Origin of the sequence: Acrocarpospora sp. B8E8 (genome assembly GCF_039871605.1) — a bacterium.
Classification (GTDB): domain Bacteria; phylum Actinomycetota; class Actinomycetes; order Streptosporangiales; family Streptosporangiaceae; genus Acrocarpospora; species Acrocarpospora macrocephala.
This window is the reverse complement of sequence record NZ_JBDPLV010000079.1, coordinates 1-48111: the sequence shown is the minus strand read 5'-3', so window position 1 is coordinate 48111 and position 48111 is coordinate 1. Positions and strand designations below refer to the sequence as shown.

At 69.4% G+C, this 48111-nt stretch carries 38 protein-coding genes; 13 read left to right on the top strand and 25 right to left on the bottom strand.

Features of this window, described 5'->3' with window-relative positions; genetic code table 11:
* The first annotated feature begins 441 nt into the window (after positions 1 to 441).
* Positions 442 to 6018 carry an FtsK/SpoIIIE domain-containing protein gene (locus ABGB08_RS45620; RefSeq protein WP_347604014.1) on the top strand — a complete coding sequence of 1859 codons (5577 nt, stop codon included), beginning with the start codon at positions 442 to 444 and terminating at the stop codon, positions 6016 to 6018.
* On the opposite strand, the gene ABGB08_RS45615 is transcribed toward ABGB08_RS45620, so the two are convergent.
* On the bottom strand, positions 6015 to 6287 hold the full coding sequence (locus tag ABGB08_RS45615) for a WXG100 family type VII secretion target (RefSeq protein ID WP_155360510.1): 273 nt from the start codon (positions 6285 to 6287) through the stop codon (positions 6015 to 6017). The genes ABGB08_RS45620 and ABGB08_RS45615 overlap by 4 nt on opposite strands.
* Before the next feature lie 285 nt (positions 6288 to 6572).
* Here ABGB08_RS45615 and ABGB08_RS45610 point away from each other — a divergent pair, with 285 nt between their 5' ends.
* The 3 genes from ABGB08_RS45610 (at position 6573) to ABGB08_RS45600 (ending at position 11140) form a co-directional block, all read left to right on the top strand.
* Positions 6573 to 8324 (top strand): biotin carboxylase N-terminal domain-containing protein, encoded by a 1752-nt coding sequence (locus tag ABGB08_RS45610; protein ID WP_347604012.1) that lies wholly within the window; start codon positions 6573 to 6575, stop codon positions 8322 to 8324.
* Between the two features lie 95 nt (positions 8325 to 8419).
* Complete coding sequence (locus ABGB08_RS45605) at positions 8420 to 9799, top strand: hypothetical protein (RefSeq protein ID WP_347604010.1); 1380 nt, start codon at positions 8420 to 8422, stop codon at positions 9797 to 9799.
* 99 nt (positions 9800 to 9898) lie between these two features.
* A complete protein-coding gene (locus ABGB08_RS45600; RefSeq protein ID WP_347604008.1) occupies positions 9899 to 11140 on the top strand; it encodes a pentapeptide repeat-containing protein in 1242 nt (413 codons plus the stop codon).
* On the opposite strand, the gene ABGB08_RS45595 is transcribed toward ABGB08_RS45600, so the two are convergent.
* Entirely contained in the window at positions 11137 to 12528 is a 1392-nt protein-coding gene (locus tag ABGB08_RS45595) for an NAD(P)H-quinone dehydrogenase (RefSeq protein ID WP_347604006.1), read from the bottom strand. The genes ABGB08_RS45600 and ABGB08_RS45595 overlap by 4 nt on opposite strands.
* Before the next feature lie 141 nt (positions 12529 to 12669).
* On the opposite strand from ABGB08_RS45595, the gene ABGB08_RS45590 reads away from it, so the two are divergent.
* From ABGB08_RS45590 to ABGB08_RS45580, 3 genes are all read left to right on the top strand, one after another.
* A complete protein-coding gene (locus ABGB08_RS45590; protein WP_155360516.1) occupies positions 12670 to 13122 on the top strand; it encodes a gamma-glutamylcyclotransferase in 453 nt (150 codons plus the stop codon).
* 153 nt (positions 13123 to 13275) lie between these two features.
* Positions 13276 to 14079, top strand: coding sequence for a purine-nucleoside phosphorylase (locus ABGB08_RS45585; protein ID WP_347604003.1), 804 nt, complete (start codon positions 13276 to 13278; stop codon positions 14077 to 14079).
* Positions 14076 to 15710 (top strand): phospho-sugar mutase, encoded by a 1635-nt coding sequence (locus tag ABGB08_RS45580; RefSeq protein ID WP_347604001.1) that lies wholly within the window; start codon positions 14076 to 14078, stop codon positions 15708 to 15710. Before ABGB08_RS45585 ends, ABGB08_RS45580 begins: the two co-directional genes overlap by 4 nt.
* Here ABGB08_RS45580 and ABGB08_RS45575 read toward each other — a convergent pair.
* The 3 genes from ABGB08_RS45575 to ABGB08_RS45565 are packed head-to-tail and all read right to left on the bottom strand — an operon-like array spanning position 15707 to position 18789.
* A complete protein-coding gene (locus ABGB08_RS45575) occupies positions 15707 to 16312 on the bottom strand; it encodes a PH domain-containing protein (RefSeq protein ID WP_347603999.1) in 606 nt (201 codons plus the stop codon). The genes ABGB08_RS45580 and ABGB08_RS45575 overlap by 4 nt on opposite strands.
* A complete protein-coding gene (locus ABGB08_RS45570) occupies positions 16309 to 17385 on the bottom strand; it encodes an adenosine deaminase (protein ID WP_155360520.1) in 1077 nt (358 codons plus the stop codon). Before ABGB08_RS45570 ends, ABGB08_RS45575 begins: the two co-directional genes overlap by 4 nt.
* 60 nt (positions 17386 to 17445) lie before the next feature.
* Complete coding sequence (locus tag ABGB08_RS45565) at positions 17446 to 18789, bottom strand: MFS transporter (protein ID WP_347603997.1); 1344 nt, start codon at positions 18787 to 18789, stop codon at positions 17446 to 17448.
* Positions 18790 to 18954: 165 nt separating this feature from the next.
* On the opposite strand from ABGB08_RS45565, the gene ABGB08_RS45560 reads away from it, so the two are divergent.
* The gene (locus ABGB08_RS45560; protein WP_347603995.1) at positions 18955 to 19332 is read left to right on the top strand and encodes a MarR family transcriptional regulator; all 378 of its coding nucleotides are present in this window, start codon (positions 18955 to 18957) and stop codon (positions 19330 to 19332) included.
* A gap of 64 nt (positions 19333 to 19396) precedes the next feature.
* Here the strand turns inward: ABGB08_RS45560 and ABGB08_RS45555 are convergent, their stop codons facing one another.
* The 9 genes from ABGB08_RS45555 to ABGB08_RS45515 all read right to left on the bottom strand — a co-directional run bounded on the left by ABGB08_RS45555 (position 19397) and on the right by ABGB08_RS45515 (position 29885).
* Positions 19397 to 20680, bottom strand: a complete 1284-nt coding sequence (locus tag ABGB08_RS45555; RefSeq protein ID WP_347603993.1) for a thymidine phosphorylase — start codon at positions 20678 to 20680, stop codon at positions 19397 to 19399.
* Between the two features lie 29 nt (positions 20681 to 20709).
* Positions 20710 to 21099 (bottom strand): cytidine deaminase, encoded by a 390-nt coding sequence (locus ABGB08_RS45550; RefSeq protein ID WP_155360524.1) that lies wholly within the window; start codon positions 21097 to 21099, stop codon positions 20710 to 20712.
* Entirely contained in the window at positions 21096 to 22394 is a 1299-nt protein-coding gene (locus ABGB08_RS45545; protein WP_347603991.1) for an ABC transporter permease, read from the bottom strand. The genes ABGB08_RS45550 and ABGB08_RS45545 overlap by 4 nt, the downstream gene beginning before the upstream one ends.
* On the bottom strand, positions 22391 to 23533 hold the full coding sequence (locus ABGB08_RS45540) for an ABC transporter permease (RefSeq protein WP_347603989.1): 1143 nt from the start codon (positions 23531 to 23533) through the stop codon (positions 22391 to 22393). The genes ABGB08_RS45545 and ABGB08_RS45540 overlap by 4 nt, the downstream gene beginning before the upstream one ends.
* On the bottom strand, positions 23530 to 25101 hold the full coding sequence (locus ABGB08_RS45535) for an ABC transporter ATP-binding protein (protein WP_347604018.1): 1572 nt from the start codon (positions 25099 to 25101) through the stop codon (positions 23530 to 23532). The genes ABGB08_RS45540 and ABGB08_RS45535 overlap by 4 nt, the downstream gene beginning before the upstream one ends.
* Before the next feature lie 71 nt (positions 25102 to 25172).
* Positions 25173 to 26279 (bottom strand): BMP family ABC transporter substrate-binding protein, encoded by a 1107-nt coding sequence (locus ABGB08_RS45530; RefSeq protein ID WP_347603987.1) that lies wholly within the window; start codon positions 26277 to 26279, stop codon positions 25173 to 25175.
* 119 nt (positions 26280 to 26398) lie between these two features.
* The gene (locus ABGB08_RS45525; RefSeq protein ID WP_347603985.1) at positions 26399 to 27412 is read right to left on the bottom strand and encodes a BMP family ABC transporter substrate-binding protein; all 1014 of its coding nucleotides are present in this window, start codon (positions 27410 to 27412) and stop codon (positions 26399 to 26401) included.
* A 79-nt stretch (positions 27413 to 27491) separates the two neighbouring features.
* Entirely contained in the window at positions 27492 to 28691 is a 1200-nt protein-coding gene (locus tag ABGB08_RS45520; protein ID WP_347603983.1) for an amidohydrolase, read from the bottom strand.
* A 12-nt stretch (positions 28692 to 28703) separates the two neighbouring features.
* Complete coding sequence (locus ABGB08_RS45515) at positions 28704 to 29885, bottom strand: glutamate--cysteine ligase (protein ID WP_347603981.1); 1182 nt, start codon at positions 29883 to 29885, stop codon at positions 28704 to 28706.
* 247 nt (positions 29886 to 30132) lie between these two features.
* On the opposite strand from ABGB08_RS45515, the gene ABGB08_RS45510 reads away from it, so the two are divergent.
* Complete coding sequence (locus ABGB08_RS45510; protein WP_347603979.1) at positions 30133 to 31221, top strand: D-alanyl-D-alanine carboxypeptidase; 1089 nt, start codon at positions 30133 to 30135, stop codon at positions 31219 to 31221.
* Here the strand turns inward: ABGB08_RS45510 and ABGB08_RS45505 are convergent.
* From ABGB08_RS45505 to ABGB08_RS45495, 3 genes are read right to left on the bottom strand one after another with little or no spacing between them, the layout of a single operon-like run.
* Positions 31218 to 32162, bottom strand: a complete 945-nt coding sequence (locus tag ABGB08_RS45505) for a YihY/virulence factor BrkB family protein (protein WP_347603977.1) — start codon at positions 32160 to 32162, stop codon at positions 31218 to 31220. The genes ABGB08_RS45510 and ABGB08_RS45505 overlap by 4 nt on opposite strands.
* Positions 32163 to 32171: 9 nt before the next feature.
* On the bottom strand, positions 32172 to 33176 hold the full coding sequence (trpS, locus tag ABGB08_RS45500; RefSeq protein WP_347603975.1) for a tryptophan--tRNA ligase: 1005 nt from the start codon (positions 33174 to 33176) through the stop codon (positions 32172 to 32174).
* Positions 33177 to 33207: 31 nt separating this feature from the next.
* Positions 33208 to 34518, bottom strand: coding sequence for a hemolysin family protein (locus ABGB08_RS45495; protein WP_347603973.1), 1311 nt, complete (start codon positions 34516 to 34518; stop codon positions 33208 to 33210).
* Between the two features lie 91 nt (positions 34519 to 34609).
* On the opposite strand from ABGB08_RS45495, the gene galE reads away from it, so the two are divergent.
* Together galE and ABGB08_RS45485 are read left to right on the top strand one after the other, a co-directional pair.
* Positions 34610 to 35548 (top strand): UDP-glucose 4-epimerase GalE, encoded by a 939-nt coding sequence (gene galE / locus ABGB08_RS45490; RefSeq protein WP_347603971.1) that lies wholly within the window; start codon positions 34610 to 34612, stop codon positions 35546 to 35548.
* Between the two features lie 40 nt (positions 35549 to 35588).
* Complete coding sequence (locus ABGB08_RS45485) at positions 35589 to 35735, top strand: hypothetical protein (RefSeq protein ID WP_155360535.1); 147 nt, start codon at positions 35589 to 35591, stop codon at positions 35733 to 35735.
* Here the strand turns inward: ABGB08_RS45485 and ABGB08_RS45480 are convergent.
* The 5 genes from ABGB08_RS45480 to ABGB08_RS45460 form a co-directional block, all read right to left on the bottom strand.
* Positions 35712 to 36548 carry a hypothetical protein gene (locus tag ABGB08_RS45480; RefSeq protein WP_347603969.1) on the bottom strand — a complete coding sequence of 279 codons (837 nt, stop codon included), beginning with the start codon at positions 36546 to 36548 and terminating at the stop codon, positions 35712 to 35714. The two genes, ABGB08_RS45485 and ABGB08_RS45480, sit on opposite strands and share 24 nt — an antisense overlap.
* A 156-nt stretch (positions 36549 to 36704) precedes the next feature.
* Entirely contained in the window at positions 36705 to 38447 is a 1743-nt protein-coding gene (locus ABGB08_RS45475) for a serine/threonine-protein kinase (RefSeq protein ID WP_347603967.1), read from the bottom strand.
* A gap of 118 nt (positions 38448 to 38565) precedes the next feature.
* Positions 38566 to 39783 carry an NADP-dependent isocitrate dehydrogenase gene (locus ABGB08_RS45470; protein ID WP_155360538.1) on the bottom strand — a complete coding sequence of 406 codons (1218 nt, stop codon included), beginning with the start codon at positions 39781 to 39783 and terminating at the stop codon, positions 38566 to 38568.
* Positions 39784 to 39879: 96 nt separating this feature from the next.
* Positions 39880 to 40164, bottom strand: coding sequence for a DUF3017 domain-containing protein (locus tag ABGB08_RS45465; RefSeq protein WP_155360539.1), 285 nt, complete (start codon positions 40162 to 40164; stop codon positions 39880 to 39882).
* Positions 40151 to 41287: a citrate/2-methylcitrate synthase gene (locus ABGB08_RS45460; protein WP_347603964.1), complete on the bottom strand. Its 1137-nt coding sequence runs from the start codon at positions 41285 to 41287 to the stop codon at positions 40151 to 40153. Before ABGB08_RS45460 ends, ABGB08_RS45465 begins: the two co-directional genes overlap by 14 nt.
* Before the next feature lie 167 nt (positions 41288 to 41454).
* Here ABGB08_RS45460 and ABGB08_RS45455 point away from each other — a divergent pair, with 167 nt between their 5' ends.
* Positions 41455 to 42123 carry an FHA domain-containing protein gene (locus ABGB08_RS45455; RefSeq protein ID WP_155360540.1) on the top strand — a complete coding sequence of 223 codons (669 nt, stop codon included), beginning with the start codon at positions 41455 to 41457 and terminating at the stop codon, positions 42121 to 42123.
* Between the two features lie 93 nt (positions 42124 to 42216).
* Here ABGB08_RS45455 and purH read toward each other — a convergent pair whose 3' ends face one another.
* Both purH and purN read right to left on the bottom strand, forming a co-directional pair.
* On the bottom strand, positions 42217 to 43758 hold the full coding sequence (purH, locus tag ABGB08_RS45450; protein WP_347603962.1) for a bifunctional phosphoribosylaminoimidazolecarboxamide formyltransferase/IMP cyclohydrolase: 1542 nt from the start codon (positions 43756 to 43758) through the stop codon (positions 42217 to 42219).
* Entirely contained in the window at positions 43755 to 44396 is a 642-nt protein-coding gene (purN, locus tag ABGB08_RS45445; RefSeq protein ID WP_347604016.1) for a phosphoribosylglycinamide formyltransferase, read from the bottom strand. Before purN ends, purH begins: the two co-directional genes overlap by 4 nt.
* Positions 44397 to 44455: 59 nt before the next feature.
* Here purN and ABGB08_RS45440 point away from each other — a divergent pair, with 59 nt between their 5' ends.
* Positions 44456 to 44860 (top strand): hypothetical protein, encoded by a 405-nt coding sequence (locus ABGB08_RS45440; protein WP_347603960.1) that lies wholly within the window; start codon positions 44456 to 44458, stop codon positions 44858 to 44860.
* A 185-nt stretch (positions 44861 to 45045) separates the two neighbouring features.
* On the opposite strand, the gene ABGB08_RS45435 is transcribed toward ABGB08_RS45440, so the two are convergent.
* On the bottom strand, positions 45046 to 47475 hold the full coding sequence (locus ABGB08_RS45435) for an SEC-C domain-containing protein (protein ID WP_347603958.1): 2430 nt from the start codon (positions 47473 to 47475) through the stop codon (positions 45046 to 45048).
* Positions 47476 to 48111: the final 636 nt, after the last annotated feature.

Sequence of the window (48111 nt, the reverse complement as noted above, 5' to 3'; positions counted from 1 at the left end):
CCCAGCGGGGGGGGGGGGGGCAAGAACCACGATGCCGTGGCTGCCATTCTCGTCCGCGCGACCACGGCGATGGCGGGGGCGGGCGGAGCCCGAGGGGAAACAGAGGGCTGGGTGGGTGGGAGAACCCCGGGCCCATCCGGGAGGCCATCCCGCCCAAAGTTATCCACAGGGGCGTTCAGTGAACGTGAAGGTGATTCGTGTTTATCAGAACGATTACGGGCACTTCATGCGCTGGTCGGACGCGGATTGGTCCGGGTTTGTCCACAGGGTCGGGAGTTATCCACAGCGATATCCACCGGTTCGAGCGGTCATCCACAGGGTGGCGTAGCGAGCTGTCCACAGGGGTGTTCAATGACTCGCGTGTTACCGGATCCGCATAACCCGAGTGGCCTTCGGGCTGCTTCTGTACCTTGACCCCGCCCCCCACCATTGGAGCCGCAGATGCGGATAGCGATCACTGTGGTCGGCAGCCCCGGGACCGTCGCCAACCGGGATGTCATCGTCGAAGGGGACGAGAGCACGACCGTCGCCGCGCTGGCCAGGGCGTTGGAAAACCCGAATTCGCGGCCGTCGAACGTGGTGCGCCTGCCGCGCGCGCGAGCGCCGTACGGGATGGATCGCGAAGCCCAGGAACCGGCCCACACGGAGGTGTGGCTGGACGGGCAGCGGCTTGACCCGGCGGCACGGGTCTTCGGGCTGCTCCGGGAGGGCGATCGGATCGCGCTGGACCGGCGGGCGGCGATGGCGACGGTCATTGAAGAGCCCGCAGGGATGGTGGAGTTGCGTGTCGTCGGGGGCCCGGGGGCGGGGGCGGTGCACCGGCTTGGCCTGGGCACACATGTGATCGGATCGGATCCGGCGTGCGCGGTGACCGTGCCGGATCCGGGCCTGGGAGCCGAGGCGGTCATCATCCGCCTGGTTCCCTCGGGGATCACCGTCGAGGCCGGATCATCGTTCAGAACCCCGCCAGACCCCGCAAAACCCACAACGAGATCTTCATCCAGATCTCCGATAAACCCTCCGTCAACGTCCTCACCACATTCTTCACCCAAGCGCCCCAACAGCTTCGCAGGCGGATCTTCGACCAAAGATCCAACCGGACTTCGGGGAAGCACGACCGGCTTCTCAGCCGATGATCCGGCCTACCCTTCGGGGAGCGCGGGCGGATCTTCAGCCAACCCCCGAGGGCACTCTTCAGGAGAGGCCGGCGGATCTTCCGCCAATGCTCGGGCCCTCTCTACGGGAGGCGCAGGCCAGGCTCCGACGCTGGACGGGGAGCCGGTTGGCGCGCCTGTCGCCTGGGGTGAGGGGGTGATGCTGGCGTGTGGCAATTCGGTGTTCTCTGTTGGCGCGATCGAGCCGCCGGACGCCCATCTGGACGCGTTGCCTGATGGCGGGCTCGCCTACAACCGGCCGCCACGGTTGCGGTTGCCGGAGCGGGTGGTGTCGTTCGCGGTGCCGCAGGAGCCGAAACGTGCCGAGGGCATGCGGCTGCAGCTGCTGGCGGCGTTCCTGCCGGCGGTGTTCGGCGTGGTCATGGCGGTTGTCTTTAACGCCTGGTACTTCCTATTGATCGCGTTCATGACCCCCATGATCATGATCGGCCAGTGGATCAGCGACCGCAGGCACGGGCGCAAGCAGCACCGCCAGGCGCTCAAGGAGTTCCGCCAGGAGACCGAGGATTTCACCCGACGCGTCGACGCCGCGCGCACCGAGAACGAGAAGGCGCGGCGGGCTGCCGCCCCAGACCCCGCCGAGCTGCTGCTGACCGCGACCGGCCCCCGGCGGCGACTCTGGGAGCGCAGAACCCACGATCAGGACGCGCTGCGCCTCCGCGTCGGCCTCGCGGACCTGCCCGCCGAGATCGAGTTCGAACCGGCCCAGCAGGACCCGCCGACCGCACGCAACGTCCCGGTCGCGCTGGCGATGCGCCGCCTGGGGGTGGCCGGACTCACCGGCCCCAGGCGGGTCGCGCTCGGCACGGCCCGCTGGCTGGTCGGCCAGGCCGCGGCCCTGCACAGCCCCCGCGACCTGGCCATCGTCGTCATCTCCGCCCACCCCGACGGCGCCGACCAGTGGGGCTGGGTCCGCTGGCTCCCGCACTGCGTCACCCACGTCACCGACAGCGTCGCCCTCATCGGCGCCGACCCGGACGCCGCGGCCCGCCGGGTCGCCGAACTGGCCGCGCTGATCACCGAACGCCTGGACGAGGAGAACGCCCCACTCCTGCGCCCCGGCCGCCTCACCGGCGGCCCCGCTGGCTGGAACGAGCTCGGCCGGGGAACCCCGCGACCCGCGGAACCCACATTCGGCACCTACGACGAGCGCCCCTACGACGTCCTCGTCGTGCTGGACGGCGCGCAGGTGCTGCGCGGCCTCCCGGGCATGCCGCAGGTGCTCAGGCAAGGCCCACCCGCCGGGGTCTACACGATCGCCATCGACGACGACCAGGCGCTACTCCCCGAGGAGTGCGCCACCGTGGTCTCCTGCGCCCAGGGCGGCACCCTGCGGCTCCGCGGCGGCGGCCTGGACGCCCTCGGCCGGATCCGCGCCGACCAGGTCTCCGCCCGCTGGGCGGACCGGATGGCCCGGGCCCTGGCCCCGCTGCGCGATGTGAGCCGCGACGACGACGCCACCGCGCTCCCCTCGGCCGCCCGCCTGCTCGACCTGATCGACCTCACCAAACCCCCCGGCCGGGGCACCCGCGCCATCATCGGCATCGGCCCCGAAGGTCCGTACGCGGTGGACCTGCGCCGGGACGGCCCGCACGCCCTGATCGCCGGAACCACCGGCGCGGGCAAGTCCGAACTCCTGCAGACGCTGATCAGCTCCCTGGCCGTGGCCAACCGCCCCGACGAGATGACATTCGTCCTGATCGACTACAAAGGCGGCGCCGCCTTCAAAGAGTGTGTACGGCTCCCGCACACCGTCGGCATGGTCAGCGACCTGGACGGCCACCTCACCCAGCGCGCCCTGACCTCCCTGGCCGCCGAGATCCGCCGCCGCGAACGCCTACTCCTGGACGCGGGCGCGAAGGACATCGACGACTACCTGGAGGCCAGGGACGCCGCCGAACGCGGCACGACCTGGGTCCTCGGCGCCTCCGGCGTGACCCAGACCAAGGTCACCGGCCTGTTCGACCGGCCGAGCGCGGGCGCGGTCTGGACGACCGCGAAGGACCAGCTGCCCCCGCTCCCCCGGCTGGTACTGATCATCGACGAGTTCGCGGCCCTGGTGGCCGAGCTCCCCGACTTCGTGGACGGCCTGGTGGACATCGCCAGACGCGGCCGATCCCTCGGCATCCACCTGATTCTCGCCACCCAGCGCCCGGGCGGCGTCGTCACCGCCGACATCCAGGCCAACACCTCCCTGCGCATCGCCCTGCGCGTCACCGACACCCACGAATCCGCCGACGTGATCGACGGCCCCGAGGCCGCGCACATCCCGAAGACTCTGCCGGGCCGCTGCTACGTCCGCTCCGGCTCGGGCCCGGCGATCGCCGTGCAGGCCGCGCGGATCGGCGGCCGAGCCCCCGGCGGCGCGAACCCGAGCGGCGAGGTACGGATCAGTGACCTCCCATGGGCGGCCCTCGGCCACCCGCTGACCAGCCGGAATATCGAAATTTCCGGCACAACCGACCTGGCGAGGCTCGTCGACCAAGTCCGCACGGTCACCCGCTCGATCCCAGAACAGCCGAGCCCCTGGCTCCCGCCACTCCCCGACCAGGTCCTACTCCCCACCGGAAGCTCCACTGGAAACCCCTCCGGAAGCCCCATCGGGTTCTCGATCGGAAGCTCCACCGGAAGCGCCATCGGGCTTTCCGCCGGACTCCCCACCGGAAGCCCTTCCGGAAACCCCATCGGACTCGCCACCGGAGGCCCCTCCGGAAACCCAATCGGGCTCTCCACCGGAAGCTCCACCGGAAGCCCGTCCGGGCGGGCAGGCGAGATCCCGTTCGGTGTCTCGGACCTGCCGTGGGCCCAGCGGACCCGCCCGCTGACCCTCGGCACCGGCCACCTCCTCATCGCCGGCACCGCCAGAAGCGGGCGCTCCACCGCCCTGCGCACGATCGCGGGCTCGATCGCCGCCCACACCTCCGCCGACGACATGCACCTACACGTGATCGACTGCGGCTCAGGCGCCCTGCTGCCCCTGGTCGCCCTCCCGCACTGCGGCGCCGTCGTCACCCGCGACCAGCTGGACCGGGTGGAACGCCTGCTCACCCGCCTCCGCGCCGAAGTCGGCCGCCGCCAGCACGTGCTGGCCGACGCCGGTTACGCCTCCCTGGCCGAGGCCCGCGCGGGCGGCCTCCGCGAACCCTGGCTGACCCTGATGCTCGACCGCTGGGAAGGCTACGTCGCCGCCTTCGAGAACTACGACTACGGCCGCATGATCGACGCCATGCTCCAGCTGCTCCGCGAGGGCCCGGCCGTGGGGCTGCGCGCCGTAGTCACCTCCGACCGCTCCGGACTGCTCGGCCAGATCTCCACCGTCTTCGAGGACCGCCTGGTGCTCCGCCTGGCCGACCCCGCCGACTACGGCCTCGCCGGACTCCCGCCGAAGAACCTCCCCGCGAGCATGCCGAACGGCCGAGCGCTCGCCATGTCCGAGCAGGGCATCGTCGAAAGCCAGATCGCACTCCTGGCCGAAGACCCCTCAGGCCCAGCCCAAGTCGCGGCCCTCCAGGCCCTGGCCCGTGCGGCCAGCAAACCCCAGCACCAGCACCCCCTGCGGGTGGATGCCCTCCCCACCCGGATCACCGCGGCCCAGGTCATGGACCTGACCCCGGACTTCACCCCGCCATCCCCGCTGTGGACGTTGATCGGCGCGGGCGGCGACGCGCTCACCCCCTCGGGTCTCGACCTGCTGGCCCACGGCCCGGCCGCGGTCGTCGCCGGCCCTGCCCGCTCCGGCCGCTCCTCCACACTCCTGACAGCGGCCCAATCCTTCCTCGACCGAGGCGTCCCCGTCTTGATCATCGCCCCCCGCCGAAGCCCACTCCGAGAGCTCCGCGGCGTCCTGGCCGTTCTGGACGGAAACGCCCGCAGCCTCCGCGAGGAGGCCACCGGCGAGGGCAGCTTCGGCGGCATCCCGGGCGCAATCGACCCCCTCGAACTCCTCGCCAAGCACACCAAGCAGAACAAAGCCAATCAGAGCAACGAAAACGGCGAAGAACAGGGCAAACACCAGGACATCGAACAAGACCCGACCCAGCGCAAGCAACCACAACAAGACCCGACCCAGGGCAAGCATCAAGGCTTTGAACAGGACGCGACCCAAGCCAAGCGCCAAGACATCGAACTAGACGCGACTCAAGCCAAGGATCAGGGCGTCGATCAGGGCGCGACTCAAGCCAGACATCAGGACATCGAAGCGGGCGCAACTCAGGGCACAGAACACCAGGAAGCGGGCACGGCCCAGGGCACGTATCAGGACATCGAACCGGACGCGAGCCGAGCTAGGCATCAGGACGTCGAGCAGGGCGCCCAAGGGAGACGTCAGGGCGTCGAACCGGGCGCGGCTCAAGGCAAGGAACAGCACGAACAAGGCGCGGCGCACGGCAAGGGATCGGATCACGCGCAAGCCGCGCCCCAGGGCGAAGAATCGGACCAGGCGCAAGGCGTGGCCGAAGGCAACGGACTGGACGACGAACAAGGCGCGGGGCAGGGCAGGGAGCAGGGGCGATACGTCGTGATCGTGGATGACGCTGAGTTGATTTCGCCGGATTCGGCGTTGGGCTCCGCGCTGGACGAGATCCTCCGGACCGCCCGCGACGGTGAGCACGGGCTGCTGATCGCGGGGACGACGGGGGATCTGGCCACGGCATACCGCAGCTTCGTGGCGGAGGCCCGGAAGTCGCGGACCGGCGTGCTGTTATCGGTGCAGAGCCCGGCCGACGGCGACCTGTTCAACGTCCGGCTGCCCCGGGGTGCGACCGGGGGCCCGCCGGGGCGCGGCCTGCTGGTTGTGTCGGGGAGTGCCACCCCCATCCAGGCCGCCGTCCCGAACCCGAGCTAGCGCGTGGCCGACTCGATGTTTCCTCGGTAGGTGTTGATCACCCGGGACGCCTCGTTGAGCTCTTCGGACATGCGCTGGAAGGCGGCGCGGTAGCTCTGCCAGGAATCCCGGAAGCGCTGCGCGCCTGCGCCGGTCCAGACGGTGCCGACCTTGGCCGCTTCGCGGTCCAGGCTCGCCATGGTCGCCCGGACCTGGTCTGCCTGCTGGGTGAACTGCGCGGCCATGCTCTGCATTTCCGCGGGATCGCCGCCGAGCAAGCTGTGACTCATCTCGTTTCCCTTCGCCGACGTTGGGGCGCCCCCACCGTAGATCTCGCAGACGGGAATTGCCCAGGTTATGCCCAGCGGTTATGAGAGCTGTCAGGAACTGTCGTCCATCCGTATGAGAGGGCGACAAAGTCAAAGAGCAAGGGGGCGCATCGGAAAAACACTAAGCCCCTGCCTACACTCCCCATGTCAGGGTTGTAGTCAGGGGAGGAGCTCCGGTGGAAAAGTCCCCAATCGCGCCGGCCCTCACGATCTACGTGCTCACGTTGTAGTCAGGGAGGAGCTCCAGTGGAAAAGGTCCTGATCGCCAATCGCGGTGAGATCGCCGTTCGGATCGCCCGCGCGTGCGCGGACGCGGGACTGGGCAGCGTCGCCGTCTACGCCGACCAGGACCTGGACGCGCTACACGTGAAGGTCGCCGGCGAGGCCCGCGCGCTGAACGGCCAGAGCCCGGCGGAGACGTACCTGGACATCGGCAAGCTGCTGGCGATCGCGCGGGAGACCGGCGCGGACGCGGTGCACCCCGGCTACGGCTTCCTGGCCGAGAATGCCGCCTTCGCCCAGGCTGTCCTGGACGCGGGGCTGACCTGGATCGGCCCGCCCCCGGCGGCGATCACCGCGCTCGGCGACAAGGTCCAGGCCAGGCACATCGCCCAGCGGGTCGGCGCGCCCCTGGTGGCGGGCACCGCTGACCCGGTCTCCGGCGTGGACGAAGTCGTCGCCTTCGCCGAGGAGCACGGCCTGCCAATCGCGATCAAGGCGGCTTTCGGCGGCGGCGGGCGCGGCCTCAAGGTGGCCAGAACCCTGACGGAGATCCCCAGCCTGTACGAATCGGCGGTCCGCGAGGCGGTGACCGCCTTCGGCCGGGGCGAATGTTTCGTGGAGCGCTACCTGGACCGCCCCCGGCACGTCGAGACCCAGTGCCTGGCCGACAGCCACGGCAACGTCGTCGTGGTCAGCACCCGGGACTGCTCGCTGCAGCGCCGCCACCAGAAGCTGGTCGAGGAGGCCCCGGCGCCGTTCCTGACCGACGACCAGCTCACCCTGCTGTACGACAGCTCCAAGGCCATCCTCCGCGAGGCCGGCTACGTCGGCGCCGGGACCTGCGAGTTCCTGGTCGGCCAGGACGGCACGATCTCGTTCCTCGAGGTGAACACCCGCCTCCAGGTGGAGCACCCGGTCACTGAGGAGGTGGCGGGCGTGGACCTGGTCCGCGAGATGTTCCGGATCGCCGACGGGGAGGCGCTCGGCTACGACGACCCCGTGCTGCGCGGCCACTCCATCGAATTCCGGATCAACGCGGAGGACGCGGGCCGCGGTTTCCTACCCGCGCCGGGCACGCTGGTCGCGATGCGCGCCCCGGCGGGCCCCGGAGTGCGGCTCGACTCCGGCTACGAGGCCGGGATGACCGTCCCCCAGTCGTTCGACTCCCTGGTGGCCAAGCTGATCGTGACCGGGGCGACCCGGCGGCAGGCCCTGGAGCGGGCCCGCCGGGCGCTGGCCGAGTTCGAGATCGACGGCATGCCGACCGTGCTGCCGTTCCATCGCGCGGTGGTCGACGACCCGGCGTTCACCGGCGAGCCGTTCGCGGTGCACACCCGGTGGATCGAGACCGAGTTCGTGAACCAGATCCCGCCGTACGCCGGGCCGGTCGAGGTGGCCGAGGCCGAGGGGCGGGAGCGGATCACCGTGGAGGTGGGCGGGAAACGGCTGGAGGTGGTGCTTCCGGCTGGGTTCGCGGGCGGTGGCCGTACCGAGACGAGGCAGGCGCAGCGGGCGCTCAGGCGGGCGGGTGGTGGGGCGAGGAAGGCGGCGGCGAGCGGGGACGCGCTGGTCAGCCCGATGCAGGGGACCATCGTGAAGGTGGTGTGCGCGGACGGGGACGCGGTGGCCGCCGGGGACATCATCGTGGTGCTGGAGGCGATGAAGATGGAGCAGCCGCTGACCGCGCACAAATCCGGCACGATCACCGGCCTGGCCGCGGCGGTCGGGCAGACGGTGACCGCCGGGTCGGTCATCTGTGAGATCAAGGAAGCGTGACCGTGCGTGGGTTCCTCATTCGCCGGATACGGTGGGGATGAGGGAACCATCGCGCATCGCCGTTCGTCCTGAAGGGCGAAGGAGGCCTGAAAGCCGTGACCAAGACCCATCCGCTGCGCCGCGTGGGGGCCGCCGCGGCGGCTCTGTTCGTCGGGCTGGCAGCGTTGTTCATGCTGAGCCCGGCGGCACGCGCCGCCGCCGCCCCACCTGACGTGGCAACCGCGTTGGCCAGCTGGCAGTCCGGAGACCCGCTCTTCGTCCTGTCCGGCTCGCCGCTCAACTCCGAGCAGCAGGCCGGAGTCCGCGAGGCGCTGAAGGGATCCAAGTCCAAGATCTACGGGGTGGCGCTGCCCGATGGCTCGGTCACCGAGGCCGAGGCGGGCCAGTTCATCACCCAGGCGATCGCCGCCCTGGACAAGGCGGGACGATCCGCTGCGACCGTGACCGTGCTGGACGGCATGAGCCTGTTCGCCGGATCCTCGGCGATTCCGACCGGCGCGCCCGCCGATCTGGCCACTCTGGCCACCGCCCACAACAGTGACGTCGTCGACGGCATGAAGGACTTCGTGAACCGGGTCAACCTGGTCGTCGGCGGCGAGCGGCGCGAGGCGCTGAGCACGAAGTCGATGGCCAACCCGGGCGCGGGCTCAGCCGCGATCTGGTACGGGCTGCTGGGCGTCGCCGTGATCGGCGGCGGTGGCCTGTGGCTCATCTCCCGCCGGATGAAGCGGCAGCGCGAGGCCAAGCAGGCCGCCGAGCTGGCCGCCGTCAAGGTGACGGTGGAGGAGGACGTGACCAAGTTCGGCGAGGAGATCACCGCGCTGGACCTGGATGCCCGCATGTTGCCCGCCGCCGGCACCGACACCGACTGGCAGCACGCGCTCGACTCCTACGAGAAGGCCAAGACCGAGCTGGCCGCGACCAAGCGCGCCGACGAGCTGCGCACGGTCACCGCCACGCTGGAGGACGGCCGCTACGCGCTGGCCGTGGTGAAGGCGAAGGTCAACAAGGAGCCGGTGCCGGAACGGCTGGCCCCCTGCTTCTTCAACCCGCAGCACGGGCCTTCGGTCCGCAACGTGCGCTGGGCTCCGCCCGGGGGCGCGCTACGGGACGTGCCCGCCTGCGCGATGGACGCCCAGGCCATCGAGCGGGGCTTCGACCCGCAGATGCGCGAGGTCGTGCTGCCGAACGGGCAGCGGGCGCCGTACTGGAACGCCGGTCCGGCCTACCAGCCGTATGCGTCGGGTTACTACGGCGGGTTCGACGGTGGCGGCCTGCTGACCGGCATGCTGGTCGGCACCATGCTCGGCAGCGCCTTCGGCGGCTGGGGCATGGGCGGGTACGGCGCGGGCTACGCCGACGGTGCGGCCGCTGACGGCGGCGGCGACTGGGGCGGCGGCGGCGACTTCGGCGGCGGCGGCGATTGGGGCGGCGGCGACTTCGGCGGCGGAGATTTCGGAGGCGGCGACTGGTAGGTCGCCGCAGGAGTGCAGCCGCCGCGCGATGGTCAAGGCGGCTGCAAGGGGACTGTAAGCGGCCGTGGGAGAATCTTGGTGTTCCCCCAGGAGGCCCTCGTGCGACGCATTACCCCCCGTGTCACCCCGCTCTTCGTCGCCTTACTCGCCGTGCTCATCACCGTCCTGGTGGGCATCGTGCTGGCGGTCATGCTGCCGGCGACGGCGGCCGAATCCGCGGCCCGTCCCTGTGCGGTCGGCAGCGGCCCCAACCTGAGCGGCAAACGTTTCACCCGGGTCGAGCAGCTGCCGGCCAACCTGCGCTGTGCCACGCTCACCAACGCGAAGCTGGACGAGCTCGATCTGACCCAGCGCGATCTGACCGGCGCGGTGCTGCGCGGCGCGTCGCTCAAGGAGGCCGACCTCACCCAGGCCCACCTGGAGTACGCGGACCTGCGCGGGGCCGACCTCACCTCGGCCGACCTCGGGCAGCTGGAGGCCAAGCAGGCCGACCTGCGCGGCGCGATCCTGATCGACGCCGAGGCGGGTCAGGCCGAGTTCCCGCACGCGGATCTCAGCAAGGCGGTGCTGGCCCGGGCGGTGCTCACCCAGGCCACCTTCACCAACGCCAAGCTGGTCGGGGCCGACCTCAACCAGGCCACGATGGGCCAGATCAAGGCGCGCACCGCGAACTTCAGCCAGGCGAAGATGAAGGACGTCAAGCTGGGGCAGGCTCAGCTCCAGCACACGGTGTTCAAGGATGCCGATCTGACCGGCGCCACCTTCACCCAGGCCGAATTGCAGGGCGCCGACTTCACCGGAGCGATCATCACGTCGGCCTCGTTCATCCAGGCCAGCGATGTGAACCTGACCGGAGCCCGGGGCGAGGGCACCAATGTCCCCTCCGACGCGGTCGTGGCTCCGGCGGAAGAGACCCAGGCAGCCGAGAACGAACCGCCAGTGTCAACCGATGTCCCCCGTTCCTCCGGCGGGATCTCCCCGGCTTTGATGGTGGTGCTGGTCAGCGCTTTCGGTCTGAGCATGACGCTGCTGATCTGGGGGCTCACCAGCGGGCGCAGGAAGCGCTCCCACGCCACGTTCGCGATGGCCAGGCACGCCGCCGAGGAGGATGTCACCCGGTTCGGCGAGGAGATCGACACGCTCGACTTCGAGATGAAGGTCAAGGCGGTGAGCGGGCCCAGTCATGACTGGCGGGCGGCGCTCGACGCGTACGAGGCGGCCAAGCAGGCCCTGATGCTGGCCCGCACACCCGGCGAGCTGCACGCGGCCGCGGCGGCCGTGCATCACGGGCGGATGGCGCTGCACCGGGTCAGAGCAAGCATGGGCAGGACCTACAGCTAGATCCCGGCGGTCAGTGGGGACATCAGGCGGCGGGCGGCTTCGGTGATCGAGCCGGACAGTGACGGGTAGACGGCGAACGTGTGGGCCAGTTGGTCCACCGTGAGCCGGTGTTGCACGGCCACCGACAGGGCCAGGATCAGTTCGGAGGCGCGTGGAGCGACGACCACACCGCCGAGCACGATGCCGGTGTTCGGGCGGCAGAACAGCTTGACGAAGCCGTCGTTGAAGCCCTGCATCTTGGCCCGCGCGTTGGTGGCGAGCGGCAGCTTGACGACCTTGGCCTCGATCTCCCCCGTCTCGACCTGCTTCTGCGACACGCCGACGGCGGCGATCTCCGGGTCGGTGAAGATGTTGGAGGCCACGGTGGCCAGCCGGATCGGCTGCACCGCCTCGCCGAGCGCGTGCCAGACCGCGATCCGGCCCTGCATGGCGGCCACCGAGGCGAGCATGAGCACGCCGGTGCAGTCCCCCGCCGCGTACACACCCGGCGCGGAGGTCCTGGACACCTTGTCCACCTCGATGAAGCCGTTGCGGTCGAGTTTGACGCCATTGTCCTCCAGGCCGATGCCGCCGGTGTTGGGCACCATGCCGACGGTCATCAGGCAGTGGGTGCCCTCGGCGGTCCTGCCGTCCTCCAGCGTGACGACCACGCCGTGCGCGGTGCGCTTGACCGAGGCGGCCCTGGACCGGCCCATCACGTTCATGCCGCGCCGCCGGTAGACGCCTTCGAGCACCTCGGCCGCGTCCGCGTCCTCGTTGGGCATCATCCGGTCGCGGCTGGAGACCAGCGTGACCTCAGATCCCAGCGACTGGTACGCCCCCGCGAATTCGGCCCCGGTCACCCCGGAGCCGACCACGATCAGGTGTTCCGGTAGTTCCGTCAGATCGTAAATCTGACGCCAGGTGAGGATGCGCTCACCGTCGGGCTCGGCGCCGACCAGCATCCGGGGAGTGGCGCCGGTGGCCACGATCACCACGTCGGCACGGATGGTGCGATTCCCCGCCCGCACCACCTGGGGCTCGACCAGCCGCCCCTGCGCCCGGATGACCTCCACGTTCTCGGCCGCGAGCCGGGCCGCGATGTCGGCGGACTGGGCGTGGGCGAGTTCCTTGACCCGGCCGTTGACCAGCGGCATGTCGGCCACCGCGCCGCCCACGTCGCCGTCCTCGCCGCCGGTGAAATACACCCCCAGCGATTCGGCGTCCAGCAGCGCCTGCTTGCGCACGGACGTGGCGATCAGGGTTTTCGACGGCACGCAGTCGGTCAGCACGCACGCGCCGCCGGGCCCGTCCTGTTCGACGACGGTCACCTGGGCGCCGAGCTGCGCGGCGACCAGCGCCGACTCGTAGCCGCCTGGCCCGCCGCCGATGATCACAATCCTCGTCACATACCCCATTCTCCCGCATCGGAAGGGTAGCTAACGTAGGGGGCGCGGGGATTGGACGCGCCATGCCGAAGGCGCGGCCATAACACGTGGAATACCCGCGGGCGGGCGTGGCGGGGAGATCTTGGATTAGGCTAGGTCGCTGTGCCTGTCTACGCAGCGTTCGCCAGCAACATGGATCCCAAGCAGATGGCTGAGCGTGCCCCGCACTCTCCGATGCGGGGCTCTGGCTGGCTGGTCGGCTGGCGGCTGACCTTCGGCGGTGAGGACGTGCACTGGGAAGGTGCCCTCGCCACCATCGTGGAAGACCGCGACGAGCAGGTCTTCGTCGTGCTGTACGACGTGCCCGAGTGGGACGAGGCCTCCCTGGACCGGTGGACGGGCCTCGAACTCGGCCTCTACAAGCGCGTCCGGCTGCGGGTGGCAACGCTGGACGGCGACGTGCTGGCCTGGGTCTACGTGCTTGACTCCTACGAGGGCGGCCTGCCCTCCGCCCGCTACCTGGGCATCATCGCGGACGCGGCGGAAAAGGCAGGCGCGCCGGACGACTACGTGAAGGACCTCCGAAGCCGCCCATGCAGTTCCCTGGGCAACTGAGCAGGGACATTGGCCGATCCTCCGGCACGGCGGGCTGTGCTTATGCCCGCGCGGCCAAGCCACCCATTGGGAAATTTCGCTGAAATTTCGGATGAATGATTCTGGCAGGTGGGGCGGCTGGGAGACTTCGTGCCGTTCTGTACGCTCGGTCCTGTGAGTAACGACGCGTATTCTCTCGCCGCCCAGGCCGCGGCCGCCCTCCAGGCCCGCACCGGTCTGGACGGTTTTGACGTGGCCCTGGTGATGGGGTCGGGCTGGGTGCCCGCCGCCGACGTGATCGGCGAGACGCTGGCCGAGGTGCCGGTGACCGAACTGCCCGGTTTCTCCGCGCCCGCCGTGGCCGGACACGCCGGCACCATCCGTGCGGTGCGCACCGAATCCGGCACCTACGCCCTGATCTTCCTGGGCCGCACCCACCTGTACGAGGGCCGCGGCGTCGAACCGGTCGTGCACGGCATCCGCACAGCCGCCGCCACCGGGGTGCGCGTGGTCGTGCTGACCAACGCGGCGGGCGGGCTGCGCCCGGAGACCCAGCGCGTCGGCGAGCCGGTGCTGATCAGCGACCACATCAACATGACCGGGGCCAACCCGCTCACCGGCTCCACCTTCCTCGACCTCACGAACGTGTATTCGCCCCGCCTGCGCGCCCTCGCCAAGGAGGCCGACCCGACCCTGGCCGAAGGCGTCTACGTGGCCTTCCGCGGCCCCACGTACGAGACGCCCGCCGAGATCCGGATGCTGCGCACGCTGGGCGGGGACATGATCGGCATGTCCACCGTGCTGGAGGCCATCGCGGCCCGCGAGGCCGGGGCCGAGGTGCTGGGCATCTCGCTGGTCACCAACCCGGGGGCGGGCCTGGTCGGCGAGCCGCTCAACCACGAAGAGGTCCTGGCGGTGGGCAAGGCGACCGCGAAACGCATGGGCGTCCTGCTCAGCGAGGTCGTCAACAAACTATGAACATGGATCTCGAACTGCTGGCGGCCGACTGGCTCGCCCAGGACCCCGACCCCGTGACCCGGGCCGAGCTGGCGGGCCTGCTGGACGACCCGGAGGCGCTGCGCGACCGGTTCGGCGCCAAGCTGGAGTTCGGCACGGCCGGGCTGCGCGGCGAGCTGGGCGCGGGGCCGAACCGGATGAACCGGGTCACGGTGATGCGCGCGGCGGCGGGCCTGGCGGCCGTGCTGGGCCCCGGCAAGCTGGTCGTGGTCGGCTTCGACGCGCGGCACAACTCCGACGTCTTCGCCCGCGACACGGCCGCGGTGCTCACCGGCGCGGGCCTGCGCGTCGCGGTGATGGGCGACCGCTACCCGACTCCGGTCCTGGCCTTCGCGGTACGGCACCTGCGCGCGGACGCCGGCGTCATGGTCACCGCCTCGCACAATCCACCCCGCGACAACGGCTACAAGGTCTACTGGGGGGACGGCGCCCAGATCGTGCCGCCGCAGGACACCGAGATCTCCCAGGCGATCGACGCGGTCGGCCGGGTGGACGAGCTCCCGCTGGGGGACGGCTGGCGGACGCTCGGGCAGGCGGCGATCCTGGAGCCGTACCTGGAGGCGGTGACCTCGCTCGCGCTGGGGAACGCGCGGGAGTTGCGGGTCGCGTACACGCCGTTGCACGGGGTGGGCGGGTCGACGCTGGCGGCGGCGTTCATCGCGGCCGGGTTCAAGTCTCCGATGATCGTCGGGGCGCAGCATCGGCCGGATCCGGATTTTCCCACCGTGGCGTTCCCGAATCCGGAGGAGCCGGGGGCGATGGATCTGGCTCTTGAGCTGGCGTCCGCGCCCGCCGTACGGGCCGACATCGTGATCGCCAACGATCCGGACGCGGACCGCTGCGCGGTGGGGGCACGGCTGCCGGACGGGCGGTTCCGGATGCTGACCGGCGACGAGGTGGGCGGCCTGCTCGGCGAGCACGTGCTGCGCACCACGTCAGGGCAGGACAGGCTGGTGGCCACCACGATCGTGTCGTCGTCGCTGCTCGGCCGCATCGCCGACGCGTACGGCGTGCCCTACCGGGAAACCCTCACCGGCTTCAAATGGATCATGAAGGCGGGCCCTGGACTGATCTACGGCTACGAGGAGGCCCTGGGCTACAGCGTCGGCTCGGACGCGGGCCTGCCGGTCCACGACAAGGACGGCATCAGCGCCGCCCTGACCATCGGCGCGATCGCCGCCCAGGCCAAACGAGACGGCCGCACCCTGCTCGACCTCCTGGACGACCAGGCCAGAAAGTACGGCCTGCACGCCACGTCCCAACTCTCGTTCCGCGTCGAGGATCTGTCCTTGATCACGAAGGCGATGCACCGGCTCCGCACCACACCCCCGGCCGAACTGGGCGGCCGGAAGGTCGAATCAGCCGAGGACCTGTCATCGGGAGCAGGCGGGCTGCCACCCACCGACGGCCTGCGCTACCGCCTAGCGGGAGGCGCACGCGTCGTGGTCCGTCCGAGCGGAACCGAACCCAAACTCAAGTGCTACCTGGAGGTCGTCCTCCCGGTAACCGGCGACGTGGCGACCACCCGCGCCCAGGCCGCGCAAGACCTCAGCGCCCTCAAACAGGACATCGCCGAAGCCTTGGGCCTCTAGAACGCCAATGAGATCGCGGCGGCAACGACCAGGACAGCGGTCGCGATAGCCGCGGCGATCGCATACGGCGACCAGATCACGCTGGCCTCTCCGGTCGTCTTGCGCTTGTTCTTCTCGGCCAGCGCGCGGATCTGCTCGGCCACCCAGTCGGCGTGCGTCCGCCCCGCCATCGCCTCGGCGGCGGCCTGCTCGCCCTTCGTCCGTACCGGCTCCGACGTCGGATAACGCCCGGACCGCCGGGAGGAACCGCCCTGCCGGACCGATTTCGCCCGCTCCCGCGCGGACGGCTGCGGCGTCCAGCACCGCACGGTCAGCTCCCCCGCCCTGATCGTGATCGCGTTCGACACCTCGACGCCGTCCACCGTGTTCCACGGCACGAACGCGGTACGGAACGGATTGCGAACCCGGACCCCGCCCTCCTCGGTGATCGTCGCAGGCCGCAGCGACATCACGAAGACCAGGAACGTGATCACGCCCAGCACCGCGCCGACCACCAGCGCGGTCGGCATCGTCCCCCGGGCGATCAGGTCCGCCGTGTTCAGCGCGGCGAACGCCAGCCAGACCCAGCCGAATATCCAGGACGCCGTCGACCGGTAGGTCATGCGCGCCACTTGAGCTGCGCGAACCCGGGCTTGATCACTCCGTTGATCAGCGCCAGCCGCTCGTCGAACGGGATGAAGGCCGACTTCATCGCGTTGACCGTGAACCACTGCAGGTCATCCCAGTCGTACCCGAACGCCTCGACCAGCTTGTGGAACTCCAGGGACACCGAGGTGGCGCTCATCAACCGGTTGTCGGTGTTGACCGTGACCCGGAAGTACAGGCGGCGGAGCAGCCCGATCGGATGCGCGGCGATGGAGGCGGCGGCGCCGGTCTGCAGGTTGGAGGTGGGGGCCATCTCCAGCGGGATGCGCTTGTCCCGGACGTAAGCCGCGAGCCTGCCCAGTTTGGCCTCGCCGTCCTCCGCCACCGCGATGTCGTCGATGATGCGCACGCCGTGGCCGAGCCGGTCGGCGCCGCACCACTGGATCGCCTGCCAGATCGAGGGGAGCCCGAAGCCCTCACCGGCGTGGATGGTGAAGTGCGCGTTCTCGCGCTGCAGGTACTCGAACGCGTCCAGGTGCCGGGTGGGCGGGTAGCCGGCCTCGGCGCCGGCGATGTCGAAGCCGACCACGCCCACGTCCCGGTACCGCACGGCCAGTTCCGCGATCTCCATCGACCTGGCCTGGTGGCGCATCGCGGTGAGCAGCGCGACGACCCTGATGTCCCGGCCCTGGCAGCCGATCCTGAAGCCCTCGTTGACCGCGGTGACGACCTGGTCCAGGCTGAGCCCGCCGGAGGTGTGCAGCTCGGGCGCGTACCGCACCTCGGCGTAGACGACGCCGTCGTCGGCGAGGTCCTCCGCGCACTCGGCCGCGCACCTGATCAGCGCCTCCCGGGACTGCATGACCCCCACGGTGTGCGCGAAGGTCTCCAGATACCGCTCCAGCGATCCCGAATCCGACGCCTCCTGGAACCACTGGGCCAGGGTGGCCGGATCGGTCGAGGGCAGCTTGTCGTAGCCGGATTCCCGGGCCAGATCGATGATCGTGTCCGTCCGCAGTCCGCCGTCGAGATGGTCGTGGAGCAGGACCTTCGGAGCCTGGCGGATCTCCTCAAGAGTGGGCTGGGTCATCCAGGCATCCTACCGCCACCTGCGAAAACAACGATCTAGCAGAGTTTGCCGAAGGACGGATCAAACGGTTTCGAGCACCTTTTCCTGCTGGTCCGGCTCCTTGACGGACCGGAAGCGCAGCCCGCTGATCGCCACGCCGAGCCCGACCAGCGCGAACACCACCGAGATCACGACCGCCGAGCGGAAGGTGGCGATCGGGTCCCCGGACCCCGTGGTCAGCACCGCCGTCACGATCGCCAGCACCACCGCCCCGCCGACCTGCCCCGAGGTGTTGAGCAGCCCCGACGCCAGCCCCTGCTCGTCGTCGTGCACCCCCGCCACCGCCTGGATGTTCAGCGACGGGAACGACAGCGCGAACGCGATCCCCAGCAGCACCATGCCCGGGAACACCAGCCCCCAGAAGCTGGGCGTCTCGTCGACGCGCAGGAACATGGCGTATCCGGCGATCAGCGCGACCGTGCCGACCGCGATCAGCCTGCCGGTGCCGAACCGGTCCGCCAGGCTGCCGATCTTGGTGGAGGTGATCGCCACCAGCAGCCCCGCCGGCAGGAACGCCAGCGCGGTCTCCAGCGCCGACCAGCCGAGCATGTTCTGGAAGTACTGCATGGCCGCGAACTGGAACGCGATGTACGACCCGAAAAGGATCATGATCCCGATATTGGCCCGGGCCAGGTGTCCGGCCCGGAGGATGCCGAGGCGGATGAGCGGATGCCGTACCCGGCGTTCCAGCCAGAGGAAGAGGGCCAGGAGTCCGAGTGACGCGGCCCCCGTCAGAGCCGTACGCGTCACGCTGACCTCTGGCGCCTCCACCACGGTGAACACCAGCAGCAGCATGGAGGCCGTGATGGTGATCGCCCCCAGCACGTCGTAGCCGCCCTCGGCGCGGTGGTCGTTCCTCGGGATCAAGCGGCTGCCCAGGAACAGCGCCAGCAGCGCCACCGGGACCGGGCTCAGGAACGTCCACCGCCAGCCCAATTCGGTCAGGAAGCCGGACAGCACGAGCCCGAGGGAGAACCCGCTGGCCGCGCACGCGGTGAAGATGCTCAGCGCCCGGTTCCTGGCGGGCCCTTCCGCGAACGTGGTGGTGATGATCGACAACGCCGCCGGGGCCGTGAACGCCGCACTGACCCCCTTCACGAACCGCGCCGCGATCAGCAGCGCGCCATTGTCGACCAGCCCGCCCAGCAGGGAGGCCCCCGCGAACACCCCCAGCGCGACGAGCAGCACCCGCCGCCGTCCTAGCAGATCAGCCGTCCGACCACCAAGAAGCAGCAAACCCCCATAACCCAGCACATAGCCACTGACCACCCATTGCAGAGAGGCCGTCGACATCCCCAGCTCGGCCTGGATGGACGGCAACGCCACGCCGACCATCGAGACATCGAGCCCATCTAGAAAGACCACAGCACAGAGAACGGCGAGCAGCCCCCAGAGGGCGGCCCCCCATCGCTGATCTCGGGCAGATGATTCCATGGCCGGGACATTACATGCACATGCATTCAATGCACAAGCATTTAATGCGTTTGCATATATTATCCATGCATGCTATCTTCTGGCCCGGGAGGACTCATGAACGACACCGACGTCGTCACCGCCTGGCGCCACCTCCTGGCCCAGCACGCGACGATCGTGTGCGCCCTGGAGCGCGAACTACACGACAAGCACGACCTGGGCGTCAGCGAGTTCGAGGTCCTCGACCGCATGTCCGAAGGCGACTGCGAATCCCCCGACGGCAAGTTCCGCGTCCAGGAACTGGCCGAGTGCGTCCACCTCAGCCAGAGCGCTCTCTCCCGCCTGATCGCCCGCCTCGAACGCGACGGCCTCGTCACCCGAGCCCTCTGCCAGGCCGACCGCCGCGGCATCTTCGTCACCCTCACCGAGAAGGGACGGCTCGCGTGTGACGAGGCCCGGCCCACCCACCGGGCCGTCCTCGGCGAACATCTGTGAGCTATTGACCTGAGATCCGTCCCATCAGCCGCCGACCAGGCACGTCCAGGTCGCGACTTCTTAATTAAGCCTCGATACGGTCGATCACCAGCGGCAGCAGGGTGGGGTCGCTCGCGGCCGACACCTCGTAGGCGCCGTCCAGGGACTGCAGGGCCCGCTCGAAGCGGGCGGTCTCGTCGGTGTGCAGGGTCAGCAGCGGCTGGCCCTCGCGGACGATGTCGCCGGGCTTGGCGTGCAGGGTGATGCCGGCGCCGAAGGAGACGGGATCCTCCTTGCGGGCGCGGCCCGCGCCCAGGCGCCAGGCGGCCACGCCGACGCCGAAGGCGTCCAGACGGGACAGGACGCCGGAGGCGGGGGCGGTGAGGGTCATGGATTCGGCGGCGTGCGGCAGGAGGGCGTCGGGGTCGCCGCCCTGGGCGGTGATCATGCGGCGCCAGGCGTCCATGGCGGAGCCGTCCTTGAGGGCCTGCTCGGGGTCCTTGCCGGAGACCCCGGCGGCGGCGAGCATCTCGCGGGCCAGGTGCAGGGTGAGCTCGATGACATCGGAAGGGCCACCCCCGGCCAGCACCTCCACGGATTCTTCGACCTCCAGGGTGTTGCCGATCTTGAGGCCGAGGGGGCGGTCCATGGCGGTGAGCAGGGCCACCGTGCGGACGCCCGCGTCGGTGCCGAGGGCGACCATGGTTGCGGCCAGCTCGCGCGCGTTGTCCACGGTCTTCATGAAGGCGCCGGAACCCACCTTGACGTCCAGGACGAGCGAGCCGGTGCCTTCGGCGATCTTCTTGGACATGATCGACGAGGCGATCAGGGGAATGGACTCGACGGTGCCGGTGACGTCGCGAAGCGCGTAGAGCTTCTTGTCGGCGGGGGCAAGGCCGGTCCCGGCCGCGCAGACGACCGCCCCGGAGGCGCGGATGACGGCCAGCATCTCGTCATTGGAGAGGTTGGCGCGCCAGCCGGGGATGGATTCGAGCTTGTCCAGGGTGCCGCCGGTGTGGCCCAGCCCGCGGCCGGAGAGCTGCGGCACATACGCGCCGCAGGCGGCCACCAGAGGGGCCAGCGGGAGGGTGATCTTGTCGCCGACGCCGCCCGTGGAGTGCTTGTCGGCGGTGGGCCGGTCCAGCGCCGACCAGTCCATCCGCTCGCCCGAGCGGATCATGGCCTGGGTCCAGTCGGCGATCTCACGGCGGTTCATGCCGTTGAGCAGGATCGCCATGGCCAGCGAGGACATCTGCTCGTCGGCCACCTCGCCCTTCGTGTACGCGTCGATCACCCAGTCGATCTGCGGGGTGGACAGCTCCCCCCGGTCCCGCTTGATCGAGATGATCTCGACGGCGTCAAATGCCATGCTCTCCCCCACTGAACGCTCTCCCCCACTTACCGCGACAGATCATCAGGCCCGAAGGCGAACGGCAGGATGTCCGCCATCCGCCACGGCCCCTCCGGCGTTTCCAGCAGCAGCTCGGGGCCGCCCTGCTCGAACAGCAGCTGGCGGCAGCGGCCGCACGGCATGAGCAGCTCACCATGGCCGTCCACGCACGTGAACGCGACGAGCCGCCCCCCGCCCGAGGCGTGCAACGCCGACACCAGCCCGCACTCGGCGCACAGGCCGAGCCCGTACGAAGCGTTCTCCACGTTGCAGCCGACCACGATCCGGCCGTCGTCCACCAGGGCCGCGGCCCCGACCGGGAACTTGGAGTACGGCGCGTACGCGTGCGTCATCGCCTCCGCCGCGTGCTCCCGCAACAGCTCCCAGTCAATCGTCACTTCGCCTGTCCTCTCCGGTACGGCAAGCCATCCGCGGCCGGCATCCGCAGCCGCTGCGAGGCGAAGGCCAGTACCAGCAGCGTAGTCAGGTGCGGGGTGAAGGAGGTGAACTGCTCGGGCACCGTGTCGGTGATCATAAACAGCGCGAGCACCGCCACCGCGCACCCGCCGGTGATCAGGGCGGCGCGGTTGCGCGACAGCCGTACCAGCTGGTAGACGCCCACAGCGGCCAGGAGCAGGGCCACGACCAGGAGCAGCGCGTGCACCGAGGTGCCGCCCTGGCGGAGCTGGAGGGCGTCGGTGTAGCCGAACAGGCCCGCGCCGGCCGCGAGGCCGCCGGGGCGCCAGTTGCCGAAGATGACCGTGGCCAGGCCGATGAAGCCGCGCCCGCCGGTCTGCCCCTCCCGGTAGGTGCCGGCCGCCACGATGGACAGGAACGCGCCGCCGAGCCCGGCCAGCGCGCCAGAGACGATCACCGCCACGTACTTGTAGTAGTAGACGTTGACGCCCAGGGACTCGGCCGCCACCGGCCGCTCGCCGCAGGCGCGCAGGCGCAGACCGAAGGAGGTCCGCCAGAGCATCCAGACGGAGAACGGCACCAGCAGGATGGCCAGGATGGTGAACAGCGAGACGTTGGTGGTCAGGCCGCGCAGCAGCCCGGCGAGGTCGGAGACGAAGAACCAGCGCTGGGTTTCGAGGGTGCGCAGCGGATCGGCGCCCTCGAACAGGACCCACCGATTGTCCCCGCCGGGACCCCACAGGCCGATGCTCTGCATGGCCGGGATGCGGGGGGACTGGGTGTCGCCGCCGCCCGGCATGGTGGAGAAGATCAGGGCGGACAGGTATTTGGCGATGCCGGTGCCGAGCAGGATGATGGCCACGCCGGAGACCACGTGGTCGACGCCGAAGGTGACCGTGGCGATCGCGTGCAGCACTCCGGCCGCCGCGCCGCCGAGCGCTCCCGCGACGACCCCGACCCAGGGGTTGCCGGTGACCAGCGCCCCCCACGCGCCGAACCAGGTGCCCAGGATCATCATGCCTTCGAGGCCGATGTTGACCACGCCGGAGCGTTCTGACCAGAGCCCGCCCAGACCGGCGAGCCCGATCGGCACCGCCAGGTAGAGCGCGGCGCTCACGGTGCCGCTGGAGGTGATGTCGTGCGCGCCGGTGACGATCCTGGTGAGCGAGAGCAGGACCAGCAGCCCGGCGGCGCCGAGCAGGATGACCGGCCAGGTCACCCGGAACTTGCCGGTCGGCGGCACGGCGACCGCCGGCGTGGTGGTGACGGCGCTCACGCGGCTGCTCCTTCCATGCCGACCGAGGCCGACAGTTCCCGGCTGACCCGGCGCTGCTCGGCCGCGATCCGGTAGCGGTGCACCAGCTCGTACGCGATGACGACCGCGAGCACGATCACGCCCTGCATGATCGTCACGATCTCCGGCGACACCTTTTCGAGGCTGAGGATGTTCTGCGACACGTCCAGGAAGCTCCACAGCAGCGCGCCGAACGCGACCCCGATCGGGTTGTTGCGGCCGATCAGGGCGATGGCGATGCCGGTGAAGCCGAACCCGGGCGGAAAGTCCAGGCTGTAGGAGTAGGAAGAGCCGAGCAGCTGCGGCATGCCGACCAGGCCGGCCATGCCGCCGGAGATGAGCATCGCCACGATGACCATCTTCTTGACGTCGACCCCGCTGGCCACGGCCGCCGGTTCGGACAGGCCGGTGGAGCGCAGGTTGAAGCCGAACCGGGTGCGGTTGAGCAGCACGTGGAACCCGATCCCGACCAGGACGGCCACCACGAACAGGCCGAAGACCTCGTTGGGCGCGCCCGGGATGAGCGGGATGCTGGGCACGTGCCCCGATTCGGGGATCGGGTTGGTGCCGATGTTGTTGCTCCCGGCCACCGGGACCGCCCACTGCGCCAGCAGCCACGCCCCCAGGCCGGTGGCGATGGTGTTCAGCATGATGGTGGAGATGACCTCGCTGACCCCGCGCCTGGCCTTGAGCACGCCCGCGATGCCCGCCCAGGCGGCGCCGACCGCCACCGCGACGATCAGGATCAGGCCGATGTGCAGGGGTTTGGGCAGGGTGACCGCGCCGCCGACGGCGGCGGCGATCAGGGCGGCCAGCCGGTACTGGCCGTCCACGCCGATGTTGAAGAGGTTCATCCGGAAGCCGAGCGCGACGGCCATGGCGGACAGGTAGTAGGCGGAGGCCAGGTTGATGATCCCGACCAGCGAGCGGGGCGTGCTGCCGTACTCGACCATGGACAGCAGCGTGTCGACGGGCGGGTGGTCGGTGAGGATCAGCACCACCGACGTGATCAGCCCGGCGAACAGGATCGCCAGCACCGGCGCGGCCAGCGCCATCAGGCCGTTCAGCTTGATCCGGCCCAGCAGCCGGTTGACGAAGGTGTCGGGGGTCTGAGGGCTCATGCTTCCTCCCCGGCGCCGGTCATCGCCGAGCCGAGCTGTTCCGGGGTCACGTTCGCCGGGTCGACGTCCGCGACGATCTTGCCGCGCAGCAGCACCTTCAGCGTGTCGGACAGGCCGATCAGCTCGTCCAGGTCGGCCGAGATGAGCAGCACGGCCAGCCCGGCGGCGCGGGCGCTGCGCAGATGGTCCCAGATCGCGGCCTGGGCGCCGACGTCGACGCCGCGGGTGGGGTGGGAGGCGATGAGGAGCACGGGGTCGCCGCTCATCTCCCGGCCGACGATCAGCTTCTGCTGGTTGCCGCCGGAGAGCGCGGCGGCGTCCACGTCGATGCCGGGGGTACGGACGTCGTACTGGGCGACGATGCGTTCGGTGTCGGCGCGGGCGCCCTTGCGGTCGATCCAGACGCCGCCGGAATTGTGGCCGAGGATGCGGTTCTCCCACAGGGGGGCGAGCAGCAGCAGGCCGTGGCGCTGGCGGTCCTCCGGGATGTAGCCGATGCCGGCGTCCCGGCGGCGCAGGGTGGACCAGTCGCCGATGTCGGTCCCGGCCAGGGTGATCTCGCCGACCGACGGGCGGATGCCCATGATGGCCTCGACCAGCTCGGCCTGGCCGTTGCCCTCCACTCCGGCGATGCCGAGGACCTCGCCCTTGTGGATGGTGAAGGAGACGTCCTCCAGCAGCAACCGGCCGCCGCCCTCGGCCCGCATCTGGTCCATGTAGAAGCTGGCCGGGGTGCCCTTCGGGATCGGCCGCCAGGCGGAGGCCGCCATGGTCAGGCCGGTTACCTGGAGCGCCACCACGTCGGTGACCGTGGACTCCCGGGTCTCGGGGCTGGGCAGTTCCGAGCCGACCATCAGCTCGGCCAGCTGCCGGGCGTTGACGGACTTGGGGTCCACGCTGGCCACCGTGGTGCCGCGGCGGATCACCGTGATCGCGTCGGCGACCTTGAGCACCTCGTCCAGGTGGTGCGAGATGAAGATGATCGTGATGCCCTCGCGGACCAGGCCGTGCAGGTTCTCGAAGAGCTCGTCCACCTCGTGCGGCACGAGCACGGCGGTGGGCTCGTCCAGGATGAGGATGCGGGCGCCCCGGTAGAGCACCTTGAGGATCTCGACCCGCTGCCGCAGGCCCACGCCGATGTCCTCGACCAGCACGTCGGGGTCGACGTCCAGGCCGTACGCGTCGGAGATCTCCTTGATCTTCTTGCGGGCGGCGGCGAAGTCGAGCGCGACGCCGCCCTTGCGCGGCTCGCTGCCGAGGACCACGTTCTCCAGCACGGTCAGGTTGTCGGCCAGCATGAAGTGCTGGTGCACCATGCCGATGCCGGCGGCGATGGCGTCAGCGGGGGTGTGGAAGGAGACTGGGGAGCCGTTGATGCGGATCTCACCCTCGTCCGGCCGCTGCATGCCGTACAGGATCTTCATGAGCGTGGACTTGCCGGCGCCGTTCTCGCCGACGATGGCGTGGATGTGGCCCTTGGCAACGCTCAGGTGGATGTCGCGGTTGGCGACGACGCCCGGGAATCGTTTGGTGATGCCGTCCAGGGCGACTGCGGTCTGGGTGCTGATCTCGGCCTCCCGAAGGAAAGTAAACCAAGGGGCCCGGCGTTGCAGCTACCGGGCCCCGCGGTGTCATCGGGTCAGGCGCCGGTCGGAACCGTGATCTCGCCGCTGATGATCTTGTTCTTGTACTCGTCGATCTGGGCCTTGATGTCGTCGATCTTGCCCCCGGTGAGGGAGTAGTCGACGCCGCCGGCCTTCAGGTCGTAGACGGTGATGCCGGGCTTGACGGTGTTGGCGGTGAAGTTCTTGATGAAGTCGAAGACCGCGACGTCGACCTTCTTCAGCATCGAGGTGATGATGACGTCGGCGACGGTCGGGTCGGCCGTCTTGGCCTGGTCGGAGTCGACGCCGATGGCCATGCCGCCGGCGGCCTTGGCGGCCTCGAAGACGCCCGCGCCGGAACCGCCCGCGGCCTGGTAGATCACGTCGGCGCCCGCGTCGAACATGCCCTCGGCGGCCGTCTTGCCCTTGGCCGGGTCACCGAAGCCGGAGAAGTCCGGGGGCTGGGTCAGGTACTTCTTCTGCACCTTGACGTCCGGCTTGACGGCCTTGGCACCGGCTTCGAAGCCCGCCTCGAACTTGTGGATCAGCGGCACGTCCACGCCGCCGACGAAGCCCACGCTGTTCTTGGTGGACTTGAGCGCGGCGGCCACGCCGACCAGGAACGAGCCCTGCTCCTCGGCGAAGACCAGGTTGGAGATGTTCGCGCCCTCGGCGGCGTCGTCGACGATGGCGAACTTGATGTCGGGGAACTCCTTGGCGACCTTGGTGATCGCGCCGGAGTAGGCGAAGCCGACCGCGATGATCGGGTTGAAACCGCCGGTGGCCAGGAGGCGCAGGCGCTCCTCCTTCTGCGCGTCGGTCTCGCCGTTGGCGGCCTCGAGCTCGTTGACCTCGACGCCGAGTTCGGCCTTGGCCTTGTCCAGGCCAGCCGCGGCGGAGTCGTTGAACGACTGGTCACCACGCCCGCCGATGTCGTATGCGAGACCGACCTTCGCCGAGGCCGCGGCGGGGGCGGATGACGAGGCGGCCGGTGCGCCGCTGGGAGCGGCCTCGGTGTCGTCACCGCCACAAGCGGCGACGGCGAACAGCATGGCGCTCGCCGCGGTACCGGCGATGAGCCTGCCAAAACGATTGCGGAGCAAGGTGAACTCCCCTTCCGTGACGTCCAACTTCCGTCGCACGCGCGAAAGGAACGCACGGCAACCCTGCACGGAAGATAGTTGTTTGACCTGCAACTACCAAATGCTCACGCAAGTCCGCAACAGGTCCGTTATCCAGCTCAGTCCTGCCTGTGACCAGGTCAACCGGTGGGGACCTTGATCGTTCCGTTGATGATCTGCCGCTTGAGCGCGTTCAGGCGGGGCACGAAGTCGCGGATATGGCTGCCTGTGGTGGTGTAGTCAATAGCGCCCGCCTTCAGGTCATACGTGATCGGCCCGGCCCGGACCTTGCCGCGGACCACGCTGGCGATGAAGTCGAACACGGCCACATCGATCTTCTTGACCATCGAGGTGAGGATGTTCTCCCGGACCGACGGGGTCGCGGTCTTGGCCTGGTCGGAGATCGACCCGATCGCCCAGCGTTCCTGGGCCAGGGCCGCCTCGAACACACCCGAGCCGGAGCGGCCCGCGACCTGGTAGATGATGTCGACGCCGGACTGGTACATGTCGTGGGCGACGGTCCCGGCCAGGGCGGGGTCGCGGAAGCCGGACAGGTCGGGCCCCTTGCTCAGGTACTTGACCTGGATCCGGACCTTCGGCTTGACATGCGTCGCGCCCGCCCGGTAGCCGACCTCGTACGTGCGGATATGCGGCACGTCCGCGCCGCCGATGAAGCCCAGCTTGCCGGTTCTGGACTTGAGCGCACCCGCCGCGCCGACCAAGAACGAGCCCTCGTTATCAGCGAACAGCAGGTTGGTGATGTTGGGCGCCCGCGCCGAGTTGTCGTCGACGATGGCGAACCTGACCCGGGGGAACTCGGCCGCGACCGTTTTCACCGCGGTCGCATGGATGAATCCGACCCCGATGACGGGGTCGCAACCGCTCTCGGCGAGCAGCCTGAACCGCTGGGCCCGCTGCGCGTCGCTGTCGCGCAGCCCAGCCGCCAGCTCCTTGGCGCGCAGCCCGAATTCGGCCCGCGCCTTGTCCAGGCCGAACGCGGCGGATTCGTTGTAGGACTTGTCGCCGCGCCCACCCGCGGCGTACACAATTCCGACAGTCATCCTGGCGGCCGGACTCGGCGAGGGCCCCTCCGTGGCCAGCCCGCCGCAGCCCACGACCAGAACCAGCGGGACGGTCAGGATGACGCGGCGCACATCCCCTCCTAGCGACGCTATGTGAATAGCGTCACATCCAGGGTGCAATGCGGAGCTAGCCCCTCCGAAAAGTTTTGGATCACATGGCGGCGAGCGCGGTCGTGGCCATCACCTTGACGCCGATCCCGATCGCCCGCTCGTCGATGTCGAACGCCGGGTGGTGGATGTCGGTGACGGCGGTCGCGCCCGGGGGCCGCACGCCCAGCCGGGCCAGCGCGCCGGGCACGGACTCGATGTACCAGGAGAAGTCCTCGCCGCCCAGGCTCTGCGGGGTGGGCACGGCGGCGCTCTCGCCGATGAACTTGCTCACCGCGTCGTTGAACATCTGGATGCTCTTGGCCTCGTTGACCGTGGCCGGGGTGCCCCTGCGGTAGTCCAGCTCGACGTCAAGCCCGTACGGCGCGGCGACCTGGTCCACCAATGACTTGATCAGTTCCGGCGCGGTGTGCCAGGTGTCCTCGTCCAGGGAGCGGATGCTGCCCTGGGCGTACCCGACGTCAGGGATCGTGTTGAAAGCGGACCCCGCGGAGATCTGCCCCCAGACCAGACTGAGGCTGGACCGCGGATCCACCCGGCGGGACAGAATGGCGGGCAGCTCGGTGACGATCTTGCTGAGCGCGAACACCAGATCCACCGTCATCTGCGGCCGGGCGGTGTGGCCGCCGGGTCCGGACACCTTGAGCTGCAGGTTGTCGCAGGAGCCGGTGATCGCGCCGGTGCGCAGGCCGACCTTGCCGACCTCAATCCTGGGGTCGCAGTGCACCGCGAAGATCCGGTCGACCCCGGACAGGCCGCCCTCCTTGACGACTTCGAGCGCGCCGCCCGCGATCTCCTCGGCGGGCTGGAAGATCAGCCGGATCCGACCGGGCAGCACCCCCGCCTCGGCCTGGGACTGCAGGAAGAGCCCGGCCCCCAGCACGATCGCGGTGTGCGCGTCGTGCCCGCACGCGTGGCAGGCGTGCGGGTACACCGACCGGTACGGAACATCCTTCTCATCCTCCATCGGCAGCGCGTCGATGTCCGCGCGCAGGGCGATGAGCGGCCCGTCGCCCCGGCCGATGTCCGCCCACAGGCCGGTGCCGCGGGCGAGCGGACGGGGGCTGAGCCCGGCGTCCTTCAGCCGCTGCGCGATCGCCTCGGTGGTGCGGTGCTCGTTGAAGGCGGTCTCCGGGTGGGCGTGCAGGTCACGCCGGAACTCGATCAGTTCCTCGTCGTGCTTGACGAGGAACTGGGCCAACTGCCCGGCGAGTTCGGTCCCCTCCGCGAGCGAGGTCGTCACTGGCGTTCCCTTTCACGTTCCTATGTGGTCGGTCGGTTCGCGGGAGGAATGGCGGCCGGACGTCACGAACCGGTTCTCGGCGAACTCGGTGATCGTGGCGTCCACGACGTCTTCGAGCGTGCCGCCCCCGGCGCGGACGGCCCGCTGGCGTTCGCACGAGCTGCCCTGCTCCAGCACGTCGGTCAGCACGGCCAGCTCGTCGGCGCAGCCGAGCCGGCCGGCGACGGGCTCGAGCTCGCGCTGCAGCTCGTAGAGCATGTCCCGCATCGGCGCGGTGGCGCCCCGGTCGTCGGTGATGACGGTGGCGTCCAGGCCGTATCGAGTGGCCCGCCACTTGTTGTCCCGGACCACCCAGGCGGCCGGCTGGGGTAGCGTGTAGCCGCGGTCGAGCTGCTGGTCGAACTGTTGCACGAGACACTGGGACAGCGCGGTGACCATCCCGACCTCCCGCAAGGTCGGAATGCCGTCGAACATCCTGATCTCGATCGTGCCGAAGTCGGGGTGTGGCCGGATGTCCCACCACACCTCTTTGATGCTTCTGATGGTGCCGGCACGCACCAGGGTGTCCATGTACTCCTCGAACTCCGCCCAATCCGCCAATAGATGCGGCGGTCCAGCGGTGGGCAGCGCACCAAAAACGATGGCCCGGCTGGAGGCTAGCCCGGTGTCTTGGCCGCCCCAGTACGGGCTGGAGGTCGTCAACGCCAGGAAATGCGGCAGGTAGGCCGCAAGTGCGTTGACTATAGGAATGACTTTATCTCTTTCCCGGACCCCCACGTGGACATGTACGCCAAATGTTTGGATGCGCCGCGCCAGCCACTGCAGCTCCACGACCAGCTCGGCGTAGCGCTGCATGGGCGCGTACTCGGCGTCCTGCCATTCGCTGATGGCGTGGGTGCCCGTACAGGCCAGGGCGATGCCCCGGGGTTCCACCACGGAGCGTAACCGCTGGATGCTCTTGTCCAGATCGTGTACGGCTTCCGCCGCCGTGTGGCAGATATCGGTCACGATCTCGATCTGGGACTCCATGAGCTCGTGCATGGCCTTCGGCCGGGTGCCCTCGCTCAGGTCAGGTACGGCGGCGAGCACGTCACGTGCGTCCTGCCGGAGGCGCCGCGTACGCGTGTCGACGAGCTGAAGCTCCCATTCGACGCCCAGAGTGGCGCCACGGGACGGATTAAACTCAATCGCCACAACTACCTCCATAGTCCATCGTCTCAGGCACCGTCACTCGGCGTGGCAAAAATCGGCCATCCCGAATTCCTCACCATGAGCGGTTGCGTTCAGTGCATGGTCACTCAGAGGACAAGATCCTCCAATAGGTCCCAAATAGTCACACATCGCCAAGCCCCTGCGGCGTGCGCTCATCGGTGCCCGGGGCCCAGTAGGGTCGGCGTGTCGCGATGCGTACGGCTGCGAGCTTTGGGGGAGATGTCCGGACATGCGAATTGGGACGAGCGCCCTCGGGGTCGCAGTACTGACGACTGCCCTGGTCGGGGCGGGCCAATCCAGCGCCCGGGCGGACACCATCGGCGGCGAACAGCTGGCCGGAACCGGCCTGGTGCTCCCGCCCGGCGCGAAGGCGCCGCCGAAAAGCAAGGCCAGCGCGTTCGTGATCGCCGACGCCGAGACCGGGCAGGTGCTGGCGGCCAAGAACCCGCACGGGCGGTTCCTGCCGGCGAGCACGCTCAAGGCGCTGACCGCGGTCACGCTCATCCCCAAGCTGAACAAGAACAAGCGGGTCCAGCCGAGCCGGGAGGCCTGCAACATCGAGGGCAGCGCGGTCGGCCTGGTGCCCAAGCCGATCTACCAGGTGGACGATCTGTTCCGGGCCCTGCTGATGGTCTCGGGCAACGACGCCGCGCACGCGCTGGCCGAGGCCAACGGCGGCGTCCCGGCCACGCTGGCGGACATGAACGCCGAGGCCAGGCGCCTGCAAGCCAACGACACGGTGGCCAAGACCCCGAGCGGCCTGGACGAGCCCGGCCAGAGCAGTTCCGCCTACGATCTGGCGCTGATCGCCCGCGCGGGCCTCAAACTCCCCTCGTTCAAGGACTACATCTCCACCAAGACCGCGAAATTTCCGGCGCCCAAGGGCTACTACGAGATCGGCAACCACAACAAGCTGCTGTGGACCTACAACGGCATGGTGGGCGTCAAGAACGGCTGGACGTCCAAGGCCCAGGGCAGCTTCGTCGGCGCGGCCCGCAGGAACGGGCACACCGTGATCGTCGCGATCATGCGCCACGAGGGCTCCTTCTGGAGCGAGGTGGCCGACCTGCTCGACTGGGGCTTCGCCAACCGCGGCAAGGTCGCCCCGGTCGGCACGCTCGTCAACCCGCTCCCGGACCACACCCCGACGCCGCTCGCCAAATCGGTCACGCCGATCCCCGCGGCCGCGGACGTCGCCACCACCACGGTCGAGAAGAGCGGCACCCCGCTGGTGGCCACCCTCGTCCTGATCGGCAGCCTGACCGGCGGCCTGGTCTGGATCGGGTACGGCATCCGCCGCCGCGCCCGCCGCCGTTAATACCCGTTGGACGGGATCGGCGAGGGCTCCGGCGGTGGCCCGAGGGCGGCGGTGGCCGTCCAGGCGGCCGAGTAGAGGATCACCCGGGCCGACAGGTTCATCCAGATCAGCAGGCCCACGATGACGGCGAACGTGCCGTACACCGGATTGCTCAGGGTGTGCGCCAGCAGCAGCGTGGCGAGCTGCTTGAGCACCCCGAACAGGATCGCGCCGAGCACCGCGCCCCGGAGCATGTATTTGAACGGCGGTGGCGGCTTCGGCCTGGCCAGCCAGCCCAGCAGGACGAGGAACAGCAGGATGTCGGCGGCGAGGCTGACCAGGATGCCGGCCGCGGCCACGCCGAGCGTGCCGATCACCGAGTGCTCCAGGCCGAACCAGCCCGCCACCGTGCTGGTCGCGCCCCCGGCGAATCCCGCGATCACCACCGAGGCGAGCATGATGACGCCGAGCAGGATCAGCGCGACCAGGTCCCTGAGCTTGAGCAGGAAGAAGTTGAGCTGCGGCTCGGTGCTCATCCAGATCTTGCGGAAGGCCGTCCTGAGCGCGTCCACCGAGCCCAGGCCCGCGTAGAGCAGACCGACCAGACCGATGATCCCGGCGTTGACCCGCGCGTCCGCGAGCTGGTCGATCTGGAGCTGGCCGGCCAGACCCGGCAGCTGCTCGTTGATCGCGGCGGTGATCGTCTTCTTGGCCTCGGGGTCCAGCCAGCCGAACGCGACGACGTACCCGAACAGCGCGAACACCAGCGAGATGAGCGGGAAGAACGACAGGAACGCGAAGTAGGTGACCGACCCGGCGAGGTGATCGCCCGACTGCAGCTGGTAGCGATGCACGGTCCGGATCAGGTGGTCGATCCACGCGAACCGGATTCGCGCGTATTCGATGAGTCCGCGCCCGCGCGCCTTGATCGACTCGATGAGCTGCTTAAGGCGCGCGATCACAGGTCTCTCTTACCCCGTGGGCAGGAACCCGATGTTCTCCCGGACGTGCGCCATGGTCTCGACCGCGACCGCGCGCGCCTTGGCCGCGCCGACGGCGAGCATGCGGTCCAGCTCGGCCTCGTCGCCCAGCAGCTTCTCGGTGCGCTCCCGGATCGGCGCGAACGTCTCCACCACCACCTCGGCCACGTCCTTCTTGAAGGTGCCGTAGCCCTGCCCCGCATACCGCGCCTCCAGCTCGGGGACGGGCGTGCCGGTGATCGCGGACTGGATCCTGAGCAGGTTGGTGATGCCGGGCTTGTTCTCCTCGTCGGCGACCACCTCGGAGCCGGTGTCGGTGACCGCGCGCATGACCTTCTTCCGCAGCGGGCCCGGCTGCTCCAGCACGTCCAGGATGCCCTGCGGGCTGGAGGAGGACTTGGACATCTTGGCGGTCGGGTCCTGGAGGTCGGTGATCTTCTCGACCTCCTTCAGGATGTACGGGCTCGGCACGGTGAACGTGGGCCCGAACCGGTTGTTGAACCGCTGGGCCAGGTCGCGGGAGAGCTCCAGGTGCTGCTTCTGGTCGGCCCCGACCGGAACCTGGTCGGCCTGGTAGAGCAGGATGTCGGCCGCCTGCAGGATCGGGTAGGTGAACAGCCCCACGCTGGCCGAGCCCTCGCCGACCTTGGCGGACTTGTCCTTGAACTGGGTCATCCGGCCGGCCTCGCCCATGCCGGTCTGGCAGATCAGGATCCAGGCCAGCTCGGCGTGCTCGCGCACGTGGCTCTGCACGAAGACCGCCGAGCGCTCGGGATCCAGGCCGCAGGCGAACAGCTGCGCGGCGGCGATCCTGGTCCGGCGGGTGAGCTCGGCCGCGCTCGGGTTGACCGTGAGCGCGTGCAGGTCCACCACCATGTAGAACGCGTCATGCGTGTCCTGCAGCGCGACCCACTGGCGCACCGCGCCCAGATAGTTGCCGAGGTGGAAGGAGTCGGCGGTGGGCTGGATGCCGGACAGAACTCGAGGACGGGCCATAGCCCTAGATTCTGTCAGGTGTTCCCGGCCGCTAGCGACTCGAATCCTCGACCGGCGGAGAGATCGGCTTCGGGGTCACCAGGACCCGGGAGACCCGGCGGCCGTCCATCTCGGTGACGGTGAGCCCGGCCCCCGGGCTGTCCACCGAGTCGCCGACCGCCGGCAGGTGGCCGAGCACGGCCATCACGTAGCCGCCCAGCGTCTCGTACGGCCCTTCGGGCAGGTTGATGCCGGTTTCGTCGGCGAAGTCGATCAGGCGGACCAGACCCTCGACCTCGATGTCCCCGGCGATCCTGCGGACCGGCACCTCGTCCTCGTCGTACTCGTCGCGGATGTCGCCGATGAGTTCCTCGACCAGGTCCTCCAGGGTGACGATGCCGTCGGTGCCGCCGTACTCGTCGACGACGATGGCCAGGTGGTGGCCCTCGTCGCGCATCTCGGAGAGGGTGATCAGCACGCGCTTGCTGCTGGGCAGCATCTTGACCGGGCGGATCTGGACGAGCTCGCTGATCGGCTCGATCCGGCCGGTGAGCACCGGGTCGAGCAGGTCGCGCACGTGCACGAAGCCCACGATGTCATCGTAGGAGCCGCGGAACACCGGGAAACGGGAGTAGGGCATGCTGGCGGCCAGCACCGCCGCCTCGGCCAGGGGAGTGTCCGCGTCCATGAACTCGACCTCGGTCCTGGGCAGCATGACCTCGCGGAGCTGGCGTTTCCCGGCCGCGAAGACCTCGCCGATGAGGTGCCGCTCATCCTCGGTGAGCTCGGCGTGGCCGACCACCATGTCGCGGAGCTCCTCGGTGGAGATCTTCTCGCGGTCGGTTTTGGGGTTGCCGCCGAGCAGCCGTACGACACCGTCGGTGGACTTGGAGAGCGCCCAGATGACCGGGCGGGACAGCGCGGCCACCCGGTCCAGGAACGGCGCGATCACCAGGGACAGGCCTTCGGCGCGCTGCCGGGCCAGCCGTTTGGGGGCGAGTTCGCCCAGCACCAGCGAGACGTACGAGATGGCGAGCGTGACCAGCACCAGGGAGACCACGGGTGCGGCATGGCCGGACAACCCCCAGCCTTCGAGCACGGGGGTGAGCTGGCCGCTGAACCGCTCCGCGCCGAACGCGGCCGACAGCACGGTGGCGACGGTCACGCCGATCTGCACCGCGGACAGGAACCGGTTGGGGTCGCGGGCCAGCTTGGCCACCCGGGCGCCGCGGCGGCCGAAGGTGGCCAGGCGGCGGACCTGGCTCTCCCGCAGGGAGACCATGGCCATCTCGGCGGCGGCGAAGAAGCCCCCGATCAGAATGAAGATCAGGACGATGGCGATGTTCGTGAGGAGACTGTTCACTGGGGTTCCCGCCCGGGCCGACAGAATGATCTGCCAGCGTACTCGGCTAGGCTGGTCGGACAGATTCAAACAGAACTGAACAGGATCAAACGTGAAGCTTTTGGTAACCGGGGGCGCGGGATTCATCGGGAGTGTCGTCGCGGCGCAGCTGGTCGAGGCCGGGCACGCGGTCACCGTGCTGGACGACCTCTCCACCGGCCACGCCGACGCGGTCCCCGCGGCAGCGACCTTCGTGGAGGGTTCGATCACCGAGCCCGGAGATCTGACCGGTTTCGACGCCGTGCTGCACTTCGCCGCCAAATCCCTGGTCGGCGAGTCGGTCGAGCATCCTGACCGCTACTGGGCCAACAACCTCGGCGGCACGCTCACCCTGCTGGACGAGATGCGCGGCGCGGGCGTCGGCCGCATCGTCTTCTCCTCCACCGCCGCCGTGTACGGCGAGCCCGAGCGCACTCCTATCCGCGAGTCCGACCCGACCCGCCCGGGCAACCCCTACGGCGCGTCCAAACTGGCCGTGGACACCGCCCTCACCACCTTCGCCACCCTGTACGGCCTGGCCGCCGTCAGCCTGCGCTATTTCAACGTCGCCGGCGCGTACGGCCGCTTCGCCGAACGCCACACGCCCGAGACGCACCTGATCCCCAACGTGCTCAAGGTCGCCCTGGGCGAGCGCGACTCGATCAGCCTGTTCGGGTCCGACTACCCCACCCAGGACGGCACCTGCGTCCGCGACTACGTGCACGTCGCCGACCTGGCCCAAGCCCACCTGCTGGCCCTGGACGCCTGCACGCCGGGCATACACCGAATCTACAACCTGGGCAACGGCACCGGTTTCTCCAACCAGGAGGTCATCGACGTCTGCCGCGAGGTGACCGGCCACGAGATCCCGGTCGTGGCCGCGCCCAGGCGGCCCGGCGACCCGGCCGTGCTGGTGGCCTCCTCGGACCTGATCCAGCGCGAGCTGGGCTGGAAGCCGGAGCACGCCACGCTACAGAGCATCGTCGAGGACGCCTGGGCGGCTCTTCGGTAATTGCCCCAATTCAATCCGTGAAATGTGATGAGATCTCATCATGAGGGAACTGCTTCCCAAGCTGGGTCTTGTGGCCCTCATCGTGCTGGGCAGTCTCATCGCCGCCGCCGGTGTGGTGTTCGCCACCGGCGGCCCGGAGCCCCAGCCGTCCGTCAAATGCCCCTCAGCGGGATTTAGCGGGGCTTAGCGGGACGGCGAGCCGCAGATGGGCCTGGTTGTTGGCGGGGCGGCGGTCGCCCAGGTCACGCGAGTAGACGGTGGCCTGGGTGCGGACCGGGCGTTCCGGGGCGCGGAAGGCCAGCTGGAACCGGGCCGAGGCGCCCGACCTGATCGGCGGGAGCGTGCAGCCGACCAGATTCGCGTGGAGCTGGCAGCGCGCGCCCGTCCCGGTCAGGAAGCGCGCCCGGCCCGACTGCACGTAGACGATGGCGTCCCGAACCTCTCGGGGGCCCCGATTGTGCACGACCGCGTCGACGGAGTACTCCTCGCCCGGATGGGCGGCGCGCCGGGCCGGGACGAGCCGGACCGCGAGATCGGCGCCGTCGTCCACCTTGGTGAGGGCGTTGACGCGGTTGTTCTGCTCGTCCGCGTCGACCACCTCGGAGACGAGCGTGGCCTGGGCCCGGAGCGGGCCGCTCGCGCTGGGCCGTACCAGGCCGGTGATGGTCACCCCGCCCTTGCCGCCGGCCAGGATGTCGCGCGGCGAACGGCAGACGACCTCGTTGTAGCCGCGCCCGGGCAGGCACTCGGCCACGTCCACGCTCATGATCTCGACGTCGCGCGGGATCCGGACCGTGAGCACCGGCAGCACCGCGTCGCCGGGCCCGGCGTTGCCGACCGTGACCCGGTAGGTGATCGTCTGCCCGGGTTGCGCTATCGACGGGAAGGACTCGATCTTCACGGTCAGATCGGCGCCGCCGAACGGTCCCTCGGCCCGTGCGGGCGGCGCCGCGACCCCCGTGAGCAGGCTGACCAACGCGGCAACGACCCAACGACCCATGAATTCCCCCGAACTCTCGGATCCAATTCAAACCCGGACGGTCGGTGGGGATCGTGGTGACACGCCGCTAATAATTAGAAAGGCGTGATCTGGCAGCCGCAGCGGTGAGTCGCCTGGTCAGCGGCCATGCGGCTGTCTGGAACGGGTTTCTGATTATTAACAGGCCACCCGTTCAGGAGTGTCCGTCTCAGGGGTGAAGGCGACCCTGCCGAAGAAGCGTTTCAGCAGCGTACGGGCGGCGCCGGTCTCGTACATGTCGAGGATGGCCTGCCGGACCGGCTCGCAGGTCCGCTTGTCGCCCTTGGGCAGCGCGACCGCGTAGCGGATGCCGTCCAGGCCCAGGCCGAGCACCCGGAACTTGAGGGTCTTCTCGCGGTTGGCGAAGCCGGCCAGGATCAGGTCGTCGCCGGGGATCGCGTCGACCAGACCACCCTTCAGGAGGTTCATGCAGTCGCCGTAGTTCGCCGCGACGACCGGCGTCATCTTCACCCGGGCCAGGACCTGGTCGGCGCTGGTGCTGTTCGGGCGCGCGCAGAGCCGTTTCCCGGTCAGCTGGGCCTCGGTGGTGATCTTGGCGTCCTGCCGTACCAGCACGTCGGTCTTGGCCTGGTAGTACGGCCCGGCGAACGTCACCTCGTCGGTCTTGAAGTCGTCGTAGGAGTAGGTGGCCAGCACCAGGTCCACCTGGCCCAGCTTCAGCGCGTCCACGCGGGTGAAGCGGGTGACGGTCTGGAAGCTCACCCCGCTCGCGGGCACGCCGAGCTTGTCGGCGATGTATCTGGCCACCTCGACCTCGAAGCCGCTGCTGGCCGTCCCCGGTTCGGCGAACGCGAGCCCCGGCACGTCGTTCCTGACCCCGATGATCAGCTTGCCGGTGGCGGCGGCCTTGTCGAAGACCGAGGTGAACGCGGTAGGGCGTGGGGTCGTCGGCGTCAGGGTGGGGGTCGGCGTGGGGGTGACGTCGAAGGGCATCAGCACCGCGCCGGCCACCACCCCGCCGATCACCAGCATGGACGAGCCCACCGCGAGACCGGCGGGCAACCAGCGCCGCCGCTTGCGCTTCGGGGGGAGCACGATCGTGGCGGGCACGCCCTCGCCCGCGCGGCCGAGCAGCCGGGCCAGGATCTGGTCGGCCGTCGGCCGGTCGGCGGCGGTCTTGTTCAGGCAGGCCCGGACCACCCCGCGCAGCGGCTCGGGCAGCGGGGTGACATCGATGTCATGGTTGAGGATGCGGTTGAGCACCACCGCGATCGAGGAGCCGCCGAAGGCCACCTGGCCGGTCGCCGCGTAGGCCATGGTCGCGCCCCACGCGAACACGTCGGTGGCCGGGCCGATGTCGTCCCCGGAGATCTGCTCGGGCGCCATGTAGGCCGGCGTGCCGACCGCCCTGCTGGTGATCGTCCCGGTCGAGTCGATGATCCGGGCGATGCCGAAGTCGACCACCCGGGGACCGTCGGCGGCCAGCAGCACGTTGTCGGGCTTGAAGTCGCGGTGCACGATTCCGGCGTTGTGGATGGCGGTGAGCGCGGTAGCCGTACCGACCGCGAGCCGGTCCAGCTCGGCGCCGCGCAGCGGGCCCGAGCCCTCCACCGCGTGCCGCAGCGACTGGCCCTCGATGTATTCGCTCGCGATGTACGGCGTGTCGCCCTGCAGGTCGGCGGCGATCACCCGGGCGGTGCGCTCGCTCGCCACCCGCTGCGCGGCACGTAACTCCCGGGCGAACCGGGACCTGGCGATCGCGTCCCCGGTGAACTTGACGTGCAGCAGCTTGATCGCGGCCCGCTCCCCGGCCTGGTTCTCGCCCAGGTAGACGATGCCCTGACCGCCCTCACCGAGCTGCCCGGAAATAGTGAAGGGCCCGATTTGTTTCGGATCCCCCGGCCCGAGCGGAACGATCATCTCAGCCCCATGATTCTGCAAAGTACCGACTTGCAGCACTTTACGACCCCAAGGGACATGATGATCCCCCGTACGCGAAAGGGCCACCCTCGGGCGGCCCTTCACGCGAAACGGGGGTCTAGCGCGCCATCTTCTTCTTCAGGTTCTCGTCCAGCGCGGCCAGGAAGTCCTGCGTGGTCAGCCACTCGGCGTCGCCGCCGACCAGGAGCGCCAAGTCCTTGGTCATCTGGCCGCCCTCGACGGTCTCCACGCAGACCTGCTCCAGCTTGTCCGCGAAGTCGATCACCTCGGGCTGGTTGTCCAGCTTGCCGCGGTGCTGCAGGCCGCGGGTCCAGGCGAAGATCGACGCGATCGGGTTGGTGGAGGTGGGCTTGCCCTGCTGGTGCTGGCGGTAGTGCCGGGTGACCGTGCCGTGCGCGGCCTCGGCCTCCACGGTCTGGCCGTCCGGGGTCATCAGCACCGAGGTCATCAGGCCGAGCGAGCCGAAGCCCTGCGCCACCACGTCGGACTGCACGTCGCCGTCGTAGTTCTTGCAGGCCCAGACGTAGCCGCCCTCCCACTTGAGCGCGGCGGCCACCATGTCGTCGATCAGGCGGTGCTCGTAGGTGATCCCGGCGGCCTCGAAGTCGGCCTTGAACTCCGACTCGAAGATCTCCGCGAAGATGTCCTTGAACCGCCCGTCGTACGCCTTGAGGATCGTGTTCTTGGTCGACAGGTAGACCGGGAAGTTGCGGTCCAGGCCGTAGCGGAACGAGGCGCGGGCGAAGTCGCGGATGGACTCGTCCAGGTTGTACATGGCCATGGCCACGCCGCCGCCGGGGAAGTCGAACACGTCCAGTTCGATCGGCTGGCTGCCGTCGCTGGGGGTGAAGGTCAGGGTGAGCGCGCCCTCGCCGGGGATCCTGATGTCGGTGGCGCGGTACTGGTCACCGAAGGCGTGACGGCCGACCACGATCGGCTTGGTCCAGCCCGGGACCAGGCGGGGGACGTTGGACATGATGATCGGCTCGCGGAAGATGACGCCGCCGAGGATGTTGCGGATCGTCCCGTTCGGGGAGCGCCACATCTTCTTCAGGCCGAACTCCTCGACCCGGGCCTCGTCCGGCGTGATGGTGGCGCACTTGACGCCCACGCCGTACTGCTTGATGGCGTGCGCGGCGTCGATGGTGACCTGGTCGTCGGTGGCGTCCCGGTGCTCGATGCCGAGGTCGTAGTACTTGAGGTCGACGTCCAGGTAGGGCAAGATCAGCTGGTCCTTGATGAACTGCCAGATGATCCGGGTCATCTCGTCGCCGTCAAGCTCGACGACCGGGCCCGCTACCTTGATCTTGGGCATGCGTGGGGTTCCCCTTCTGAACGAACACAATCCTGCTGCGGCAGTCCTTTTTTGCGGCGCCGTTGAGGCTATCGAACCGGCGTTACCGGTCCGCGACTAGGGCGCGTGAAAGTCGATGGAGAAGGCGATCGCCCCCACCACCAGGAGGAATCCGAACACGGCCAGGGTGAGCACGTCCGTCTTCCTGCTCCGGATGGCCAGCGCTCCGGTGCTCCGGCCGGGCACCACCAGCCGCAGCCCGGCGCCACCCAGCATCGTGATCCCCATGACCATGGCGGCGGTGGGCGGGGCGTAGCCCAGGGCGATCAGCCCAAGACCGGCAGCCGCACCCGCTGCCACCAGCAGGTACGGCCACCAGGGGGTCTTGTTACCGTTCGTCAATCGGGGTCCACTTCTGGTCGCGCTCGCCGATGTACTCGCTGTCGGGGCGAATCAGCCGGTTGTCGGCGTGCTGCTCGATCACGTGCGCGGTCCACCCGGCCATGCGGCTGACCGAGAAGACCGGCGTGAACAGATCAGTTGGAATCCCAAGGTAGTGGTAGACGGTGGCGGCGAAGAAGTCGACGTTGGGGTAGAGGCCCTTCTCGGCGAGAACCACCTCCTCCATCTCCTTCGACATCCGGTAGTAGGTGTCGTCCCCGGACGCCTCGCCCAGCTCCCGCGACATCGCGCGCAAGTGGGTGGCCCGCGGGTCCTCGACCTTGTAGACGCGGTGCCCGAACCCCATGATCTTCTCGTGCGCGGCCAGCTTGTCGCGGACCGCCTGGGCCACCCCGGTGGGGTCGAGGCTCTCCAGGGTCCGCATGACCTGCTCGTTGGCGCCGCCGTGCAGGGGGCCCTTCAGGGTGCCGATGGCGGCCACCACGGCCGAGTGCATGTCCGACAAGGTAGCCGCGCAGACGCGGGCCGCGAAGGTGGACGCGTTCATGGTGTGGTCCGCGTGCAGCACCAGGCACTCGTCGAAGATCTCCACTTCCCGGTCGGACGGCAGCCGCCCGGTGATCTGCAACAGGAAGTTGGCCGCGATGCTCAGTTCGGGATCGGGCTCCGGGATCTCGGTGCCGGTTCTGGAGGCGTGGTAGCGGGCGACCAGGAGCGGCTGCTGCGCGGTGAGTCTGGCCGCCTTGCGCAGGTTCGCGTCGGCGGCGTTGGAGTCCTTGTCCGGGTCGTCGGCGCTGGCCAGCGAGACCAGCGTGCGCAGGGCCTCCATTGGCTCCTGCTTCTCGGCGATCTCCGCCACGTTGGCCTGAACCAGGTTGCCGAGCTTCCGGCCACGGACCAATTCGTCGCCATATGCGGCGAGTTGTTCCCTGTTGGGAAGTTTTCCGTGCTGGAGCAGGTGAGCGGTTTCTTCGAAGGTGGTACGGCCGGCCAGATCGTGGATGTCGTAGCCACGATAGAAGAGCCGGCCCGCCTTGCCGTCGATGTCGCTCAGCGCTGTGGACGCGGCGACGACATCGGCCAGGCCTTTGGTGGGCTTGTCCGCCATAAGTGTTTCCTCCACTTATCTACGCTGGAAGTCTACCTGTGAGCAGGTAAAGGGCTTTGCAGAGGTCCAAACCAATTTCGTGAGAGATTCTCCGTTGGGCCAAGCGCGATTCCCCATCACCACGTTTGGGTAAGCCGGAGGTGTAGGGAAAGTAACGGCGGGCTACCTGGGGAGGAACTGCCGTGGAGGGGCCGTTCATACGGATCGAGGACACCGGCGAGGTGGTGCCCTTGCGCCCCGAGATCACCACGATCGGCCGGGGCCGAGGGGCCGACATCCGGCTGACGGATCCGAGCGTGTCACGACTGCACGCCGAATTCGTCCGCCGCGGGCCGTACCTGTATGTCGTTGACCTGGGCCTGTCCAGGAACGGCACGCGGGTGAACGGCAGGCCGATCGCCCGGAGGGTGCTCGACGACGGCGACGTCGTGTCGTTCGGCGCGGCCAGGGCCAGGGTCGGCGGAGTGCCCCGCGAGGACATCGCGCCCGAGGTCGAGCTGCGGCGGGCCGCCGCGCCCGAACTCACCCGGCGTGAGGTCGACGTGCTCACCTCGCTGTGCCGCCCGGCACTGTCGGACGAGGCGTTCGTGGCTCCGGCCACGGCCCGCGAGATCGCCGACGACCTGGTGGTGACCGAGGCGGCGGTCAAGCAGCACCTGCTCCGGCTCTACCAGAAGTTCCGCATCCCGGAGGGCACCAACCGGCGCACCCGCCTCGCCAACGAGGTGGTCGCGCTGGGCCTGGTCCGGCCGACACCGGTGGTCCCGCCGCAACGGGCGACCGAGTCGGCGGCCCCACCCGGGGCGCCCGCGCAGCCCGCGGCGGGAGCCGCGAGCCGCCGGGCCAGTTGATTAACCGCCTGGTCGGCGGCTATGCGGCTGTCTATGGGACGGGTTTCCGGTTAAACCTCGGCGCGGTGTTCGCCACCGCGCCGAGCAGGACGGCTAGTGGTAGAAGTGCCGGGTGCCGGTGAAGTAGAGCGTCACTCCGGCGGCTTCGGCGGCGGCGATGACCTCCTCGTCCCGGATCGAACCGCCGGGTTCGACGACCGCTCGCACGCCCGCCTCGATCAGCACCCGCAGGCCGTCCGCGAACGGGAAGAACGCGTCCGACGCGCCGACCGCGCCCACCGACCGGTCCCCCGCGCGGGAAACCGCCAGGCGCGCCGAGTCGACCCGGTTCACCTGGCCCATGCCCACCCCGACCGACGCGCCGCCGGAGGCCAGCAGGATCGCGTTGGACTTGACCGAGCGGCAGGCCCGCCAGGCGAACGCCAGATCCGCCAGGACCTCGTCCGAGGCGGGCTGCCCCGCCTTGAGCTCCCAGCTCTCCGGCTGGTCGCCGGGGGCCTGGAAACGGTCGGTGCGCTGCACCAGCAGGCCGCCGTCGATCCGCCGGAACTCGGCCGGGTTGGCCGGGCCCTGCGGGCAGGCCAGCAGGCGCAGGTTCTTCTTGCCGGTCAGCAGCGGCAACGCGTCCGCGGCGTACGACGGCGCGATCACGACCTCGGTGAAGATGGGCGCGATCTGCTCAGCCAGCTCGCGGGTCACCTCCCGGTTGACGGCGATCACCCCGCCGTACGCGGAGACCGGGTCGCACGCGTGCGCCTTACGGTGGGCCTCGGCCACGTTATCGCCCACCGCGATGCCGCACGGGTTGGCGTGCTTGATGATCGCGACCGCCGGGTCCGCGAAGTCCCAGGCCGCCCGCCAGGCGGCGTCGGCGTCCACGTAGTTGTTGTAGGACATCTCCTTGCCCTGCAGCTGCTCGGCGCCCGCGAGGCCGCCGGTCTGGCCCGAGTACAGGGCGGCCTGCTGGTGCGGGTTCTCGCCGTACCTGAGGGTGGCGCGGCGCTGCCAGGACGCGGCCATGAAGGTCGGCCAGGCCTCCTCCGCGGCGTACACGTTGGCGAACCAGGAGGCGACCTCGATGTCGTAGGAGGCCGTGTGCGCGTAGGCGCGGGCGGCCAGCCTGCGGCGGTCGGTGAGGGTGAAACCGCCCTCGGCCAGGGCGGTCAGCACCTCGGGGTAGGCCCTGGGGTCGGTCACCACGGCGACCGTGCTGTGGTTCTTGGCGCCTGCGCGGATCATCGCGGGGCCGCCGATGTCGATCTGCTCCACGCAGTCGGCGTCGGACGCGCCGGACTCCACCGTCTCGCGGAACGGGTAGAGGTTGACCACGGCCAGCTGGAACGGCTCGATCTCCAGCTCCTCCAGCTGCTTGACGTGGGATGGCTTGGCCCCGTCGGCGAGCAGGCCCGCGTGCACCCGCGGGTGCAGGGTCTTGACCCGGCCGTCCAGGCACTCGGGGAAGCCGGTGAGCGACTCCACCTTGGTGACCGGGATGCCGAACGAGGCGATCGCGGCGGCCGTGCCGCCAGTGGAGACGATCTCCACGCCGCTCGCCTCCAGGCCGCGGGCCAGCTGCTCCAGCCCGCTCTTGTCGTAAACGGCGATCAACGCGCGCCGGATGGCGATCCGAGTCACGGGTGCTCCTCCTGTGTTGTGTCCCCTGGTTGCGCTACCCGGCCGAACCGTACGCGCCGGCCGTGGGCGTGCCAGCCCTCGCGGGCCAGCCGGCCCACGACCTCGACCAGCAGCCGGCGCTCGACCGTCTTGATCCGCTCGTGCAGCGTGCCCTCGTCGTCCTCGTCCCGTACGGCGACCGCCTCCTGGGCGATCACCGGGCCGGTGTCCACGCCCGCGTCGACCAGGTGCACGGTGCAGCCGGTGACGCGCACGCCGTACGCCAAGGCGTCGCGGACAGCGTGCGCGCCCGGGAAAGCGGGCAGCAGGGCGGGGTGGGTGTTGACGACCGGCCAGGCGTCCAGCACGCTCGGACCGAGAATCTTCATGAATCCGGCGGAGACCACGAGATCTGGTTTGTACTCGGCGATGCGGGCGGCCAGCGCCGCATCCCAGGCCGCGCGGGTAGCGTGGTCACCGACCCGGACGACGAACGTCGGGACGGCGGCGCGCTCCGCGCGGGCCAGGCCCTCGATGCCGTCGCGGTCGGCCCCGACGGCGACGACGGCGGCGCCGAAGGCGTCATCTGCCGCGGCGTCCAGCAGGGCTTGTAGGTTGGTCCCCGAACCCGAAACGAGGACCACGAGCCGGGAAGACAGGACGAATCTCCTAACGGCGAGTCAACGGGTGCGGGAAAAGGGTATCGGGCGAGGAGAACGTGACTACACCGCTGCAAGTGTCGACGCCGGAACTGGGCGGGCGCCGGGCGCTGACCCTGGCCCTGATGGCGCTGATCTTCACATTCATGCTGCCCGCCGCGGGCCTGGCGCTGTCGGTGTTCGGCTTCGTGGTGGGCGTGCGAGACGCGCGCCTGCTCGGCCGGGCCAAGCAACGCGCCGGGATGGCGGTCAGCGCCATCGTGATCTCCGTGATCGCGTTCCTGCTCGGGGCTGTGACCACGCTCGTGCAGGTGTACTTCTCGGCCGAGCTCACCGCGTACGCGGAGTGCCGGAAGGGGGCGGGGACGGTCACGGCCGAGCAGGAGTGCACCGGGGCGTTGAAGCGCGCCCTGGAGAACAAACTGGGCGTGCCCTGGCCGTCGGACATGCCACTGCCTGGGTGACCAGCTTCGCGGGCTTTTGGCCCCCGGCCGACACCGCTCTGATGGGGGTGTATCGATTCTCCTGAAGAGTGGTGTTGATGGCGAGTGTGAGGGGGCGGTCCGACAAAACCCGTGCCCGAAGGCCCGCCGGCTGGTTCAGGAGTCACCCCACGGTGCAGAGCAGTCTCTATGGGGCAGAAGTTTCTTCACCTGGCCCGTTCCATCCCCAGCTCCCGCCGGATCCATGCGACATCCATGAGGAGTGGACGGCCGTGTTCGAGGTTGCGGTCGTTGTTCCAGTCCATATCGTCCAGCATCATCTCCAGCTCCGCCTGGACCGCGCCGCCGACCTGGGACGCCTCGCGGGGCGTCATGCCCAGATCGTTGGGAGTGTCCGGCCAGGATTCCCGGTGGGCGCGCCACATGTCCTGCTCGGATCCCTCGGCGGAGACGAAGAAACTCTCCATGACCAGGGCGCGAGCGCGCGGGTGCGGCTCGCCGCCCATCCGGTCGGCTCTCCTGGTCACCTCGCGGGTGCCTGGCGCGATCACACGCACGATCTCCTCGAACTCCGCGAGCCGTTCCCTGGAATTGGCCCACAATCTCCAGCGGCCACCCTCCCGGGTCACTCTGCCCAGGCTGGTGGTCTTCCCTCCCCTTTCGGCGTGAAGCTCCAGGATGTCGTCGTCGATCCGTACCAGCCGGTCGTTCAGCCGTGACCAAGCCCGCCGCTCGTCCGGCACCTCCCAGACCACGTCGGTGTCGAAGTACTCGTGGCCGTCACCGTTGCGCAGGTGCGGTTCTGGCCGCGGCGCGAAAAACTCGGCCACCTGATGCGCCGACGGCCGTCCTGCGAGCAATTCGCTCAGTTCACGGCGCTGCTCACGAGGGACGCGCGCGGGTATCGTGAGCATGCGCGGCCGCGTGTCATCGTGCAGGATCCGGCCACAGAACAGCTCCAGACGGCGTACAGAAGTAGAGAGCAACCTGTCCTTGAGAAAGACCGGCTCCCCATCGGGTAGCGCGCGGACAGTGACGCCCACACCGGGCCGGACGTCTCGGACCTCGAATGACCCGATCGGGATGTGCCGCCATGACTCGACCAACCGCCGCTCGTCCTCGCGCAGCCAGCCACCCCGGTCACGCAGGAACCGCTCGGTGAGCCCGCAATCGGTGAGCAACAGGTCGACGCAGAGCATAGCGCTCTGCTCATTGCCGCCGCTCCGGCCGAGGAGCTCGCTGAGCGTCTCCCCCGCGCGAGCGCGCTGCGCGTAGGTGGCCAGCAGCGCGTACACGGCCTCGGCCCGGTCGGCGAGCGGATGTACGGCCTTGGCCGCGCAGCACGCCTTGTACTTGCGGCCGGAACCGCACGGACACGGCTGGTTGCGTCCGGTCGCCGACTTCGGGTCGACCAGCAGTCGCTTGATCGGCCCACGCAGCGCCTCGGATGGATGGTGGCCACTGTGGCGCAGATAGTCATCGGCGGCCCGCATGTCGCCCCGGCAGGCTGCGTACTCTCCGGCATCCGCCAAAGCCGCAGGAAGATCCGGCTGTGCGGCCAGCGCCTCATGCACCAGGCGCTCGGCGGCTTCCGAGTCACCGGCGCCCTCGGCGGCCCGGGCAGCTAACATCGCCACGGCCGCCCGCTCCAGTCCGGTCCGCGCGATGCTCCGCAGCTCGGCCAGTTGCGGCCCGAACCGAGTGCCCTCGGCCGTACGGCGTTCCACCTCAGCCGCGACGTAGCCGACCACGGCGGGGGTGGTCGACAGGTAATCGCGAAGCAGCGACGGCGCGTGCTGAGGGTCGTCGTCGATCCAGGCCAGCAGCAGGCCGAGCGCCATCGTGCCCGCCACGACCTCGGCTCGGTCAAGGCCGCGAATCCTGGCCAGATTCCACGGAGCGCCCGGGACGCCGACGCATCCGCCAAAGGTCTCCATGCCGGCCGCGCGCAACATGCGCGCCAGTGGCGGCAAGGGGGATGCGAAGTTCGTCGGCTCGGTGAGCAGTAACTGAAGGAGGATCTCGTGCAGCGGCGCGACCGTGATGTCGGCCGTCTCCTCCAGATAGAGGTTCAACGCCTGGACCGAGGCCATGACGCAGGCGTCGCGAACCCGCTCGGCGCGGCGGGTAATCTTCGGCAACCGCGCCCTGGAGATCTCCAGGCTGCCGTCGCGCAGCCGCACCGACAGCAGATCTCCCGCCGAGAATCCCGTCAGCCAACCGTCAGGCCCGGTCAGCAGTTGCCCGATCATGCCGCTCCCCGCGGGCAGACCTGTGCCGACGAAGGCAGGCTGATCCAGCATCGTCGTCGCCTTCACCTCGCCTCCTCCCGCCAGCGGCAGCCCGGCTTTGGCGAACTGCGCCCACAGCGCCAGATCGTCATCAGCGGCCAGCATCCCAGACTCGATCTCGGCCGCGCTCAGCTCATGCGTGAACGCCACTCCGTCGGCGAGGAGCAGCCCGTTCACCCACTCTCCCGCTGGAGTCGGCACCAGATATGGGTGCGCCTCCAACTGCCTGCGCAGGACGACGGGCAGGACGTCCGCCATCGAGGCCAGCTTCTCCAACGACGTCGGGCCCTGTTCCGCGAGCCGCGTGGCGATCTCGTCAACTCGTGGGTGGAGGTTGTTGATCACGCGTAAAGCGTAGCCATGCGCTGTCAGCCCAGCAGCCTGTTCAACCCAGATGAAGGGCCGCGCCCAGAACAATCGTCAATATCCGATTTCACGCGATCTTGCGTCCGGCGAGATCACCGCACGAGCACACCTCGAGTACACCGGAGATCGAAAACGCCATTCCGGATGTCATCTGGTGCTCGTCCAAGGCGATTTAGCACCGAGAAACCCAGATCATGACGCATGCGCCGGGGTTTCACCGGGTGCGCGACAATCGACGCCATGGCGCGCATCGAGGTCACCTAGGAATCCCTGCGGCAGGGGATCGACGAGTCCCTCTTCAACGCCGGACTAGCCTTGATCACTAAGGAACAGGTGATGAGCCTGAGTTGGCGGGGGGGGGCGTCGATCTCCGCGGCGGTGGACTGCCACGCGGTCACCGCCACCATCCGCCCGGCGGGCATGCACTCGTCCCGTGCCCGCGGTGGGTCCTCGCCCTGTCTCCACGCGGTCGCCGCTCGCCCCTCGATGCAATGCCACTCAGCCTAAATTGATCATGGATTGACGTGCGGTGATGTGCCCCTGCCGACCGCTTCGAGGGCGGATGCCAGGGAGATCCACTACGGTTCGTGATCGTGATGGAGACCGGAGAGCAGT

Coding starts and splice junctions, on each gene's coding strand:
- ABGB08_RS45570 (WP_155360520.1), bottom strand. CDS start 17,385: ATGACCCAGCCCACTCTTGAGGAGATCCGCCAGGCTCCGAAGGTCCTG.
- ABGB08_RS45540 (WP_347603989.1), bottom strand. CDS start 23,533: ATGAGCCCTCAGACCCCCGACACCTTCGTCAACCGGCTGCTGGGCCGG.
- ABGB08_RS45555 (WP_347603993.1), bottom strand. CDS start 20,680: ATGGCATTTGACGCCGTCGAGATCATCTCGATCAAGCGGGACCGGGGG.
- ABGB08_RS45475 (WP_347603967.1), bottom strand. CDS start 38,447: ATGATCGTTCCGCTCGGGCCGGGGGATCCGAAACAAATCGGGCCCTTC.
- ABGB08_RS45480 (WP_347603969.1), bottom strand. CDS start 36,548: ATGGGTCGTTGGGTCGTTGCCGCGTTGGTCAGCCTGCTCACGGGGGTC.
- ABGB08_RS45510 (WP_347603979.1), top strand. CDS start 30,133: ATGCGAATTGGGACGAGCGCCCTCGGGGTCGCAGTACTGACGACTGCC.
- ABGB08_RS45575 (WP_347603999.1), bottom strand. CDS start 16,312: ATGACCTACCGGTCGACGGCGTCCTGGATATTCGGCTGGGTCTGGCTG.
- ABGB08_RS45615 (WP_155360510.1), bottom strand. CDS start 6,287: ATGAGTCACAGCTTGCTCGGCGGCGATCCCGCGGAAATGCAGAGCATG.
- ABGB08_RS45620 (WP_347604014.1), top strand. CDS start 442: ATGCGGATAGCGATCACTGTGGTCGGCAGCCCCGGGACCGTCGCCAAC.
- trpS (WP_347603975.1), bottom strand. CDS start 33,176: ATGGCCCGTCCTCGAGTTCTGTCCGGCATCCAGCCCACCGCCGACTCC.
- ABGB08_RS45470 (WP_155360538.1), bottom strand. CDS start 39,783: ATGCCCAAGATCAAGGTAGCGGGCCCGGTCGTCGAGCTTGACGGCGAC.
- ABGB08_RS45485 (WP_155360535.1), top strand. CDS start 35,589: ATGAGGGAACTGCTTCCCAAGCTGGGTCTTGTGGCCCTCATCGTGCTG.
- ABGB08_RS45560 (WP_347603995.1), top strand. CDS start 18,955: ATGAACGACACCGACGTCGTCACCGCCTGGCGCCACCTCCTGGCCCAG.
- ABGB08_RS45580 (WP_347604001.1), top strand. CDS start 14,076: ATGAACATGGATCTCGAACTGCTGGCGGCCGACTGGCTCGCCCAGGAC.